The sequence below is a fragment of the Vibrio proteolyticus NBRC 13287 genome (assembly GCF_000467125.1).
Lineage (GTDB): Bacteria > Pseudomonadota > Gammaproteobacteria > Enterobacterales > Vibrionaceae > Vibrio > Vibrio proteolyticus.
This window is the reverse complement of the sequence record NZ_BATJ01000004.1, coordinates 1-55,405: the sequence shown is the minus strand read 5'-3', so window position 1 is coordinate 55,405 and position 55,405 is coordinate 1. Positions and strand designations below refer to the sequence as shown.

The window sequence follows — 55,405 nt, the reverse complement described above, 5'->3', positions numbered from 1 at the left end:
TGAGCTATCACAAATGATAATAACTTGTTAAAATTGTTATCGATATTTGTGAGGGGCTTATGAAATATTCAAAAGAGAATAAATTCAAAAAGCACCTGTCCATTGCTTTACTTCTGCTGGTGTATCTGGGCGTGCTGGCTTACCTGTCCCGCTACATCGGCTAGCCGCAATAAACAGGTGGCTTGTCGATATTACATGTCGTCGTATTCTTCGATCGCGCTGCCTTCGATCATATACCCTGTATCCGCCAGCTCCGTGCTCATCGGCACGGTTTTCAGTGTACCTACGACATAAATGACGTCCCAGAGCTGTTGCACCGGGGCGCCTTTGGGGAACTTAACGTAAATGATCTGGTTTGGCGGTGGTGGCGGGACATGAATACAGGCACCGAAGTACGGCACCAACAGAAATTCAGTCACGGTGTTTTCATCACCTTCGAGCGGAATAACAAAGCCGGGAATTTTCACCTGGCTGCCGTTGAGCTCGTTGCGCACGGCGCCGACTTTTGATTGCTGCGCGGCGGCGCCATTATGGTTAACATTGGGCATGCCCACCGAATCGAAATGTTTGCGCTCACTCTGCGGCACCAAATCAATCCAGTCCAGTTTCAGTGCTTCTTCGGTAGCGCCGACCAGCGGGGAAGCCGCAAGCAGCACCATCAGCGCAAGCTGTCGTAATCTACGTGTCATAAGGTCCTCTATATACGGATAGTCATGCCGTCGCTGAGCGACTGACGATAAGCGCGAAACGCCGGAATAAAACCAATCAACAAGCCCGCCGCCTGTACGCAGGCCAGCAGCCCCCATTCGTACCCGCTGATCCCCGTCAGTTGGATCTGGATCCCGTACTGTTGCTGGATCAGCGGCGAGGCGGCGGCTAATACCGTGTATACCCCGGCAACCCCGACCAGAATACCAGCCAGTGTCAGGCCGGCAGCTTCGCTGATCAACAGGGTAAATACGTGTCGGGGTCTGGCGCCCATCGCACGGAGAATCGCCATTTCCCGCCGCCGCTCATTGAGGCTGGCCAACAGGCTGCTCAGCATACCAAACAAACCGGCCACCACCACAAATACGGAAATGATCATCAGTGCCTGTTCGGCAACCGACATCATGCCCCACAGCTCTTGCAACGCGACACCGGGCAGAATCGCACTCAAGGGCTCTTTGGGATAGGTGTTGATCTGACGCTGCAGGGCAAACACTTGGATCCGGGACTGTAAACCGATCAGCATCGCGGTGATCTGTTTGGGTTCAAAGTCCATATTGGCCAGCGTAGCGGCATCTGGTGTGGGGCCTAACTGGGCGCCCGACTCCCAACCAACATGGATGGCTTCAATCGCTTGCAGCGAAACGTGCACGGTTTTGTCGACCGGCGTACCCGTGGGGGCTAGGATACCGACAACATGAAACGGCAGTTTATCGTGACGGCTGAAACCCACGTCGGCGATGCCGTGCGCAATAATGATTTCGCGGCCTACCTGATAGCCGAGCTGTTTCGCCACGTCGGCGCCAATCACGGCCTCGAACAAGCCATTGAATTCACGGCCACTGGCAAATCGCAGTGGTTGTTTCTGGCCATAGCGATAGTGCTCAAAGTAGCTGTGGTTGGTGCCCATCACCCGGAAACCTTTGTGTGAATCCCCGAGTGAAATGGGGATCGCCCATTTCACGGCCCGATGCTGACTGAATGCCTGATAGCTTTTCCAGTCGATATTATTGGTGGCGTTACCGATACGAAACACCGAATACAGCAACAGGTTCACCTGTCCGGAACGCCCGCCGACGATCAGATCGGTGCCGGAGATGGTATTGGCAAAACTGGTTTTGGCCTGAGTTCGGATCCGCTCCACCCCCATCAGCAGAATCACCGAAATCGCCACGGTCATGATGGTCAGTATTGCTGTCATCCGGCGGTTTTTCAGGCTTTTCCAAGCCAGATTCAAGGTCGCGGTCATCAGATTGCTCCCTGGGCCTGATTAAGTTGCAACAGATCGATACTGCGGTTGAACAGCCCTTCCAGTGTTGGGTCATGGCTGACAAAAATCAGCGTGGCACCGGCCTGGGAAGCCTGTTCCAGCAGCAGTGAGATAAAAGCGCTGCGGTTATCATGATCGAGCGCTGAGGTCGGTTCATCCGCGATGATCAGCGCCGGATCACCTATTAGTGCACGCGCGGCGGCCACGCGTTGCTGCTGACCGATACTCAGCTCACTGACGGGTCGTTCCAGCAGTTCAGCGCTCAGGTGCAGGCGTTGCAGCAGCATTGTCGCCGTTTCGGCTGGATGACGGCACAGTTGTTTGCGCCGGCGTGAAAACTGGCAGGGCAGTAAGACGTTTTCCAGCACTGAGAGGTAAGGCAACAGGTTAAATTGTTGAAATATGTAGCCGATATGGTCGGCGCGAAAGCGATCTTTGCTCCGGGAGGTCATGTCAGACAAGCCCTGTCCGAGGATGGTGATCTGGCCTGAGGTCGGGGCGTGAATGCCGGTCAACAGGCCGAGCAGGGTGGATTTACCACAGCCACTCGGGCCTTTGATAAAAACATGCTCGCCCTGCCGGACCGTCAGAGAGGGGATCGCCAATGTCGGCTGCGTTGCGCCGGGCCACTGAAAGCGAACGTCCGTCAACTCGACCACATTCGGCTCCGCGATTGTCGTGTGTGTGTTCATATCCGTTTCCGACAAGCAGAGGAGGCCAGTGTGGCTGGCCTCCGGTTGAGTTTTTTACAGGGAAAGGGTGCTTTGACCCGGCTTCAGTTGATGTGCGTTCTGTCCTTTGTCCGTCAGCAGGTTCGCCTGAATACTTTGTGTCGACGAAAAATGATTAAACCAATGGACGTCGAGCTGGCTGAGCTGACCGATCTGTTGACAGTCATAGCGGTATTCCACACTGAAACTGCCGTGGCCATCATGCTCTTCGTGATGATCGTGATGATCGTGATGATCGTGATGATCGTGATGTTCATCGTCGTGTTGATGATCATCATGGTGCTCATGCTCATGCTCATGCTTATCGTCGTCTGCGAGCAGCGTATTGGTCACCGAGGTGTGTTTGATCTGACACTGAGCGGCGGAGGAGAGCGTCAGCAGTTGATCGGCTTCTGCCAGAATGGCATTGGCTTTGGCCAGTGCAGTTTGTTCGGCATCGCTTTGCGGGGCGTGTTCAAACCCGACCACGTCCGCGCCTGGTGCTGTGATCTCGACCAACAGTTCAGAGCCGTCCTGAGCAATGTTGAATTCAACCTGGCCGTGAACGTGGGCGTCGTGTTGACGGAACCCGTCTTCCGCGGTTGCTTGCTCAGCGCTCAGGGCGAAGCCAATGGCCAGCGCTAGTGAAGTTTTGATTTTCATGATAAGTGTCATCCTTAGTTGAGTTGGCTATCTGTTGTAAAAGGGTGGTTAGGCAGCGTGCGTTGGTGGAGAACGCGCCTGATACACCGGCTGAGTAACAGAATAACGAACCCGATGAAGGACGGGGCTAAAATGGTCTGGCAAAGACGAGTCATGCCAGTGAAATGCGGCAGCATGGAGAGCTTGGCCAACCGATGAAAACAGCTGGCAATCATGGTGTTGGTGGTGTTCTGCGGTGATGTCCAACTGGTGGCTTACCGACGCGAAGCCGAGCCACAAAGTCAGGGCCAGGGCACACAGTACAGCCATGGATCGAGAGCGTTTTGAGTCGCGCAGCACTAGAACAACACCGAAATAACGTAAATGAAGTGTTATGTTATAACAAATAATTACGTCTGTGTCAGGCAAGATTCACCGGTGAGTGTTCCCCACCGGTGGAGCGGGTTACAGGTGACTTTTCACCAGTTCGATCACCTGATTGATGTCAGTCTGATTCAACGCACCTTCTTTAACAAACAGTACGTTACCGCTTTTGTCCTGCACGATAATGGCTGACGACTCTTCTTTCAGTTGCCAGGCGGACGCGACTTTGCCGGATTCATCCAATACGATGGATGACCACGGAAACTCTTTTTTACTGTCCTGCGCGGAGGATTTGACGAAAGAGCCAGTGCCCCAAATCGCGTCGTCCTGGTTGATCACTGTGGTGGTCTGGTAGCTTTGTTCCGGGAACTTGGCGGCCGTGATTGCGGTCATCAAAGGGGCGTTCATCTCTTTGGCGCTGCTGCGTCCGGCGATGGCCTGAATGACGCGGACTTTACCGGCCAGTCCCTGGCTGTTCCAGGTCTGGTAGCTGACGTCATCACCGCTGAGCAGAATTTCACCGTATTTGTCGACACTGACTTCGGGTACCGGCTGGCCGGTGGCGATGTTGTGTGCTGAGGCAAACAGTGGAGAGCAGGTCAGAAGTAATGCTGTTATTAGTTTGTTTTTCATGGCTTTCTTCCTTGTGAATGTGCCACGAAAGTATATACGCATAACCCGGAGCCAACAAAAAAGTCGCCAAATAGGCGACTTTGGTCACGCTTCACTCAATGAGGGAGGAAAGCACACGCCCGTGCCACCGAGTCCGCAATAGCCATCCGGATTTTTGGCCAAGTACTGCTGGTGGTAGTTTTCCGCGTAGTAGAACGGGCCCGCGGGCTGAATCTCGGTGGTCACGGTTTCACGCTGGTGAGCGCTGAGGCTTTGCTGATAAATCTCACGCGACGATTCGGCGCTGGCCTGTTGTGCGGCATTGTAGGTGTAGAGAGCGGAGCGGTACTGAGTGCCGAGATCGTTCCCCTGACGCATCCCTTGGGTGGGATCGTGATTTTCCCAGAAGTGACGCAACAGCGTATTGAGACTGATGACCTGTGGGTCAAACACCACGCGCACGACTTCTGTGTGGCCGGTTTGTCCGGTGCAGACTTCTTCGTAGCTCGGGTTTGGCGTGTAACCCCCGGCATAACCCACCGCGGTAGCGATCACGCCATCCAATTGCCAGAACAGGCGTTCTGCGCCCCAAAAACAGCCCATGCCAATCAGAATTTTCTGATGGCCTGATTCGGGTTCTGCTGTCAAACTAGACTGATTAACATAATGGATATCGTCGATTTGTATCGCTTGTGGCCGCCCTGGCAGAGCGTCTTGCGCAGAAATCAGGGTGTGTTTGTTGAGCATAAGTGACTTCCTTAATAATGAGATTATTCCTAACAGGCGGTGTTATTGACGGATTCCATACAGACTTAGTACCTGATTAACGGTATTATTTCAGTTAATAATCATTCTCGATTTTCAACGTCTCCTAATTAAACATGATAAGAAAACCATTGCCAGTTTTATTAGCCCTGCTCATGCCTTGTCTGGCGCAGGCTAATGATGTCGAGTTATCGGTCACCGGACTGAAAGGAGAACTGGAAGATAATGTGGAGGCTTATCTGTCATCCATTCCCGCTTCCGAGTATTCCGTCAGCCTGAGATTTCAGTCGCGTCTAGAAGAAAGCATCACCCAGGCTCTCAATGCGCTCGGCTATTACCATCCGACGTTTAAGTTTGAGGTGATCGAGGATGGCAGTGACACCAAACTGGTCGTCAACGTGGCAAAGGGGCCGTCGGTCAAGATCAAGGAAGTGGACATTCTCGTCAGCGGTGAAGCAGAAAAAGATCGCGCGTTTCGTCGTCTGATCCGACAAAGTGGCATCAAAGAAGGTAAGCGGCTCAAGCACAATCAATACGACAGTCTCAAATCCGGTATGACCAACCTTGCGTTGCAGCGGGGCTATTTTGATGGTGAGTTCACGCTCAGCCGTCTCGAAGTGGTACCGGAACTGAATGAAGCCATGATCCGTCTCCATTATGACAGTGGCATTCGTTACCATTTTGGTGAAACCTCTGTATCGGGCAGCCAGATCGACGATGATCGAGTCCGTTCGATCCAACCGTATACACAAGGTGACCCGTATCTGGTCAGTCAGGTGGGGGAATACAATCAGAATTTGTCCAATACCGACTGGTTTTCATCGGTGTTTGTGGAGCCTGATCTGAGCTATCTGGGCAAGTCCCGGGAATTGCCGGTCAAAGTGTCTCTGGCACCGCAGGCGCGCAATAAGATTGAAACCGGTATCGGCTATTCCACCGACGTTGGCGTGCGCGGTACGCTGAAATGGAAAAAGCCTTGGGTGAACGCTAAGGGACACAGTTTTGACAGCAGCTTTTCGCTTTCGCAGCCGGAACAGACCATTACCGCCAGCTATCAGATACCGCTCGATGATGTACTCAACGACTACTACCGGATTGCTTATGGGATGAAGCATGTTGATAAGCGTGACACTAAAAGTATCGAGTCCAATCTGGCGGTGGAACGGCACTGGTTGTTAGAGAGCGGCTGGCATCGCACCGCTTACGTACGTTATTTGATTGAGAACTACGAACAGGGGCTCCAGGATGACGCGGCGCAATTTGTGCTGCCGGGCATTTCCTATTCACGCACCCGTACCCGCGGTGGTCCGATGCCTTACACCGGACAACGGGTCAACCTGACGCTGGAAGTCGGCAGCAACGACATGTTGTCGGAAACCGATGTGCTGCGTGTAATGGGCGGCGCAGGTTGGATCCACAGCATGGGCCGAAACCATCGTGCCATTTTCCGCCTCGACGGCGGTGCCAACATTACCGACGAACTGGACAAGTTGTCGCCTTCTCTGCGTTTCTTCGCCGGTGGTGACAACAGCATCCGGGGTTACGGCTATGAATCGATTTCGCCGCGTGACAGCAGCGGCTCGCTGACCGGAGCCAAATACATTGCCACCAGTTCACTTGAGTATCAGTATCGCCTGACCGGCAAATGGTGGGGGGCGCTGTTTTACGACATCGGTGATGCCTTTAACGACACACCGGACTGGCACCGCGGCACCGGGGTCGGTATTCGCTGGGGGTCTCCGGTGGGACCGATCCGACTCGATTTTGCCTGGGGGCTGGATGCCAATCCGGGTGATGAGTTCCGTATTCACTTCTCACTGGGGCCAGAGCTATGATTCATCACGCGATTCGCTGGACCAAGTGGATTACGCTGGCATTCCTGCTGCTGTGTTTTACCTTGGTGGTTTTACTGGCTACCCTGCTTTATACCCAGCCCGGCCTGAATATGGTGGTATGGGGGGCGCAGAAAGCGCTGCCACAGCTACAGGTCGAAGACGCCGAAGGTGCCTTGCTGCCCGGATTTACCCTCAGTGGTGTCCGCTATCAGGATGAGAGCCTTTTCATTGATATGCAGGCGCGCAGCATCAGTCTCGGACTGCATCCCAACTGTTTCCTTGAGCCTTCAGTGTGCATCACCAAGCTGGCCATCGACGGACTGGATTTTTCCATGCCGCAGTTGCCAGCGGAAGATCCGAATGCCCCGCCTGCTCCCGACTCTGAGCCGGTCACGTCCATTTCTTCTCCGATCCCGATCTTGCTTGGCAATTTATCACTCAGTGATATCAAACTGGATATTCTTGGCAACAAGGTTCGCTGGCAACGATTCACTACGGCGGCATCATTTAAAGGCGACGTGCTGAAACTCAGTCCGACCACGCTGGAAGACATCGCGGTGGCTTTAGCGCCACCGGCCGAACCGGATGCTGAGCCGGCGCCATCGCCAACTGCGGCAACGGAGCCGGCACCTATCGTGTTACCTGAAGTCTGGATCCCGCTGACGATCGATGTGGCTGGTATTGATGTACGCCGTTTTACGCTCCAGCAGGAAACGCCGTTAGTGGTCAATTACCTTGGCCTCAAAGCGTTTGCTAAAGGGTATCAGGTGCGGGTGGATAAACTGGCGCTGGACATGCCGCAGATCAAAGCCGATCTCAAGACTCAGGTTGAATTACGTCAAGGCTACCCGTTGACACTGGACGCCACAGCTCTGGTCAGAGAGGAGCCGGCCAATGGTCAGGAATTGGCCTTATCGGTGGGCGGCAGCGTAAAAAATCTGACCGTGCACGCCGAGCTCGGGGGTGTGGTCGAGAGCCAGATTGAAGCCAAACTGCAGCCGCTGGAGCCAACGTTGCCGTTTGATGTCCTGATTGATCAGACCAAAGCGCAGTGGCCGCTGACGGGCAAGGGTGATTACTTTGTTGATCTCAAAAAGCTGAGTGCATCCGGCTCGCTAGAAGGGTATCAGGTTGCACTGGCGGCCAGCGCGCAGGGGAAAGACGTCCCGGATACCGAAGTTAGCCTGGAGGGGAAAGGAGACATCAAACAGATTGAACTGACGTCGCTGAACATCAATACCCTCGGTGGCGATATCAGTGGTAATGCTTTCGCTAACTGGGACGCGCCGATCAACTGGCGCGCGGCGATCAAGCTGGCCAACATTCAGCCGGGCTTGCAGTGGCCAGAGGCGGAAGGCAACATCAGTGGTGAACTGAAAACTAGTGGCTCGCTGAGCGACCAAGGAGGTTGGCAGGTCGATTTGCCGATGTTTGATATTGACGGTGTACTGCGTGACTACCCGCTCAATTTTGAGGGCAGTCTGAGCGCATCGGATAAAGCCGCCAATGGCGATATCCGCCTGTCGACACCGGGCATAGTGCTATCGCATGGCCCGAACCGGGTGACGGCGGAAGGCGAGTTGAACAAGCAGTGGCAGATGAATCTGGCGATTGATTTCCCACAACTGGCGAAGTCGGTGCCGGATCTGGCGGGCCGTATGCAGGGTAATGTTGCACTGCGCGGTAAGCTGGCCGAGCCGGACGTTAACCTGTTGCTTAACGTCAACGACGTGAAGTGGAAAGACGAGGCCACACTGAAAACCCTGCGTTTGCAAGGTGACGTAACGCCGTTGCCTCAGGTCAAAGCCAACGTCACGCTGACTGCGCAAGATGCCACGTATCAGGACAACCGCCTCGACAGTCTGGCGCTGGCGGTCACCGGCGGTCAGGCCAGTCACAACCTGACGTTGGATCTGGCATCTAATCTGGCTTCCGTCAGTCTGGCGCTGAATGGCAGTCTTAAGGAGAAGCCAGTGATGGATTGGCGTGGCCAACTGGAGCGAGCTGAGATCACATCCCAGCAGGGGACCTGGAATCTGGCGAAACCGACCGGACTGGGATACAACCTCGACAAGCAATTGGCAGCGGTCAGTGCCCATTGTTGGCTGCAAGGCGATGCGTCATTGTGTCTCGACAAAGACATTCTGGTAGGGGAACAAGGTGAGGCGCAGCTGAGCTTGAAACAGTTCCGCTTTAGTCAGTTGAAAGCCTTCATTCCAGATGACACGCAGCTGCAAGGGGAAGTCAACGCGAATGTGTGGGCGAAATGGGCGCCGAATAAGCCGCCACAAGCCAAAGTGACGGTCGAATTGCCTAAAGGCCAGGTGACGCAAAAGCTCGATGCGCCACTGGTGTTTGGCTGGGACAGTGTGCTGCTGACCGCCAATGTCGCCAACGATCAACTCGATGCCCAGTGGCGTTTCGATGTGACCGACAACGGTGATGTGTCGGGCCAGATCAGCATTCCAAAACTGAGCAGTGAGCAGCGGGAGATGAAAGGGAATCTCAAGCTGAGTACCTTCAATCTCGACTTCCTGGCCCCTGTTGTGGGCGAGTACAGCCAAGTTCAGTCGAATATTGAAACCGATCTGACCTTCAGCGGGCCAATGCTGGAACCGAAAGTCTATGGTGAAATGCTGGTCAGAGACATCATGGTGGCGGGCGATATTTCGCCTGTGGAAGTGCAGTCTGGTCAGGTGGTCACGCAATTCAACGGTGATACCGCCACGCTTAACGCTTCGATCAATACTCCGGATGGGGAACTGAAAGCGACCGGTGATGCCAACTGGCGCGATCTCAGCGCCTGGGACGTCAATCTGCGTGTGTTCGCCGATGAACTGAAAGTGGATTTGCCGCCGATGGTGAAAGTCAAAGTGGTGCCGGATATGACCATATCGGTGACACCGGAGTTGGCCAAAGTGAGCGGGAATATCGGCCTGCCTTGGGGACGTATCGAAGTCAAAGACCTGCCGCCGAGTGCGGTCAGTGTGTCGAAAGATCAGGTGCTGCTCAATAAAGAGCTGCAGCCGCTCAACGGCGATGAAGGCGTGCCGTTTAAGCTGGAAACCAACGTGACCATTAATATCGGCGATGATTTCCGTCTGTCGGCATTTGGTCTGCAAGGGAACCTGGTGGGTGACCTTAAGGTGACACAACAGGAAAAAGGCACCTATATTGTGGGTGAGGTGAACATTCGAGACGGTAAGTATCGCTCGTTTGGGCAGGAACTGATCATTCAGGAAGGTAAAATTCTGATGAACGGGCCGGTGGACCAGCCGTATGTGGCGATCACGGCGGTGCGTGACCCGGACAATACGCAGGACGACGTGACCGCCGGGGTGAAAGTGACTGGCCCGGCCGATCAGCCAACCATCACGATTTTCTCTGATCCGGCGATGCCGCAAGCCAACGCTCTGTCTTACCTGCTACGCGGTCAGGACATCGGCGCGGAATCGGACGGAAACGCCATGTACACGGCGTTGATCGGACTGAGTCTGGCGAAAAGTGGTAAAGTCGTGGGTGAGATTGGTGAGGCGTTTGGGGTGCAGGATCTGCAATTGGATACCCAAGGCTCCGGTGACGATTCACAGGTCACTGTCAGCGGCTATATTCTGCCTGGTTTACAGGTGAAGTACGGTGTCGGTATCTTTGATTCGGTGGGGGAATTTACCGTCCGTTATCGCTTGATGAAAGATCTCTACCTCGAAGCGGTCAGCGGCATCGACAGCGCGGTGGATTTGTTGTACCAGTTTGAGTTTGATTAAGGAGTGGTTATGCAGCATCTGGTTTTTGTCTATGGCACCCTGCGTCAGGGGCAGCGTCATCATGATTTTCTGGCCGACAGCCAGCTGCTAGGCAGTCACGAAACCTTGCCGGAATTTGCCTTGTATGATCTCGGCAGCTATCCGGCGCTGATCAACGGACATCAGTCGATTCAGGGAGAAGTGTATCTGATCGACGACGCTACTTTGCAACGGCTTGATATTCTCGAAGACGTGCCAGTGGAGTACCGGCGTGAAACTCTCACCACGCCTTTTGGCGAAGCGTGGATTTATCTCTACCAGGGCAGCGGCCAGCTCGATGAGCTGGTGGACTCCGGTGACTGGTGTCAGCGGGTATAAAAAAGAGCCAGCAACAGCTGGCTCTTTTTTTATGCGTATCGGGCAATTATTTCTGCGCGCGCTCGTAAGATTCCAGGATCTCTTTGCGTGCCGATTCTACGTCTTCCCAACCGTCAACTTTGACCCATTTCCCGGATTCCAGCTCTTTGTAACGCTCAAAGAAGTGAGTAATTTGTGCTTTCAGCAGCTCTGGCAGGTCATTCACGTCTTGAATGTGGTCATACTCTTTTGACAGCTTGCTGTGCGGCACTGCGACGACTTTCGCGTCTTCACCTGACTCATCCGTCATTTTCAGTACGCCAACCGGACGACAACGGATAACTGAGCCTGGCATCAATGGGTGCGGAGTCGGAACCAGTACGTCTACCGGATCGCCGTCCAGCGACAGAGTGTGGTTCACGTAACCGTAGTTACATGGGTAGAACATAGGCGCAGACATGAAACGGTCTACGAATACCGCGCCGGAGTCTTTATCGACTTCGTATTTGATCGGATCAGCGTTTGCAGGTATTTCGATTACCACGTACAAATCATCTGGCAGAGATTTACCTGCAGGAACGTTGTTGAGGCTCATTGTAGTTTCCTTTTCAAGTATCGGGCTGACAGGCCCTGTATTTTAGACAGGCTAACTTTAGCGAGAAACCGCCAGCGCGTAAATAATCAGACGCGAATTAACGCCCAAATGAAAACGCCAGCAGACGCTGGCGTTGTCGATTTGCGGAATTAATGTTCTTCCGGGTAGGTGGCGAGGAACTCTTCGACCTTAGAGACCATGTTTTTTGAACCGACAAAGAACGGTACACGTTGGTGCAACTCGGTCGGTTTGATGTCGAGAATGCGCATCTTACCGTCGGAGGCTGTGCCGCCCGCCTGTTCAATCAGGTACGCCATCGGATTGCACTCATACAGCAGACGCAGTTTACCGTTCGGGTGACTTTGGGTGCTTGGGTAGAGGTAGATGCCGCCTTTGAGCAGGTTGCGGTGGAAATCTGCCACCAGTGAGCCAATGTAGCGTGACGTGTAGGGACGACCATCTTCCGGGACGTTCTCCTGGCAGTATTTAATGTACTTCTTCACGCCCATCGGGAAACGAATGTAGTTGCCTTCGTTGATCGAGTAGATCTTCCCGTCCTGCGGAATCATCATGTTTTCATGGGACAACAGGAAAGTGCCCAGAGACGGATCGTAAGTAAACCCATTGACGCCATTTCCGGTGGTGTACACCAGCATGGTAGACGAGCCGTAAATCACGTAGCCAGCGGCAACCTGTTTGTGGCCAGGCTGAAGAAAATCTTCTTCGGTTGGCGGCGTGCCGACAGGGGATACTCGGCGGTAGATAGAGAAAATGGTACCGACAGATACGTTGACGTCGATGTTTGAGGAGCCGTCGAGTGGATCCATCAGAACCACGTACTTGGCGTTTTTGTTCAGCTCTTTGCTGAACGCGACCGCTTCGTCTTCTTCTTCACTGGCAACACCACACACCTGGTCGCGGGCTTCCAGAGCGGCTTTGAATTTCTCGTTGGCAAAAACGTCCAGTTTCTGCTGCTCTTCGCCCTGGATATTGTCCGTGCCAACGGCACCAACGATATCAACCAGACCGGCTTTATTGATCTCTCTGTTTACGATCTTCGCAGCAATACGAATAGAGGACAAAAGAGAGGAAAGTTCACCGCTAGCGTGGGGGAAATCATGTTGTTTCTCAACGATGAATTCGCCAAGGGTGCGCATTTCAGACATGTTGTATCCTTAACTTTCTCAGGGAATCGGGGGAAATCGATGCAGTTTCCTGCCTCTTGGTGGGCACTGTGTTCAAGGGACTGCATGCAAGGCTAATTTTATGTGCTAGATCTTATTAATGGTAATGAAGTAACTGACTGAGATCTCAATTCATTTGTCGACTTTCATGTTTTTGCAAACTCGTGCGCAGAGGCGAGCATATTCAGGCCACTTGAGTATAATGGGGGTTCTTTGACAACCCGATGGACAGGTTAGGTTTATGCACATTCATATCTTAGGGATCTGCGGCACGTTTATGGGCGGGGCTGCAATCCTGGCCCGACAACTGGGGCACAAAGTCACCGGCTCGGATGCGAACGTTTATCCGCCGATGAGCACGCTGCTGGAATCTCAGGGGATTGAAATTATTGAAGGTTTTGATCCGTCACAGCTGGAGCCTAAACCTGATCTGGTGGTGATTGGCAATGCCATGAGTCGCGGCAATCCGTGCGTGGAACATGTACTTAACACCAATTTACGTTACACCTCCGGGCCACAATGGCTGCAGGAGTTTCTGTTGCACGATCGCTGGGTACTGGCGGTGTCGGGTACACATGGCAAAACCACCACGTCCAGTATGCTGGCGTGGATCCTCGAAGCCTGCGGTTATGAGCCAGGATTTCTGGTCGGCGGCGTGCTCGGTAACTTCGGTGTTTCCGCGCGGCTGGGCAACAGCATGTTTTTTGTCGTCGAAGCGGACGAATACGACAGCGCTTTTTTCGATAAGCGTTCAAAGTTCGTGCATTACCACCCACGCACTTTGGTCATGAACAATCTTGAGTTCGATCATGCGGATATTTTCGATGATCTAGAGGCGATCAAGCGACAATTCCATCACTTAGTGCGGACGGTTCCGGGCAATGGCCGGATCCTGGCACCGGCGGGCGATCAGGCGCTGGCGGACGTGCTGGCGCGTGGCTGCTGGAGCGAAAGCGAGTTCAGCGGTGCGCAGAGCGACTGGCGCGCGCACAAGCGGGTGGCGGACGGATCCGAATTCGATGTCTATTTTCAGGGTGAGCTGGCTGGCACGGTGCGCTGGTCACTGGTTGGCGATCACAACGTTGATAACGCGCTGATGGCGATCGCCGCTGCGCGTCACGTCGGGGTGACTCCGCCGCTGGCGTGTGAAGCTTTGGGTCGGTTCATTAACACTAAGCGTCGTCTGGAGTTAAAAGGCGAAGTTGGCGGCATCACGGTGTACGACGATTTTGCCCACCATCCGACCGCCATTGAGCTGACGCTCGGTGGCCTGCGTAACAAGGTGGGCGGGCAGCGCATTCTGGCGGTTCTCGAGCCGCGTTCTGCGACGATGAAAAAAGGGGTGCACAAAGCAACGCTTGCGGCCTCATTGCATCAGGCAGACAGCGTGTTCCTGTTTCAGCCGGACAACATTGCCTGGTCGGTACAAGAGGTGGCGGACGAGTGTCAGCAACCGGCGTATGTGGGAGAGAACATTGATGCCTTCGTCGCACAGATCGTCGCTCAGGCCCGACCGGGGGATCAGATCCTGGTGATGAGCAACGGCGGGTTTGAGGGGATCCATACCAAGTTGCTCTCAGCCCTGACAGCAAAGAGTGAGCAAGCATGAGTCAAGGACATCCTAAAGCAATTACGCTGGCGTGGACTGGCGCTTCCGGTGCGCCATACGGTCTACGTTTGCTGGAGTGCCTGCTGGCCGCGGACTATCAGGTCTATCTGCTGATCTCGTCGGCCGCGCGTGTGGTACTGGCCACTGAACACGGCCTGAAACTGCCCAGCGGTCCGGAGGCTGCGAAGCAGGCACTGGTGGCACACCTCAATTGCGATCCGGACAAGCTGAGTGTGTGCGGTAAGGAAGATTGGTTCTCTCCGGTGGCGTCCGGCTCAGCCGCACCGAAACAGATGGTGGTTTGCCCGTGCTCGGCGGGCAGTGTCGCGGCGATCGCTCATGGTATGTCGGACAATCTGATTGAACGGGCGGCTGATGTGGTGATGAAAGAGCGAGGCCAATTGCTGTTGGTGGTACGTGAGACGCCTTTTTCGACGCTGCATCTGGAAAATATGCACAAACTGTCGCAGATGGGCGTGACGATCATGCCGGCCGCGCCTGGTTTCTATCATCAGCCGGAGACAATTGAGGATCTGGTCGACTTTATGGTCGCCCGCATTCTCGATCACCTCGGCGTTGAACAGGGACTAGTGCCGCGCTGGGGGTACGATCAGCGGAATGAGAACTGAGTCAGTAGCGTTTCGTTCCAATAGCCTTTACAATTCCAGTCACTCAACGGGGAGCGAAGTATTCACAGTGTGAATGCCAGCTGAGATCGAACGTTTTCGGGACCCGCACGATAAGGTCAGCCAAGCGAGGCCGGCCTTATGATTACCTGATCCAGATAATGCTGGCGTAGGAATTGAGTCAGGAGCACCGTATTTTTATCTTTTTCTCCTTCCTCAACCCTGTGCCGCTCGAACAAGGAGAGCGAGCAGTGAACACCACTTTCAGCGCCGTGGCGCTAACCACATTGTCGACCATCGTTGGCACTTTGACCGCCAGCCCGGTTTGGGCGGCCGATAAAACGCTTACCGTATACACCTATGATTCGTTCGCGGCTGACTGGGGCCCGGGGCCGAAAATCGAGAAAGCGTTTGAAGCGCAGTGTAGTTGTGACGTCAATTTTGTTGCTCTGGATGACGGCGTGTCGATTCTCAACCGTCTGCGTCTGGAGGGAAAAAACAGTAAGGCGGATGTGGTACTGGGCCTGGACAACAATCTGATGGCAGAAGCGCGTCAGACCGGACTACTGACCACACATCAGGTGGATACGTCGTCGGTCCTGCTACCAGGTGGCTGGCACGACGACACATTTGTGCCGTACGACTACGGCTACTTTGCGTTTGTTTACAACAAGCAGACGTTATCCAACCCGCCCAAAAGCCTCAAAGAGCTGGTCGAGCAGCGTGATGATTTGAAAGTGATTTATCAGGATCCGCGTACCTCGACACCCGGCCAGGGGTTATTACTGTGGATGAAGTCGGTGTACGGGGATAACGCCAGCAAGGCCTGGCAGCAGCTGGCCGGCAAAACCGTGACCGTGACCAAAGGCTGGTCGGAGGCGTATTCCATGTTCCTCGAAGGGGAATCAGATTTAGTACTGTCGTACACCACATCGCCAGCGTATCACCAAGTTTCTGAACAGAATGACAAGTACGTCGCGGCGGCCTTCAGTGAAGGGCATTACACTCAGGTGGAAGTGGCGGCGAAAGTCAAAAACAGCCCGCAGCCTGAACTGGCGGATGCGTTTATGCAATTTATCCTCAACAAGGATTTTCAGACGGTGATCCCGACCGGAAATTGGATGTATCCGGTGACGGATGTGGCGTTGCCAAAAGCGTTTGATTCATTGGTGGTGCCGACCGAGTCACTGAGTTTTTCGCCAGAGGAAGTGGCGAAGATGCGCAAAACATGGATTCGTGAGTGGCAAAGCGCACTGACATTTTAAGGGCGGCGTTTGAATTCAGTTCCTAAAATCGGTCTCGGGGTCGCGGTGATCATCGCGGCCTTTGTTATTTCCGCATTTGCTGCGCTGCTGACCGCGGCGCCCTCCCTGGATATCACGGCAGTATGGGGTGACCCTTACTATCGCCATGTCACCCGTTTTAGTTTTTATCAGGCCTTGTTGTCGACATTGTTGAGTGTCGGTCTGGCGATTCCGGTGGCGCATGCGTTGTCGCGTCGCCAGTTTTTCGCCAAAGCGTTGTTGTTGAAGCTGTTTGCCACCACGCTGGTGTTGCCCGTGTTGGTGGGCGTGTTTGGCCTGCTGGCGATTTATGGTAACAGTGGTCTGTTGGCAAAGGGGTTGAGTGCACTTGATGCTCAGTTGCCGTTTTCCATTTATGGTCTGAACGGCATTTTGCTGGCCCATGTGTTTTTTAATCTGCCTTACGCCAGCCGGTTATTGTTGCAGGCGCTGGATGGCATTCCGGAAGAGCAGCACAAACTGTGTGCGCATCTGGGGATGGGATCCTGGCACAAATTCAAATGGGTTGAGTGGCCGCGGCTGAGGCAACAACTGCCGCACGTGTGCGGATTGGTGTTCATGCTGTGTTTTACCAGCTTCGCTACGGTGATGGCGCTGGGAGGCGGACCAAAATCGACCACCATTGAACTCGCCATTTATCAGGCCATCAAATTCGACTTTGATTTGCAGGCCGGAGCCTTGTTGGCACTGTGGCAGATGCTGCTTTGCGGGGCGCTGGCGTTGGCGATTCAACGCTTGACTAAGCCACTGCCTGTCACGCCTGGTAGCCTCAGTCCGCAGCGCTTTCAGTTTAAGGACAGTCGGTGGTCAAAAGCCTGGGATAGCTTTTGGATCATGGCTGTTCTGGTGCTGGTGTTGCCGCCACTGGTTATGGTGGTGCTGAGCGGGTTTAACGCGCAAGCGGGGTTGGTGCTGGCGGATCATAAGTTCTGGTCTGCCTTGTGGGCGTCCCTGCGTGTGGCGTTGCTCGCCAGTGTGTTCGCACTCAGCGCGGGAGTATTGATCCTGCTGACCAGCCGGGCCTGGCGACTCCATTCCCGCCATCGCCGTGCCGATCAGCTGGAACTGGTTGGCACCATCATTCTGGTGACGCCGGGGCTGGTGATCAGCACTGGGCTGTTTTTGTTGCTCCGGGCGCTGACCGATGTGTTCAGCATGGCGATGCTGGTGGTGGTTTCGGTGAACGGCCTGATGGCCCTGCCGTATGTGATTAAAACGCTGTCACAGCCTATGTTGCATCTGGCGCAGCAGTACCAGTTATTGTGTGCCAGCTTAGGAATGCGTGGTTGGCAGCGACTGCGCATCGTTGAGTGGCGCGCTTTGCGTCGTCCGATCGCGCACGCTTTTGCGATCAGCTTTATGTTGTCAATGGGTGACTTAAGCGCGATTGCGTTGTTTGGCAGCCAGGAGTTCCGCACGCTGCCGCTGTATTTATTCCAGTTGCTCGGCAGCTACCAAATGGAAGCGGCAGCGGTGGTCTCGCTGACGCTGCTGTTGCTCAGCGTTGGTTGTTTTACTGTGATTGAAGCTCTGTTTAAAGCCCGTCAGTGAGGTGTGTGTGTTAAATCTGAATCAGGTGGAGTATGAGTACCACCAGGAACTTTTTACCTTTGACCTGACGGTTGAGGCCGGATCGATCGTGGCGTTGATGGGCCCCAGTGGGGCTGGGAAATCCACCTTATTGGCGCTGCTGGCCGGATTCATTGCCCCATTACGGGGCGATATTCTGGCAGACGGTGTGTCGGTGGTGGGGAAAGCGCCGTCTGAACGGCCTTTTGCCATGCTGTTTCAGGAACACAATCTGTTTGCTCACCTTACGGTGCGTGAGAACATTGGACTGGGATTGCATCCCGGACTGAAACTGAGCGCCGCGCAACGGGAGCAGGTGGAGCAGGCGGCGATGCAGGTGGGGGTGGGCGCGTATCTCGACCGGTTGCCGGAGCAGCTCTCTGGCGGTCAGCGACAACGGGTGGCGTTGGCGCGCTGTTTTGTTCAGCCTCACCCCATCTGGCTACTCGACGAGCCATTCTCGGCGTTGGACCCAGTTCTGCGCGAAGAGATGCTGGCGCTGGTGAAGCGCCTGACCGCAGAGCGGCATATCACGGTATTGATGGTGACCCACCACTTGAGTGACGCACGTACCATCGCCAGTGACTTCGCTTTTATGGCAAACGGACGGGTTGAGGTGAGTGCGGCGATCAGCGCGCTCAGCGAACAGCACACGCACGCCGGGCTGCGCGAGTTTGTCCGCGCCGGACAATAAAAAAGCTGGCTCAGGCCAGCTTTTTTATTGGGATGACTAGGCGTCTTCGTCGTTAAGTGCTTTGAGGATCTGGAAAATCTCCCGGTACGCTTTGGCCGGCTTCTGGGCCTGCTTTTCTTTGGCGGCCTGACGGGCGAGCTGACGCAGACGCTGACGATCGGCTGACGGATACAGTTCCATGACCTCTTCGATGGCATGATCGCCTTCTTCTACAACGCGATCGCGCAGCGTTTCCAGTTTATGCAGCACCGCAGTCGCCTGTGAATGTTTGTTACGGATTTTATCCAGTGCCGCTTGAATCGGTTCCGGATCTTCGGTACGCATCAGCTTTCCGATAAACTGCAACTGACGGCGGCGTGCTTCGTTTTTGAAACGTTGTGCATCTTTGATCGCATCAAACAGGTCGTCACTCAGCGGCATTTTTTCGAGTACTGCCGGTTTGAGGTTTACCAGCTCTTCACCCAGCTTCTGCAGCTCTTCCATATCACGCTTGAGTTCTGATTTACTGACCCAGATGATCTCTTCTTCTGGTTCCCATGGCGCTTTCTGATTCTTACGGGCCATTGTGCTTGCCTTAAATTTAGGTGGTCAATGCTGTTATTTTAACAAACATCGTGGGGAGAAAGCGAAATTCTTGTTATCCTAACGGTAACACCAATCAGATTTGATGAGATATGGACGTAAAACAGCAAGTTGCTCAACAACGTGTTGAGCTGGAAGCCGCCGTCGCCCGCGCATTGGAGATGGCTGCGAAGCAAGCCGATGCGGCGGAAGTCGCGATCACTAAAACCACAGGGTTGAGTGTGTCGACCCGGATGTGTGAAGTGGAAAATGTTGAGTTTAACAGCGACGGAGCACTCGGTATCACTGTGTACCGCGGTCAGCGCAAAGGCAGTGCGTCCACCTCCGATCTGAGCGAAAAAGCCATTCAGCAAACCGTGCTGGCGGCGCTCGACATTGCTCAGTTCACCTCTGAAGATCCCTTTGCCGGCCCGGCACCGAAAGAGTTGATGGTCAGCGAGATCCCGGACTTGGATCTGTTTCACCCAGATACGCCGGACCCGGATCACGCGGCGCAGATCGCGATTGCGGCCGAGCAGCAAGCACTGGCGTACAGCGACAAGATCAAACAAAGTGACGGTGCCAGCTATGACAGCCATTACGGTGTCAAAGTGTATGGCAACAGTCATGGCCTGTTGGCCAGCTACGCATCCAGCCGCCACAGCACCAGTTGTTGTGTGATTGGTCAGGGCGTCAATGGTGAGATGGAGCGCGATTACAGCTATACAGTGGCCCGCCATCGTGACGATCTGTGGTCCCCCCAGGTTGTCGGCCAGAAAGCCGCGGAAGAGACTGTGCGCCGACTGGATGCCCGGCGTCTGGCGACCGGGAAATTTCCGGTGATGTTTGCCGCTGACGTGGCAACGGGCCTGATGGGGCATCTGGTGATGGCGATCAGCGGTGGCAATCTGTATCGTAAATCGTCGTTCTTGCTTGATCAGCTTGGCCAGACGGTATTGCCTGAATGGTTTAATATTCAGGAGCGTCCGCATGTGTTGCGTGGTCTGGCGTCCAGCCCGTTTGACAGCGAAGGGGTAGTGACTCAGGATCGTGACATCATTACCGATGGTGTGCTGGCGACGTATCTGCTGACCAGTTATGCGGCGCGCAAGATGAACATGACCCCGACCGGGCATGCAGGTGGCATTCACAACTGGTATGTGAAGTCGACTGGTCAGAGCTTTGAGCAGATGCTCAAAGCGCTGGGTACAGGCTTGCTGGTGACGGAAGTGATGGGACAGGGGGTTAATATTGTGACCGGCGATTACTCACGTGGCGCGGCGGGCTTCTGGGTCGAGAATGGCGAAATCCAGTATCCGGTGTCGGAAATCACCATAGCCGGTAACCTCAAACAGATGTTCCAGCAGATTGTGGCGGTGGGCAATGATGTCGAGGAACGCTCGCAAATTCAGACCGGTTCAATCTTACTGGAATCGATGAAAGTCGCCGGGGAATAATCCGGGACATGCGCAATAAAAAAGGTTGGCATTGCCAACCTTTTTTGTTTTTAGTTGAGGAGCAGCGTGGCCATGCCGAGGAAGGCAGACAGGCCGACCACATCGGTGACGGTGGTTAAGGCCATCCCGCCAGCCAATGCCGGATCGATGTTCATCTTCTTTAAGATGATCGGGATGGTCACCCCGGCGACTCCGGCGACAAATAAGTTGGTCATCATCGCCGCAGAGATAATGCCGCCCAGCATCCAGTTGCCTTTCCACGCCACGACGATTCCGCCGATGATCAGCGCCCAGGTGATGCCGTTGAGAAAGCCGATCGCCGCTTCTTTCATCAGTAGTTCGCGTTTGTTACTGTCACCGATGTGACCCAGAGCGATACCGCGAATCACCAGCGCCACGGTCTGGTTACCGGCTACGCCGCCCATCGAAGGCACGATGGTCATCAGAACGGCTATCGCCGCCATCTGTGCCAACGTGGCTTCAAACAGGTTAGATACCGACGCGGCAGCCAGAGCGGCCAGCACGTTTGCGCCCAGCCAGATACTGCGTTTGCGCGCCGATTTAAACACTGGCGCAAAGGTGTCTTCGTCGTCGTCCATACCCGCCATGCTCATCATGGAGTGCTCCGCGTCCTCACGGATCACGTCGACCACGTCATCGATGGTGATACGACCAACCAGGTACTGGTTTTCATCAATGACTGGCGCAGAGACCCAGTTCCGACGTTCAAACAGGCTGGCGACATCGGAGTCTTTTGTGTCGACGAGAATCGCATCGTCGGCGTCTTCCATCACCTCGTTGACCTTAATGTCCGGTTGAGTAGTCAGCAGCGTAGTCAGTGGCAGTTCGCCGATCAGCTTACTGTTTTCATCAATCACATAGATGGCATCTGTGGTTTCCGGCAACTCGCCTCGCATACGCAGATAACGCAACACCACGTCGACGTCCACATCACCACGAATGGTGATCACGTCGGTGTTCATCAGTCCGCCGGCGGTATCTTCCGGGTAGGACAGGGCGGTTTCAACCCGTAATCGGTCCGCTGCATCCATCTGGCCAAGGACTTCACGTGAGACGTCGTCCGGCAGGCTTCGCAGTACGTAAGCAACGTCATCGGTGTCCATGCCTTCGGTCGCTTCGGCAAGCAACTCTGGGGCCATTTTGGAGACTAAGGCGTCTTTAACGTCTTCACTGAGTTCGTCAAGGATTTCCCCGTAATCTTCCGGGTCAGTCAGTTGCCAGAGAACGTCACGGCTTTTTCGTGGGGCAGCTTCAAGGAGGTACGCAATGTCTTCGGGTTCCATATCCTGCAATTGGCGGCGGACATGGACAAAACGGCCGTTTTCGAGCGCTTCGGCGATTTCTTGGAGGGCCTGGTGAGCTTGATCGAATTCTATTTGCTCTGCCATTCATTTCCCCCTGGCTAGTGATTGCGACAATGCGTTGAATAGTAACTTAATTCTATTCGTTATTTAATAAAATCTCATTACACAACAGGTCTTATTTGTAAGCGTAGGGTGATTCTTTACTCGCCTTCGTCGAATTTATGCTCAATCAGGTCGCACACGGCGCTCAGCGCTTGTTCGGCTTCCGCACCATCAGCCAGAATGGTGACATTCTGCCCCTGGGCAGATTCGAGCATCAACAGGCCCATGACGCCATCCGCGGTCGCTTGCTTGCCTTCCTGATTTTCAATCGTCAGTACCGCATCAAAAGACTGGGCCAGCTCGACCAGTTTGATCGCGGCACGGGCATGGAGGCCAAGACGGTTTTGGATCAGGACGGTTTTGCTGTGCTGCGGCATGGCGGTTCCTATTGGTTTTTTTCGAGCGAGGTATGGCGGATTTGCACCTGATGACCCAGTTCGGAAAAGTACTCGCCAATTTGCTGAGTGAGGTAAACCGAGCGGTGTTTGCCGCCTGTGCAGCCAATTGCCACGGTCAGGTAACTGCGATTGTTTTTCTCCAGCAGCGGTAACCAGTATTCGATGAATTTCTGGATCTGCTGTTTCAGCTCCATCACTTCCGGGTGGCTTTCGAGGAAGGACTTGATCGGTGCATCGAGCCCGGTCAGTGGACGCAGGTTTGGCTCCCAATGCGGGTTGGGCAGAAAGCGCACATCAAACACGTAATCGGCATCGGTTGGCAAACCGTATTTGAAGCCGAAGGACTCAAACACCATCACCAGAGCCTGACGCTCGCGGCCTTCTACCCGCATGCGCACGGTTTCACTCAGTTCATGCAGCGACAGATTGCTGCTGTCGAGTACCAGATCGGCATGCTCTTTGAGTGGATAGAGAATATTACGCTCCAGCTCGATCGCCTGATCGAGTGAGCGTTTATCGTCACTGCGGGAAAGCGGGTGAATACGACGGGTTTCGCTGTAGCGTTTGAGTAAGGTCTCTTTGTTGGCGTCTAGAAATAGCACCGTCATATCGACATCGTGTCGGATCTTGTCGAACACATCGGCGATCAGGTCCGGCTCTTTAGGCAGGTTACGAATGTCGACACTGACAGCGACATTCTGTGAGCCGTCTTTCACCGACAGGATAAAGGCTTCTAACAGGTCAACAGGCAGGTTATCTACACAGTAATAACCCAGATCCTCCAGTACACGCAGTGCGACGCTTTTTCCGGCTCCGGACTGGCCACTGACCACAATCAGACGCATGTTTGTTTTGCCTTATCGGTTGATCATGACGTCGTAGAGCTCCTGATCGCTTTGAGCGCTACGCAATTGTTTGAGGATTTGTTTGTCGTTGAGGCGTTCCGCCATTTTCGACAGGGTTTGCAGATGCTCTTTGCATTGTGCATCCGGGACCAGAAGAGCGAACAGCAGGTCGACTGGTCGATTGTCGATCGCGTCAAATTCGATTGGCTCGTCGCACTGCAGCAATACGGCGACCGCTTTGTCACTTTCGCTCATACGAGCATGAGGAATGGCGATCCCATTTCCTATGCCGGTACTGCCCATCTTTTCGCGCGACAGCATGCATTCAAACAGCTCGGTGGAATTCAGTCCGGTGTGTTCAGCGACGATTTCGCTGATCATTTCCAGAGCGCGCTTTTTGCTTGTGCAATGGACTGCACTTTTGGTGCAGTCCAGAGAGAGTACTTCACTTAGTTGCATGATTAATGGCTATTCAGCTTTTCTTTGTGCTTGTTGAGTTGGCGAACCAGTTTGTCCACCAGCGCATCAATGGAAGCGTACATGCTTTCATCTTCTGCCTGGGCATGGATTTCGCCTTGATTTACGTGAAGCGTAGCTTCAGCGATCTGATTGAGTTTTTCAACTTTTAAAACCACACTTGCGCTATTGATGTGGTCGAAAAATCGCTCAAGCTTTTGAAACTTTTCATGAACGTAGTCTTGCATTGAATCGGTGAGATCAACGTGGTGGCCTTGAATATTGATTTGCATAGACTTTCCTTCTCTGTTTTAGCCCTAAAGCAGGCGTTTACGCTGACTTGAAGGGGCAATACCCAAAGATTCACGGTACTTAGCGATAGTACGTCTAGCTACCTGAATCCCTTGGTCAGCTAGTAAGGCTGCAATCTTGCTGTCACTGAGTGGTTTGGCCGGGTTCTCTGCGGCCACCAGTTTTTTGATCAGTGCGCGAATTGCAGTCGATGAACACTCTCCACCATTGTCGGTACTAACGTGACTGGAGAAGAAGTATTTCAATTCGAAGATGCCTCTTGGCGTATGCATAAACTTCTGCGTGGTGACACGCGAAATGGTTGATTCATGCATATCCACCGCCAGAGCCACATCGTTCAACACCATTGGTTTCATGGCTTCTTCCCCATACTCGAAGAAATCACGCTGATGTTCAACAATGCACTTTGCAACTTTGAGCAACGTCTCGTTTCTACTTTCAAGACTCTTGATTAGCCATTTTGCCTCTTGCAAATTGGCGCGGATGTACTGACTGTCTGCGTTGTTGCCTTTGCCAAGCTCTGCGTACTGCTGATTGACTTTAAGGCGCGGCACGCTGTCCGGGTTGATAGTGACCACCCACTTGCCGTGCTCTTTATACACAGATACATCCGGAATGACGTATTCCGCATGATCCAGTGTCACCCGGCTACCCGGGCGCGGATCCAACTGCTGAATCAGTTTCAGCGCTTCTTTCAGTTCCGCTTCTTTGAGTTTGGCTTCTTTAATGATCAGCTTGTAGTCACGATTGCCAAGCTGGTCGATGTGGTCAGTGAGTACTAACTTGGCCTCTTTGAGCCACGGGGTATCTTCCGGGAAGGTCGTTAATTGTAAGAGCAGGCAGTCTTGCAGGTTAAGTGACGCCACACCAAGCGGGTCGAATTGCTGGATGCGCTTACGTACCGCTTCCACTTCGTCCGCTTCAATCTCTTCACTGTCGAAGCTTTCGTGGAGCTCGTCCACGGACAGGGTCAGGTAACCGTAATCGTCAATTGCATCAATGATGGCCATCGCAATCATGCGATCGGTTTCGGAAAACGGCGTCAGGTCGAGCTGCCAGGTCAGGTAATCGTGCAGTGATTCGGTGGTTTCACCTTGATACACCGGGGTATCGTCATCAACCGCCAGACCGGTACTGCCAGTGTTTGCACTGTAGACATCGTCCCAGGTGGTGTCGATTTCCAGCTCAGAGCTGATTTCAGATTTTTCGATCAGTTCGGAGCTGTCTTTGGGCTCTGGTTCTGCGACATCAACCGTTGGCTCCTGATCGTCACCATTAGCGGCTTTGTGTTCCTCAGAAACCACTTCTTCACCGCCCTCTTCGACGTCCAGCAAAGGGTTGGAGTCCAGCGCTTCCTGGATTTCCTGTTGCAGGTCGAGAGTGGACAGCTGCAGCAAACGGATCGCTTGCTGCAACTGCGGTGTCATCGCTAACTGTTGTCCTAACTTAAGCTGTAGTGAGGGTTTCATTCGGTCTTTTCTTGCCTGTTATAGTTATAAATCTGCCGCTCTTAGTTAATCATAGTCGGAATTGTTCGCCGAGATAAACTTGTTTAACTTGCTCATTGGCCAGTACATCTGCCGGTGTACCTTCGGCAATCAACTGGCCCTGACTGACGATGTAGGCCTTTTCACACACGTCCAGAGTTTCACGAACGTTGTGGTCAGTGATCAGGACACCCAGGCCCCGATCACGCAGGTGTTCGATGATTTTTTTGATGTCGATGACTGAGATCGGGTCAACACCGGCAAACGGTTCATCCAGCAGGATAAACTTCGGGTTCGCGGCCAGCGCCCGGGCAATTTCGACCCGGCGGCGTTCACCCCCTGATAGTGCCATACCCGCACTGTGGCGAATGTGCTGAATGTGGAATTCTTCCAACAAATCTTCCAGTTTGTCCTGACGCTGCTCGCGAGTCATTTCTTCGCGGGTCTGCAGGACGGCCATGATGTTGTCTTCCACCGAGAGCTTACGGAAGATTGACGCTTCCTGTGGCAGGTAACCGATCCCCATGCGTGAACGGCTGTGCATCGGCAGGATACTGATGTCGGTGTCATCGATGGTGATGGTGCCTTCATCACGCGCCACTAAGCCTACGATCATATAGAACGACGTGGTTTTGCCCGCACCATTCGGGCCGAGCAGGCCAACAATCTGACCGGAATCGACCTGCAAACTGACGTCTGAGACCACTTTACGGTTTTTGTAGCTCTTAGCCAGGTGCTCTGCTTTGAGTGTTGCCATAGTTATTTCTGCTGCGCTGCCTGTGGTTGAAGAATGGTCGAAACCCGCTCTCCGCTCTGGTTGCCGTCGGCAATCAGTTTCTGCGAGGAAATCTTGTAGCGGATTTTCTTACCGCGAATTTCACTGTCGTCCTGACGCAGCAGCGCCTGATTGATCATCGTCAGCTGGTCGTCGGCCATCTTGTAGTACAACTCTTTGGCTTCACCGTACAGGGTTTTCCCGTCGTCAGTCAGCTGAGAGAAGGTCGCCAGATTGCCGTAGCCTTCGATCTCTTTGATCGCGCCGTCATTCGGATTGCGGTACACAATGACTTTATCCGCATTGATATTGATACTGCCTTGCTTCAGCTTAACGTCGCCGATAAACGTGACTTTGTTGCTTTGCATGTCCAACTGCTGGCTGTCAGAGTCGATATAGATCGGTTGATCCCGGTCGGTCGACAAGGCCATGGCGTTCGCAGACGCCAGCAGACACGCTATAAGACTAAGGTGTGAGAGTTTCATATCTACCTTGAACATGGTTGTAGAGAACCGCGGTATTGTCAGCAAAATTGCCTTTCATCGCCTGTCCTACCGTTTCAAACTGAGGGCCGATTAACACAACCTGGTTGTCAGCCCAAAAATCCCGATTGTCTAGCTGAATACTCATTTTCGCTGTCGACAGAGTATCAAAACCTGAGTCCGGCAGCAGGTTTTTTGCCAGCACATTGTCGTGCAGGGTCAGCACATGGTCTTTGTCCAGTACCGCAGAATCTGCGGTCACTTCCCATTCCTGTATGGTGCCTTGGTTGAAGACTTTCAACACCGGCTTCTCAAACAGAGTATCACCGCTTTGCGCGTAGTGATCCAGGTGTGTGGATGTGATCACGTAGCTGCGCGTACCACTTTCATCGTAAGAGGTACTGGTGACCGACTCGCCACTGAACATTGGCAGTTCCACATTCGGTTCTACCTGAATATCAAATGTGTTCTCTTTGTCGAGCAGGTAGTAAATACTTACCCCGGCCACGATAAACAGCAAAACATAAATGATACGAGATAAACTCATATACTTAAGCCTTTATGTACATCCAGCTCATCACGAGCTTGTAGAATCAGATCGCACACTTCGCGCACCGCGCCATGGCCGCCCTTAATGCGAGTGACGTAGTTGGCGCGTTTGGCCAGCAGTGGGTGGCCGTCTGCGACACACACTTTCAGCGCAACTTGTTCCATCACCGGCCAGTCAATCAGGTCATCGCCGATATAGCCTGTTTGGTGCGGTTCAACCGCCAGGCGCGCACAAATGTCTTGATACGCTTTTACTTTGTCATCCTGGCCCTGATAGATCAGGGAGATACCCAGCGCCCGCATACGGTTTTCAACAATTTGCGACTGACGGCCTGTGATGATGGCGATCTCAATCCCAGCATTCATCAGGGATTTGACGCCGTAGCCGTCACGGGTGTGGAACGTTTTGAGCTCCTCACCCTGATTGCCCATGTAAATCAGGCCGTCCGAAAACACACCATCCACATCACAGATCAGCAGTTTGATGTCTCGTGCTATGGTGACGATCGTTTGCTCGACCGGACCGTAAAGCGTTTCAACCAGTTGTGTCATTACATTACTCCTGCTTTGAGAAGGTCATGCATATTCAGTGCACCGACGGGTTGGCCTTCTTTACATAATACTAATCCATTTATGCTTTTGTCTTGCATTAGATTCAACCCTTCAACGGCCAACATCTCCGGCTCGGCCGTGGTTGGGTTGCGGGTCATCACGTCACCGATCAACGCGGTATGAACGTCAATGCGTTTGTCGAGCACGCGTCGCAGGTCTCCATCTGTAAACAAACCGACCAGTTGACCGTCGTTATTAACCACTGTGGTCATGCCAAGACCTTTCTGGCTGATTTCCATCAGGGCATCACGGATCACGGTATCTGGCGTCACCATCGGTAGTGCGTCGCCGGAGTGCATGATGTCAGACAGCTTGAGCAGCAGTTTACGCCCCAGCGCGCCGCCCGGATGGGAGAGGGCAAAGTCTTCCGCAGTAAAGCCGCGCGCCTGCAGCAGCGCGACCGCCAGTGCATCACCCATGACTAACGTGGCGGTAGTGCTTGATGTGGGTGCCAGGCCGAGCGGACAGGCTTCACTGGGGACGGTGATCTGCAGGTGCAGATCCGCCAGTCTCGCCATATTGGACTCAGGCTTGCCCGTCATACTGATGATGCGGATGCCCAGACGTTTGAGGACCGGGAACAGCGACAGTATCTCATGGGATTCACCCGAGTTGGAAATCGCCAGCACGATATCGCCGCGCTCGATCATACCCAGATCGCCATGCGCCGCTTCCCCTGGGTGAACGAAAAAGGCCGAGGTGCCGGTGCTGGCTAACGTGGCCGCGATCTTATTGCCGATGTGACCGGATTTACCCATGCCCATCACCACCACTTTACCCGGGTTGGCGAGGATCATGTCACAGGCCTGACAGAATTCCGTGTCGATATACTGATCCAGTTGTTTGAGAGCAGCGATTTCTGTCTCAAGCACATTGAGCGCCGCAGCGCGGTAATCAAACATATTCTTCCCCGAAGTCTTACGGTTAAGCGGCCACGTTCATCAACAGGTAAACCTGATAGGCCCCGAAACAGACGAACAGAATGGCGCCTTCTATACGGTTAATACTGCGGGATTTACCCAGACACATCACCACCAGCAGCAGTGAAACTGCCAGCATGACCCAGAAATCACGTCCCATGGCCAGCTCACTCAGCATGGATGGGTTCAAAATCCCCGGAATGCCCATGACCGCCAGAATATTAAATACGTTGGAGCCGATGATGTTGCCCACGGCCATGTCGTCTTCGCCTTTCAGGACGCCGGCCAGTGAAGCGGCCAGTTCCGGCAGGCTGGTGCCGACAGCAATGATAGTCAGGCCGATCACCAGATCGCTCATGCCGAAATATTTGGCAATGACGACGGCATTGTCGACCAGCATATCGGCGGCCAGTGGCAGTACGATCAGGCCTATCACGACCCAGATCCCGGCTTTGAGGTTGCTGACGCCTTCCGGAACTTCAGATTCTTGCTCCTGCAACAGTGCGTCGCCGCTGTCTTTGTCTTTTTCACGGCGGCTGATGCGCAGCATCGCCAGAATGAACATTGCAAACAGGACAAACAGCAACACACCTTCATAAAAGCCGAGTTTGTTGTCCCACAATAAAATCCCCGCTAATACGGTGACCCCAATCATCAACGGAAGTTCACGACGCAGTACTTCGCTGCTGATCGAAAGCGGTTTGATCATCGCGGTGATGCCGAGGATCAGCGCAATGTTAGCGATGTTGGAGCCCAGTACGTTGCCGACGGCAGTATCGGTTTTGCCGTCCAGAGCCGCAGTCGCGGAGACCATCATTTCCGGAGCGGAAGAGCCCATGGCCAGAATGGTCATACCGATTACCAGAGGGGAAATACCGACGTTGCGTGCCAGTGCTGCCGCACCGAACACCAGTTTGTCTGCACTCCAGACGAGAAAAACGAGACCAATGACCAGAAACGCGACCGCTTCAAACATGACACTTCCTAAAATTGAGTTAACAACTGAATGATTTAACCGTCAATTTTGACGCTTTGATATGTAAAAGGGAAGCCAATGATGAAATTAATTGTGTCACGATCTGTCAACATAATGAGATAAGTTGCGCTGATGAGTGGAGATTTAATCGAACAGTGCTTTAAATTCAAGCTTATTGTGCTTATGATTGCCCATTCTCGCTGATGCGTACCGCAGATAACGGATAATTCAAACCTATGTCTTCTGAAGCTCTGGTTACAATAAAACATTTGCACTTTTCGAGGGCGGAACGAACGATCTTCGACGACGTGAATCTGAGCGTACCGAAAGGGAAAATCACCGCCATCATGGGGCCGTCCGGGATCGGTAAGACCACCTTGCTGCGCCTGATTGGTGGCCAGTTGCCGCCCGACAGCGGTGAAATTTGGTTTGATGGTGATAACATCCCGACACTGAGCCGTAAGAAGCTCTACCGGGCACGCAAAAAAATGAGCATGCTGTTCCAGTCCGGCGCACTGTTTACTGATCTGAACGTTTTTGACAACGTCGCGTTTCCATTGCGTGAACACACAGCACTGGATGAATCGCTGATCAAAACGCTGGTGCTGCTCAAACTGGAAGCGGTTGGCCTACGCGGTGCGGCGCAGTTGATGCCGAGCGAATTGTCCGGCGGGATGGCACGACGAGCGGCTCTGGCGCGTTCGATCGCGCTCGATCCGGAACTGATCATGTACGATGAACCTTTTGTCGGTCAGGATCCAATCACTATGGGGGTGTTGGTCGAACTGATCCGCAATCTCAACCAGGCGCTCGGCCTCACCTCGGTGGTGGTGTCGCATGATGTACCGGAAGTGATGAGTATCGCTGATCTGGTCTATCTGCTGGCCGATGGCAAGATCATCGCCAGCGGTACGCCTCAGGAGCTAAGAGACGATCCGGATCCGCGGGTTCAGCAGTTTTTGTTCGGTGAAGCCGACGGGCCTGTTCCGTTCCGTTTCCCCGCGCAGCCTATCGAGAAGGACTTATTTTAATGGCGTCGAATTTTACCGATTTTGTCGCATCGCTAGGACGACGCGGCATTGCCGTGAGCACGTCGATTGGTCGTGCCAGCCTGATGCTGTTCGGCGCGGTGGCCAGCCGTCCCCAACCGGTGAAGAATCTCCCTTTATTATTGCAACAACTCTACAGCGTGGGCGTCCAGTCTCTGGCGATCATCATTGTTTCTGGTCTGTTTATCGGCATGGTCTTGAGCCTGCAAGGCTACGTGATTCTGGTCGACTACGGTGCCGAGGGCAGTCTCGGTCAGATGGTGGCGTTGTCTTTATTGCGTGAACTTGGCCCGGTGGTGACGGCATTGCTGTTTGCCGGCCGTGCTGGTTCGGCACTCACCGCGGAAATCGGCTTGATGAAAGCCACAGAACAATTGACCAGTCTGGAAATGATGGCCGTGGATCCGCTCAAGCGCGTGATCGCACCTCGTTTGTGGGCCGGCCTGATTTCTATGCCTTTGCTGGCGATGATTTTCATGGCGGTGGGCATCTGGGGGGGCCAGTTGGTTGGGGTTGACTGGAAAGGTATCGACCACGGCAGTTTCTGGTCCGCGATGCAATCGGCGGTCGATCTCGGCCAGGACATAGGTAACAGTCTGATCAAGTGTATGGTGTTTGCGTTTACTGTCACCTGGATCGCCCTGTTCAACGGCTATGACGCGATACCGACGTCAGAAGGCATCAGCCGCGCCACAACTCGCACCGTGGTGCACTCTTCGCTGGCCGTATTAGGGCTAGACTTTGTACTAACCGCATTGATGTTTGGGAATTAATCATGCAACAAACACGTAAAACAGAATTATGGGTTGGCAGTTTTGTGCTTGCGGGAATTTGCGCAATTCTGGTGATGATTTTTCAAGTCGCTGACGTGAAAGGACTGGGTTCCAACGATACTTATACACTGAAAGCTGAGTTCGACAACATTGGCTCACTCAAAGTACGTTCTCCGGTCAAAGTGGGTGGCGTCGTGATTGGTCGTGTGACCCAGATCAGTCTGGATAAAGACACTTTGTTACCTATCGTCAGCATGGCGATCAACAGCCAGTACGATCAGTTCCCGGACACCTCCAGTGTTCAGATCCTGACTTCCGGCCTGATCGGTGAACAGTACATCGGACTGGTTCCGGGCTTTGTGTTTGAAGATGAACAGATGCTGGCAGACGGTGACCTGATTGAAGACACCAAGTCGGCGTTGGTTCTGGAAGACCTGATTGGTCAGTTCCTTTACAGCGTCGGCAATTCAGACAACGCAGCGAACAGTGGGGAATGATATGTTTAAGAAGATCGTACTGGCCTTTGTGGCAACCGTTATCTCATTCGGTAGTGCGGCCGCTGGCGTCGATAAAACCGATCCATACAAAATGATGCGTCAGGTCTCTGAGCAGGCGTTTGAGCGTCTCAAAAAAGAGCAGGACAAAATCCATCAGGATCCGGATTACCTGAAAGTGATCGTTGATCAAGAGCTGATGCCGTATGTGAATGAGAAATACGCGGCACTGAAGTTACTGGGGCCAAACCTCAAAGGCGCCAAGCGTGACGATGTTGGTGAGTTCATTACTGCGTTTCGTGCTTACCTGGTGACCTCATATGCGCAAGTTCTGACACAATATTCGGATCAGACCATTGAATTTGGCCCGGAACCGAATCTGGACGACTCCCGTCGTATTACCAGTGTGAAAGTGGACATCGTGGATACCCCACGTCCGAACATCAAACTGGAATTCAAATTGCGCAAAGACAACAAGTCTGGTGAATGGGAAGCGTTTGATATGGTGGCCGAAGGGGTCAGCCTGTTGTCGAGCAAACAATCGGAGTGGGGCGGTAAGATTCGTCAGGAAGGCATTGTGGCGGTCGCCAAAGAGCTGGAAAAACTGGCGGCACAACCGATTCGTTTTGAGAGCAAGCAACAATGAGCCATCCACAATGGACCCAAACTCAAGCTCAGCAGGTTGAGCTAAACGGCGCGTTGGATCGGGAATCCGTTCCTGCCCTGTGGCAATTCGCCCAACGCTGGCAACCCTCGGCAGAGCAGGTTGACGTTAGCCTGCAGAGCATTAAACGTATCGATTCTGCCGGAATGGTGATGCTGATACATTTAATAGAACATGCAAAAAAACGAAACTGTCATATAATGCTCAGTTTCGTGCCAGCACAGCTTGCCACATTATTAAAGCTGAGCAATGTCGATGTTATGCTGGCAGACCATATAAAGAATACTCAGGGGTAAATTGTGGATAGCGCAAAAGTACAACAGTTACTGGAAGAAGCACTGAAACTGGAAGAAGTGCATGTGAAAGGTGAAGGCAGCCACTATGAAGTGGTTGCGGTTGATGCTTGTTTCGAAGGAATGAGTCGCGTTAAGAAGCAACAAATGATCTACGCTCCGCTAATGGAATACATTCAAAGAAATGACATCCACGCTGTATCTATCAAAGCATATACTCCGGATGAGTGGGCTCGTGATAAGAAGCTGATGTCGCTGTAAGGTTTATTGATGGAAAAGTTTCGAGTTATTGGTTCTGACAAGCCGCTGCAAGGCGAAGTGACCATTTCAGGCGCAAAAAATGCTGCGCTGCCAATTCTGTTCGCCTCTATTCTGGCTGAAGAGCCGGTTACGGTCAGTAACGTTCCTCATTTGCGTGATATCGACACCACCATGGAGCTGCTCAAGCGCCTTGGGGCTAAAGTGGAGCGCAATGGCTCAGTGCATGTCGACGCGGGTCCGATTGACGAATACTGTGCGCCGTACGATCTGGTGAAAACCATGCGAGCTTCGATCTGGGCTTTAGGTCCGCTGGTGGCTCGCTTTGGTCAGGGACAAGTCTCTCTGCCTGGTGGCTGCGCGATCGGTGCCCGTCCGGTGGACTTGCACATTCATGGTCTGGAGCAACTGGGCGCAACGATTACGCTGGAAGACGGTTACGTTAAAGCGCACGTCGACGGTCGCTTGCAGGGTGCGCATATCGTGATGGATAAAGTCAGTGTGGGTGCCACCATTACCATCATGTGTGCGGCAACACTGGCGGAAGGCACCACGGTACTGGATAACGCCGCGCGAGAGCCTGAGATCGTTGATACGGCCGAGTTTCTGAACAAGCTTGGAGCGAAAATCTCCGGTGCCGGCACCGACACCATCACTATTGAAGGTGTTGAGCGTTTGGGGGGCTGTGAGCATGCTGTGGTGGCGGATCGTATTGAAACCGGCACCTTCCTGGTGGCCGCTGCGGTTTCGGGCGGCAAAATTGTCTGTCGCAACTCCAAGGCCCAACTGCTGGAAGCGGTACTGGCCAAACTGGAAGAGGCGGGCGCCAAGATTGAAACCGGCGATGATTGGATCAGTCTCGACATGACCGAGCGTGAACTGAAAGCAGTGACAGTGCGTACCGCGCCACACCCGGGCTTTCCGACCGATATGCAGGCGCAGTTTACTCTGTTGAACATGATGGCCAAAGGCGGTGGTGTGATCACCGAGACCATCTTCGAAAATCGCTTTATGCACGTTCCGGAACTGATGCGCATGGGCGCAAAAGCCGAGATTGAAGGCAACACAGTGATTTGCGGTGATGTTGATCGCCTGAGCGGCGCTCAGGTGATGGCGACTGACCTAAGGGCGTCGGCCAGTCTGGTGATTGCGGGTTGTATCGCCAAAGGTGACACCGTCGTCGATCGTATTTATCATATTGACCGCGGTTATGAAAAAATCGAAGATAAGCTCTCTGCACTAGGTGCAAATATTGAGCGTTTTCACGAGAACGGTTAATATTAGCGAACGACTGTAAGCCGAAACTGAGGTTTCGGCTTTTTTTTAAGTGGTAAGGTGGTCGAGCGCGTGCGTTGTGTTCCGCCTGGAGAGAAATGAATGATTGCACTTATACGTGTACTGATCACCGCAGTGTGGGCTGTGGCGATGTTTATTTTTGGCTGTGGTTACTGCCTGCTGAGCCCGCGTAATCCAAAACACGTATTTACTTTTGGCCGTTACTTCGCGGCAATGTCGAAAGTGTTCGGCATTAAACTGGAGCTGCGTGTTCCTGACGACGCTTATGAGCGTGGTCAGCATATTTACATCGCTAACCACCAGAACAACTGGGACATGTTTACCGTGTCTGCCGCGGTGACGCCGAAAGTGGTGACAGTGGGTAAAAAGAGTCTGGCGTGGTTCCCACTGTTTGGTCAATTATACTGGTTGACAGGGAATATCCTGATTGATCGCGCTAACCGTTCAAAAGCCATGGGCACTATTGAGCAGGTGGTGAACAGCATGAAGAACAGTGATGTGTCTGTTTGGATGTTCCCGGAAGGTACCCGCTCACGGGGACGTGGCTTGCTGCCGTTCAAAACCGGCGCATTTCACGCGGCAATCGGTGCCGGTGTGCCGATCATTCCGATAGTGTGCAGTTCAACCGAGCACCTGAAGATCAATCGCTGGAACAACGGCCACATCATCGTGGAGATGCTGCCGCCGATCAGTACTGAAGGTTGCAGCAAAGAAAATGTTCGTGAGCTGGCTAATCTGTGCCGCGAGCAAATGGCGGCCAAGCTGGAAGAACTGGACAACGAAGTCGCGATGCGTAACGAAACTCAGGGCATTAAAGCCTGAGCCTGTTATGACAGACCGAGCCGGCGTACATCGCCGGCTTTTTTGTGCCTAAGTCATACTCAGACGAACTACAGTCGTTGTTAAGGGTTAGGGCATACGTAAGACTTAAGACGCGCTCAAGAGGCTGACAGATGGCTTTTGAGCGCATTGTTGATGTGACTGAGGGTATAAGCGGGTTCAGGATCGGGCTATTGCGACGTACTGCTGCGATTCAACCCGGTATTTCAGAATGAAAAAAGCCAAGTCTTGCGACTTGGCTTCTTAAATATGGCTCCCCCTGCGGGACTCGAACCTGCGACATACGGATTAACAGTCCGCCGTTCTACCAACTGAACTAAGGGGGAAAAGATGGTGCCGACTACCGGAATCGAACTGGTGACCTACTGATTACAAGTCAGTTGCTCTACCTACTGAGCTAAGTCGGCCTTTTTCATTAACAAGCCAAAGCTTATTAACCGAAAGTGGCTCCCCCTGCGGGACTCGAACCTGCGACATACGGATTAACAGTCCGCCGTTCTACCAACTGAACTAAGGGGGAATTATCTTTTTAAGCAGAATATAAATGGTGCCGACTACCGGAATCGAACTGGTGACCTACTGATTACAAGTCAGTTGCTCTACCTACTGAGCTAAGTCGGCACACTATATCCTGTTTTATTGTTCGTGTTAGACACCAACAATTACAAATTGTGGTGCCCGGAGGCGGAATCGAACCACCGACACGAGGATTTTCAATCCTCTGCTCTACCGACTGAGCTATCCGGGCGACGAGGTGTATTAAACGGTTTTTCGCTTTTAACGTCAACACCAAATTGCAAAAAAAATATCGTTTGTTGCTTTTCTATACTTAATGGGCTGTTTTTGCTCATTTGAGAATAAATCTTTATAGAATCCCTGTAGCAAAGTACGTTCCCATGAGAGCTTAGTTCAGCGTTCGTCATAAAAAATCGTGATTTTTACGCTGCTTTTTCGGATTTAAGCTGCAATTTAGTAGGTAAGTGGCAACTTACTTATTACATACAACTGGGCTTCGGCTGGCATTGGCTGATTGTTTTACCAAAGAGCTGGGTGCTCAGTGTCCGGTAGAACTGGAATGGTGTGAGCATAGAGTGATGCCACAACAGCATTAAGTCGCAAAACGAAAAAAGCCAAGTCTTTCGACTTGGCTTTTGGAAAGTGGCTCCCCCTGCGGGACTCGAACCTGCGACATACGGATTAACAGTCCGCCGTTCTACCAACTGAACTAAGGGGGAATTATTTGTGTCACTCTTTTCAGAGTAAAGCACCAAATAATGGTGCCTCGAGGCGGAATCGAACCACCGACACGAGGATTTTCAATCCTCTGCTCTACCGACTGAGCTATCGAGGCAAAAGAATGGTGCCGACTACCGGAATCGAACTGGTGACCTACTGATTACAAGTCAGTTGCTCTACCTACTGAGCTAAGTCGGCACACGAATATTCTTTTTACACTGTTCGTGCTAAGCACCAACAATCAACAAATTGTGGTGCCCGGAGGCGGAATCGAACCACCGACACGAGGATTTTCAATCCTCTGCTCTACCGACTGAGCTATCCGGGCAACGGAGCGCTATTAAACGGATTTTCCGTCTCTGCGTCAACTTGTTTTTCGAAAAAAATGCAAAAAAATGGTTAACTGCTGCGAATTTAGGCAGATTCGAGGTTTATCCTTTACCCGCGTTAAAGTCCAGTTTGTATTTGGTCACTTTTTCCAGATACCGACGCGATTCGCTGTTGGGGTGTTTCTTGGTCAGCGCCCAGTAAACCTGATTCGGCTGAAGCGAATTCAGGTCGCGCATGGCTCGACTGCGATCGGAACGGTTAAAGGTGTTCAGGACGCCGCCGGTGCCGCCGTTATAGGCCGAAATCATGCTGTATTCCAGTGAGGTGGGGTGACGCACGTCTTTCAGATAGCGATTTTTCAGCAGATAGAAATAGGCGGTGCCGGTATCGATGTTGTTTTCCGGATTAAACAGGTATTCCGGTGATGGCTCGCCACTGCGTTTTTTGACCAGCTTAAACACGTCACGCCCCGCGGTTTTGGGCACCACTTGCATCAATCCGTACGCGTTGGCCCAGCTTACCGCGTAGGGGTTGAAGCTGCTTTCGGTTTTGATGATGGCGTAGATGAGATCTTCCGGGATGCTATAACGATTTGAAGCACGGCGCACGATATCCGCGTATTGATAGCTGCGGATTTCAACCTGGTTTTCGACCATTGGAATTTCAACGTAGTAAGCCTTTTTGAAATCGACATCTTTGACTTTAAGGTGGTGGGCGATCAGGTAGTCGGCATAACGGTTGGCGCGCCATGACCACTGGATAGCCTTGCCATCTTGATCTAACACCTGCTTGTACAGGAATGGCTGGCCCTCCAGTTTAATGTCTTTCGACGAGAATAGATCGACACTGGCCGGATCATCGGGTGTCAGCAATGTGGTGATGATGGCGTTTCTCAGGTGGCCTTTGGGATCGGTCGGTGAGACGGTTTCGACGACGATTGTACCTTTGGAAAAGTTGACTTCAGAGCGGCTCAGATAGTTGTCGATGTATTTAACGTAATTACTTTTACCGGCGTACTTCAGCTCTTTGCTGCCCCAGCGCTTTTTGATGTTGCCGGAAAAACTGCTGATCAGGGCATCGAGCGCATCGGTGTCCTTTTCAAACTGCCCGGGCAACTGAGCCAGATTTTTGGCAAAGCGGTTGGTCGGTTCATAATTGACATCATAGATGCGTTCCACGAATTCGCGACTGCATCCCACCAGTGTCAGTGCGGTCAGACAATAGATCAGTTTTTTCATAGCTTCTGAATATAAAAATGACATCAGAGCGGAGCCGTGATGTCATTGAGATTGTAATTATTATTCGCTCGGTGGCGTGTAACCTTCGATGTGAACGTCTTTGCCTTCAAACAGGAAGTTGACCATCTCGGTTTCGATCAGTTTGCGATGCTCAGGATCCATCATGTTGAGCTTTTTCTCGTTGATCAGCATGGTTTGCTTGTGTTGCCACTGTGCCCAGGCTTCTTTCGAGATGGTGTCGAAGATGCGTTTACCCAGTTCGCCCGGGTAGAGCTGAAAGTCCAGGCCTTCCGCTTCTTTGTTTAGTCGAGCACAGAATACAGTGCGGCTCATAATGACTCCTTGATGTTAAAGTTCAAACGGCAAGCCCTCCAGTAGCTGCTTTACCGGAGCGGCCAGGCCGATCTCTTCAGGTTGGGATAAGTTATACCAAAGACCTTTGGTTCCTTCCATTATCACATCCGGTTGCTGAGATAAATCCACCAGAATCGGGGTGATGTCGAGATGGTAATGGCTAAAAGTGTGGCGAAACGCAATTAAAGGCCGCGTTTCACGCACCTGTGTCTGGCGTATGCTGCGCAGATCAAGCTGGTGCTCAATGCTGGCATCCGGATGTTCCGGAAAGCAGAACAGGCCTCCCCAAATGCCACTTTGAGGGCGTTGTTCAAGCCAAACCTGGTTATCGTGATGTAGCATCACGAACCAGGTTTCTTTCACCGGTTTGTCTTTCTTTGGTTTCTTCCCAGGGTAATCAAGCGGGTTACCTTGCTTATTGGCCTGACACATTGAGGCGACCGGACACAGCGAACATTTAGGCTTGCTGCGTGTACACACCATGGCCCCCATGTCCATCATCGCCTGATTGTACTTGTCGACGTTGGTATCGGGCGTGTGCGTTTCAGCGATGTCCCACAACTGGTTCTCTACTTTTTTCTGTCCCGGCCAGCCGTCAATGGCAAACGCGCGCGACAGAGTGCGTTTGACGTTGCCGTCCAGAATCGCATGCGGCTGGTTATACACCGACGACAACACCGCCGCTGCGGTCGAGCGGCCAATCCCCGGCAGAGCGTTCATCTGCTCAAGGTCTAGCGGAAATTCCCCGTTGTATTCCTGAGCGACAATTTGCGCGGCTTTATGCAGGTTGCGGGCGCGAGCGTAATAACCCAGTCCGGTCCACAGGTGCAGGACTTCGTCTTGTTCGGCATTGGCCAGATCGGTCACGGTTGGAAACCGTTGTATGAATCTCTGGTAGTAAGGAATCACGGTCGCGACCTGAGTCTGCTGAAGCATGATTTCCGACAACCAGACGCTGTAGGCGGTTTTATTTTTCTGCCATGGGAGATCTTTTCGCCCATAAGCGTCATACCATTCTAATATGGCATCGGCAAAAGGTGTCACGGCTTGCTCTGTGTAAAATATAGGTATAATCGTGGGTAAAATTGCACCACAGAAAGTGGTGAATGTAAAACAGACAAACTGTAAGGATAATCGAATTCGGTGATAACACTTGCACCGAGCACGATTCTTTGGATAATCACAAGCCCTTTGAGGTGAGAGCAAATTTTAAGCAGGCAATATCAATGAGTGAAGTGACCACTAACGAATACACCGAAGACGGTAAACTGATCCGCAAAGTACGCAGCTTTGTTCGTCGTGAAGGACGTCTGACCAAAGGTCAGGAAGCGGCAATGAAAGAGTGCTGGCCAAGCATGGGTATCGATTATCAGGATACACTGCTGGATTGGAATCGCGTGTTTGGTAACGACAACCCAGTGGTACTGGAGATCGGTTTTGGTATGGGCGCATCACTGGTTGAAATGGCCAAAAATGCTCCGGAAAAGAACTTTATCGGCATTGAAGTCCACAGCCCGGGCGTAGGCGCATGTTTGTCTTCGGCGCGCGAAGCGGGCGTGACCAACCTGCGCGTGATGTGTCACGATGCCGTGGAAGTGTTCGCGAATATGATTCCTGACAACAGTCTGCACACGCTGCAACTGTTTTTCCCCGATCCGTGGCACAAGAAGCGCCACCACAAGCGTCGTATTGTTCAGCTTGAGTTTGCCGAAATGGTACGTCAAAAGCTGATCATCGGTGAAGGCATTTTCCACATGGCCACCGACTGGGAAAACTACGCTGAGCACATGATTGAGGTGATGAATCAGGCGCCGGGTTATGAAAACACCGCTCAGGGAGGCGACTACGTGCCTCGTCCAGAGGAACGTCCGTTGACCAAGTTTGAAGCGCGTGGCCACCGTTTGGGTCACGGCGTTTGGGACATTAAGTTCAAGCGCATCCGCTGATTTTTTCCGGTGTTATCACCATTTGAAAAATAAAGTTTTATAAAAGCCAACATTGCTTTAATGTTGGCTTTTTTGTCCCTACAGACACAACAATAATTACAATAGCAAGTAAACCGAACCAACATGAAACCAACCACAGAAATACTGGCGAACATCCTGGATGAAGTTCGCCCATTAATCGGACAAGGAAAAGTCGCCGACTATATTCCAGCGCTGGCTAAGGTGCCGAGCTACAAGCTGGGTATTGCTGTGTACACCAACGAAGGTGAAATCTTTAAAGCCGGCGATGCACAAGAAGCGTTTTCGATTCAGTCGATCTCCAAAGTGCTGAGTCTGACGCTGGCGCTGGGCTTGTATCGCGCCGATGAAATCTGGTCGCGGGTAGGTAAAGAGCCGTCTGGTCAGGCCTTTAACTCCATGATCCAGCTTGAGATGGAGCAGGGGATTCCCCGTAACCCTTTTATCAATGCCGGGGCGATCGTAGTGGCCGATATGCTGCACTCACGCCTGTCTGCACCCAGACAGCGTCTGCTGGAATTTGTCCGCCAGCTTTCCGGTGACAGTCATATTATCTACGACAAAGTGGTGGCCGCATCAGAAATGATGCACAGTGACCGTAATGCGGCGATTGCCTACCTGATGCGCGCATTTGGCAACTTTGACAATGAAGTGATCCCAGTTCTGAACAATTATTTCCATGCGTGCGCACTGAAGATGAGCTGCGTTGATCTGGCGAAAACCTTCAGCTACCTTGCCAATAAAGGCAGTTCGGTGCAGAGCGGGCGCCAGATCATCACGCCAACCCAATCCAAGCAACTCAATGCTTTGTTGGCGACCTGTGGTCTGTATGACGGTGCAGGTGAGTTTGCTTACCGGGTCGGCATGCCGGGTAAATCCGGTGTCGGCGGCGGGATCATTGCCGTGGTTCCGGGGGATATGACCATCGCGGTCTGGTCGCCAGAGCTGGATCCTTCTGGCAACTCGCTGGCGGGGACCAAAGCGCTGGAACTGTTGTCGGAGCGGATCGGGCGCTCGATATTCTGAGCGACATGAGCAGGGAAGCGTTATGTCAGATCTTATTCACCAACGGTTACTTACTCAGTTAAGCGGGCTTCGTTATCTTAGCCACGTGGTGACGCACAATGGCGCGCAGACGATTGAGCGCCAGCCGCCAGCGCATCTGCTGCGTTATTTGTCGCGCGCGGTTGCAGGTCAGCAATTGTCGACCACGGCAGCCCGCACAATCTGGGCACGGGTAGATCAGCTGTGTGAGGTACACGGCCCGCTGGAGCTGCTACTGGTCGAAGAGCATCATCAGCGGCTGCGCAGTTGCGGCTTGTCCAACGCCAAAGTCAAAACCCTTCTCGGTGTGAATCAGGCGTTGCAAACTGGTGTGGTTGCTGCGGATATTCATCACAGCCAGGACGCCGACTATATCGTCAGTCAGTTGGTTCAGTTGTGGGGGATCGGACGCTGGACTGCAGAGATGGCGCTGATTTTCTTTTTCGCTATGCCGGACATCTGGTCGGAGGGCGATGCGTCGCTGGTGCGTGGTCTGGCGCAACTGGCCGAGAAAGAGGACGTTGCGCCCGAGACGATCGTACAGGCGGCGGCCCCTTATCGTTCTTATCTGGCCCTGCATATCTGGGCCATGCTGGATGCGGAGTTGCTCAAAGAGGCCTGACCGTCCGCGCCAACAACCTTACTTATCAAAAAACACCGCCGAAGCGGTGCTTTTATTCTTCTTCAGCCATAAAGGCTTCAAGTAGATCGTTGAGAAACAACTTGCCTTTCTCACTGATTTGCCAGTGTGTGGCGTTTTCAGTCAGGTAGCCTTTGTCCAGTGCCCAGTCGATAGTGGGGGCGATTTGCGCCAGTGCCAGCCCGGTAGTGTCAATAAAATCCTGTTTAGGGCAGGCTTCCATCAGCCGAAAGCGGTTCATAAAGAACTCAAAGGGCCGATCCCGGTCTGCCACCCACTGCTCGGTGTGCAGATACGGTTTAACCATATTCTGGTAGGCCGCCAGGTAGCCACGCGGATGCTTGACTTTAGTGGTACGCAGAATACGCCCGTCAGCAAAACTCAGCTTCCCGTGCGATCCGCAGCCAATGCCGAGATAATCCCCAAAACGCCAATAGTTGAGATTATGCTGGCACTGATAGCCTGGTTTGCTGTAGCCGGAAATTTCGTACTGGACGTAGCCTGCCTGCGTCAGTTTGTGGTGGCCGCGTTCAAAGATATCCCACAGGTCATCATCGTCGGGGAGCGTTGGTGGCTTGTAGTAGAACATGGTGTTTGGTTCGATGGTCAACTGGTACCAGGACAGGTGAGGTGGATTGAGCTCAATCGCCTTGTCCAGATCTGCCAGCGCCTGATCGATGCTTTGATCCGGCAAACCGTGCATCAGATCCAAATTGAAGCTGTTTAAACCAATCTGATGTGCCAGTTTGGCGGCGTCAACGGCTTCTTGCTGACCGTGAATGCGCCCGAGACGTTCAAGCTTGTCAGCTTCAAAACTCTGCACGCCGATGGAAATACGTGTCACACCGGCTTTACGATAGCCAACAAAGCGCTGTGCCTCCACGGTGCCCGGGTTGGCCTCCATGGTGATCTCAATGCCGGTTTTGAACGGGATACGAGCTTCAATGCCCTGCAACAGACGGCCAATGCCATCGGCTGAAATCAGGCTTGGCGTACCGCCACCGATAAAGATCGAGTGCAGCGGACGCGGCGCATCGTTCAGTCGGTATTTGGCAATGTCGGTGTCCAGATCTTCCAGCAAGGCGTCGATGTATGCGTCTTCCGGAATATTGTCTTTGAGCGCGTGCGAGTTGAAATCGCAATACGGACATTTCTGCACACACCAAGGGATGTGGACATACAGGCTCAGAGCGGGTGGCTTTAACATGACGATCTTACGCTTGCGGAGTCAGAGCCGCGAACAGCTTTTGCAGTGCCTTAGCACGGTGAGACAACTGTTTCTTGCGCGCCGGCGCCAGTTCGGCGGATGCGCAGTTTTCCCCCGGAACAAAAAAGACCGGATCGTAACCAAAGCCGTTGTCCCCCTGCGCCTGATCCAGAATGCGCCCTTCCCACTGTCCGTGACAGACCAGAGGCGTCGGGTCATTTTCGTGTCGCATCAACACCAGCACACAGTGGAAGCGGGCGCTGCGTTGCTCCGCTGGAACCCCTTCCATCGCGCTCAGCAGTTTTTGCAGATTTTGTTGGTCTGTCGCCTGTTCACCCGCGTAACGGGCAGAGTAGATACCGGGCGCGCCGTTGAGGTAATCGACTTCCAAACCTGAGTCATCGGCGATAGCGGGCAGGCCGGTCAGCTTGGCAGCATGACGCGCTTTGATGATCGCGTTCTCGATGAAGGTGGTACCGGTTTCGGCCACGTCAGGGACGTCGTATTCGCTTTGGGCGACCACGTCAAAACCAAACTCGGCCAGCAGATCGGCCATTTCCCGGACCTTGCCCTGGTTACCGGTCGCTAAAACAATCTTTTTCATGGTGTTCTCTATAAAAAACCACGCCAGTTCTGGCGAGCTGGCGTGTGGCTATCAAACATGTCGTCAAGCGGCAGGCTTACTCTTCGACATAAAATTTCTGGGAAAAGATCAGGTTACCTGCGCCTTTCATCCCGGCGTTGACGTCGATGTTAAACGTCAGGTTTTCTTCATTGCTGATCGGAAACTCCGCCAGGTAGTAGATGGCGTCGCCTTCTTTCACTTCACGAAAATCCAGCGTGCGGGAATTCCCGATCAGGTTTTTACTGGTGCCGTTCACTTTGGCCGTGACCGCCGGCTTGCCGACTTGTGATGTGTCCAGCACACTGATATTCAGAACGGCGGAGTAGCCATTGCGCTTGAGTTTGTAACTGCTCGCAATTTCCGACGTCAAGAAAGTGGAATTAAAAGCCGAGTAGTGCACTTCAACGTCTTTGAGTGTTTTGAACTGACCCGCCGACGCCGGAGTGACGGCCAAAGCTGTGATCAGTGCGATTGTCCATTGATGACTCATTTCCCTTACCTCTCGTGAAAGATGTACCGACATCCCGGGCTGATTCTACCACTAATTTTAACTCCATTTCGCGGCGAATTCCTCTTCAATGAACTGAGGATAAGCGCAATAAGATAACCCGGCGATATGGCGCCGGGTTAGTTTGCAAACAGAGACCAAGAACTGGCCACACTCAATCGTCGAGTAGAAGGGTTATTTGTGACGGAATTTGTTGTGGCGACTGGATACGCACTTGCTTATGCCGCCCCAGTTCTCCCTTTTCTATCATGACCAGTCCTTTGGCCACCTTGAACTGCTTGGCTAAAAATTTACTCAAGTGCGCATTGGCTTTGCCATCAACCGGCGGCGCCGTGATGGCAATTTTCAGCTCCTCGCCGTGTAAGCCGACGATCTGATCCCGGCTGGCTTTAGGTTGAATGTAAAGCCGGAGAATCACATCCTGACCTTCTGTCCAGGCGGCCGTCGACATTACAACTGAAACCAGATGGGGCCAATGATGTCACCGATCAGAAAGTTCGCAAACTGCAGGCCGATAAACAGCACTAATACACTCAGATCGAAGCCACCCATCGCCGGAATAATGCGGCGGATTGGCGCCAGCATTGGCTCAGTCAGTTGATGGAACACATATTCGATAGGGCTGCGGCCCTGGCTGACCCAGCTCAAAATGGCGCGGATCAGCAGAACCCAGAACAGCAAACCACCGGCTGCTTTCACCAGTGATAGCAGGCCCAGGAACAGAAAGTCGGTGCTGAATGACACTGAGCCGCCAGAAGCGAGCATGATCAAGGCCACGAATTTGAGTACGCACAACAGATAGGCAAACAGCACGGTCGCCATGTCGATACCGCCTAGCGAAGGAATCACGCGGCGTAAAGGGCCCACCACAGGCTGGGTCACTTTGACCACAAACTGTGAGAACGGGTTGTAAAAATCGGCTCTGGCGGCCTGAAGCCAGATTCGCAGGATCACGACCATGATGTAGAGATCAAACAGCGTCGAGACCAGAAAACTCATTGAATTCATAAGTAGCCCTTACTACGGAGCGGCGCCGGGCGCCATCAGTGATTAAAATAATTGTTCCATTTCTTCTGCGCGGGTGACCGCTGCCTGCATGGCTTTCGCTACGATATCAGATAGTTGATGTTCGTTAAACGTGCGCAGTGCTTCGGCGGTGGTGCCGCCCTTAGACGTCACCTGCTCACGCAGAGTAGACAGTTCGGTTTCCGGGTTGGCCACCACCATCTCGGCGGCGCCAAGCGCGGCCTGCTGAACCAGCTGGCGGGCGGTTGCCTTATCAAAACCTTGCGCCATGGCTTCATTTTGCATCGCTTCCATGAACAGGAAGAAATACGCGGGAGCACTACCGGCCGCGGCGATGACGTTGTTGATGCCCGATTCCTGTTGGACCCAGCAAACTTCACCCACGGCTGACATCAGCGCTGCGGCAAATGCGCGATCTTCTGCACTGACATGCTGCGGGGCGTACAGGCCGCTCATGCCTTTGCCGACCAGCGACGGGGTATTGGGCATTACGCGCACCAGATTCAGTGTTGCACCGAGCATCTCATTCAGGCGGGCCGCGTTGATACCTGCGGCGATCGAGATCACCAGTTTGTTGGAAAAATCGACGTCATGCAGGCCAGCGCCAACCCGTTCCATCAACTGAGGTTTAACCGCCAGTACGATGACTTCGGCCTGTGTGGCCGCGTCAAAGTTGTCGGCATTGGTGTTAATCCGGTACTGGTGAGCAAGAGAATCACGAGTGCTCTGACTTGGGGCGGTGGCCGTGATGAAATCCGCCGGGTATCCGCTGTCAATCAGGCCAGCGATGATAGAGCGCGCCATGTTACCAGCGCCGATAAAGGTGATTTTCTTGTGTTCCATAATGACGTGACTTCCTAAATGTGTGGTGTTCTTAATCGTGGCTACAGGTTATGCCTGACGGCCGTAGTCGCGTGCGCCAAAGATCGCGGTGCCGATACGAACCATGGTTGTGCCAGCTTCAATCGCGGCGTCCATATCGCCGCTCATGCCCATCGACAGGGTATCCAACTGCGGATACTCAGCGGAGAGTTCATCTTTCAACTGCGCCAACTGGCGAAAAGCCGTTAACTGTGAAGCGTAGTCTGGAGTGTTGGCCGGAATTGACATCAATCCTCTTAACGTGAGGTTGGGCAGCGACGAAATCAACTCTGCCAGTTCAAATATTTCCTCAGTTGAGGCGCCGGACTTGGAGGCTTCACCGCTGGTATTAACCTGGATCAGAACCTGCAGCGGCGCCATTTCTGCAGGCCGCTGATCATTGAGTCGCTGCGCCGTTTTGGCTCGGTCAATGGTGTGGACCCAGTCGAAATGTTCGGCAACAAATCGGGTTTTATTCGACTGAATAGGGCCGATGAAATGCCATTCCAGATCGAGTTGTGGATGGTGTTGGCGGAAAAATGCCACCTTATCGACCCCCTCCTGGACATAGTTTTCACCGAAGGCGCGCTGTCCGAATTGGGCCGCTTCAAGGATGGCTTCAACCGGTTTAGTCTTGCTTACTGCCAGCAGTTGCACCGAGTTTGGAGCTCGTCCGCATTTTTGTTGTGCGGAGGCGATCTGCGCAGTGATGTGCTCAATATTTTGTTGAATACTACTCATAGCTGAATGACTTATGGAATTTCAATGGATATCGATGAGTTACTGGAGTTTAGTGTAAAACATAATGCGTCAGATCTACATCTTTCTGCAGGTGTTCCTCCGGTGCTACGTATCGATGGAGAGATTCGCCGCCTGGATCGGCCGGCACTGAGCGAGCCAGAAGTGCAACAAATGGTAAATGCGGTCATGGACGAAGAGCAGCGCAGCGAATTCGAGCAGCAGCTCGACGCCGACTTTTCGATACAACGAGCGGGCAGCGGCCGTTTCCGGGTCAATGTGTTTCATCAGTCGCGCGGTTGCGCGGCCGTTTTTCGTACCATCGCAAGTCAGATGCCGACGTTAAATGCGCTGCAGGCGCCCGCCATCTTTACCCAGATCGCCAATTATGAACAAGGCCTGGTGCTGGTGACCGGGCCGACCGGTTCCGGTAAGTCGACCACGCTGGCGGCGATGGTTGACTACATTAACCACCATCATCACAAACATATCTTGACCATTGAAGATCCGATTGAGTTTGTCCACACCAGCCAGCAGTGCTTAATTAATCAGCGTGAAGTACAGCGTGATACCCGCAGTTTTCACCGCGCCTTGCGCAGTGCGCTGCGCGAGGATCCGGATGTAATTCTGGTGGGGGAACTGCGTGATCGTGAGACCATCAGCCTGGCATTAACCGCGGCGGAAACCGGTCATCTGGTATTGGCCACCCTGCATACCAGTTCGGCGGCAAAAACCATCAACCGGATCATCGATGTGTTTCCCGGCAACGAGAAAAATATGGTGCGATCGATGCTGTCTGAGTCGCTGCGTGCCGTGATTGCCCAGACTCTGATCAAGCGCCGCGTGGGCGGCAGAGTGGCCTGCCATGAAATTATGCTGGCAACGCCGGCGATTCGTAATCTGATCCGGGAAGATAAAGTCGCGCAAATGTATTCGGTGATTCAGACCGGAGCCGCGCAGGGGATGCAAACCATGGCACAACACGGGCGTCAGCTCCTGGCTGAGGGGATCGTTGATGAAGATGAATTGGTCAGAACCATTGACGCCGGCCCATGGCGCTAAGGTTAACGCTAACCGGGGCAGGTTGCGTCAGTTGCCTGACGCAACCAGTGTTAGCCCCACTGGGCTTCGAACCAGCTTTCAAGAATGACAACGGCAGACTGGCAGTCCACATTGCCTTTGCTCAGGGCTTTATAGCCGCCCATTTCAAACAGCTCCGCGCGCGCTGCGGTAGTGGAAAGTCGCTCATCGTGCAGCTCGACCGGCAAACCGAAACGGCCATGCAGGCGGTTGGCAAACTTACGTGCCCGTGGTGTGATGGTCTCGAGAGCCTGACCACGCAGATCGGTCGGCAGCCCGACGACCAGCAGGTTGGGTTGCCACTCTTTGATCTGCTTTTCAATCTCGTCCCAGTTTGGAATACCGTCGTTGGCCTTAAAGGCTTTTAACGGTGAGGCCGTACCGGTAATTTCCTGACCGATAGCACTGCCGATGCTCTTGGTGCCAAAGTCGAAGGCCATGATAGTTCGTGACATGGATAAGGGGATTCCGTAATAACAAGTGTTTGGCCGGACGCTCAGGCGTGTCCGGCTTGATTCGAAAGTTGGGCGGCGTCAATGCCGAGTTTCTCGACGGCTTTGCTCCAGCGCTGGCTGATGGGAGTATTGAAAATGACATCCGGATCCGCTTCGATGGTCAGCCAGGAGTTTTCGGCCAGCTCACTTTCCAGTTGACCGGCTTCCCAGCCAGCGTAACCCAGCGCCACCAGGTAGTCCTCCGGCTCAGCTTCAGTACCAAGTACGGTCAGAATGTCACGAGAGGTGGTCACCGAAATATTGTCGGTCATCTGAACGCTGGATTCGTAATGATCTTTCGGCTTGTGCAGAATAAAGCCACGATCTTCCGACACCGGACCGCCATTTAGCACGGGCTTTTTCAAACTGTCGGTATTGAGCTGCGGATGCACGGGCTGAACGTCGACCTGCTTGAGCATGCCGCCGACCGTAACGTCAATCGGGGCATTGATGATTAATCCCATTGCTCCGTCTTCATTGTGCTCACAGATGTAGACCACACTGTGTTTGAAGTAGGGATCTTTCATGCCCGGCATGGCAACCAGAAAATGATTGGTAAGGTTCATAACAGCTCCAACCCAGAGTGAGATAAATGGGCAACCGTTCGCTGCCCCTTGTCTCAGTTTACGCTTTATTGATACGACGCTCTATCGCGTCCATCAGTTTCCCTGTGATTGAGATATCAAACGCTGCCTCGATCTCACGGATGCAAGTCGGGCTGGTGACGTTTATCTCAGTCAGCTTATCGCCAATAACGTCCAGGCCAACAAAGATCAGACCTTTTTCTTTAAGTGTAGGCGCTACGGCCGCGGCGATCTGTTTATCTGTTTCGCTCAGCGGACGGGCTTCGCCAGTTCCGCCGGCAGCCAGGTTACCGCGGGTTTCCCCTTTGGCCGGAATGCGTGCCAGGCAGTACGGCATGGCTTCGCCATCGACCACCAGAATGCGTTTGTCTCCGTTACTGATGTCAGGTACAAATGTTTGTGCCATGGCGTAGTTCTGACCGTGGTTGGTGAGAGTCTCAATGATCACAGAGACGTTGGGATCGTTCTCTTTGACGCGGAAAATAGATGCACCACCCATACCGTCCAGTGGCTTGAGAATCACGTCTCCGTGGGTGTCACGAAACGCTTTAATCTTGTCTGCTTTGCGTGTCACTATGGTGGTTGGCGTCAGCTCGGGGAACCAGGCCGTGAACAGTTTTTCGTTACAGTCGCGCAGGCTTTGTGGTTTATTGACGATCAGCGTCCCTTGTTCTTCCGCCCGTTCCAGGATGTAAGTGGCGTAGATGTATTCGGTATCGAAAGGCGGGTCTTTGCGCATCAGTACCGCATCCAGCTCAGACAGTTCGAGCGTCTGCTCGGAAGTGAAGTGATACCAGTTGTTCGGATCTTGTTTCAGTTCGACAATTTTACTGTCCGCGACCGCGACGCCCTGGTCCAGATGCAGATCGTTCATTTCCATGTAGTGGATTTCGTATCCACGGCGCTGAGCTTCCAGCAGCATGGCAAAGCTTGAGTCTTTTTTGATGTTGATGGACGAAATCGGGTCCATCACGATACCCAGTTTAATCATTGATCTTCTCCGGTTAGCCAAGGTCGCCGAAACGAACTTGAAGGGCTGTAATTGCGGTCAGAGCCGCCGTTTCGGTACGCAGTACGCGTGGGCCGAGCAGGGTCTCTGCAAAATGATAGGTGCGAGTCATGTCGATTTCATCGCTGGACAATCCGCCCTCAGGGCCGATCAGCAGACGAACTTTGTCTACCGGACCCGGCAAGGTGTTGATCGAATAGTCTGCGCGCGGATGCAAATTGAGTTTCAGGCTGCCGTCGTCTTCCTGACACCAGTCTTCTAATGCCATCACTGGGCGAATGCTGGGCACCACGTTGCGTCCACATTGTTCACACGCACTGATGGCGATTTTCTGCCACTGCGCCAGCTTCTTCTCAAACCGTTTCTGGTCCAGTTTGACGCCACAGCGTTCTGAAATCAGCGGGGTGATGGTATTCACACCGAGCTCGACCGATTTCTGAATCGTGAACTCCATTTTATCCCCGCGTGAGATAACCTGACCAAGGTGCAGATCGAGTGGGGACTCGCAGTTTTGCTCGACACGCGCACTGACTTCCACCACAACCTGCTTTTTGGTGACTTCGCTGATGTGCGCCGGAAATTCAGCGCCGCTGCCGTCAAACAGCAACACTTCCTGACCCTCTTTCATACGCAGAACCCGGCCGATGTGGCCGGCGGCATCGTCACTCAGCGCTACGGCGCCCAGTTGGTCAATTGGGTCAGGATGATAAATACGAGGGATACGCATGATGGTGTAGTTTTCCGGCAAAAGTTAGTTAGACACTAACATGGATGCTTTGCAGCGAAAAAACAAGGGGCAAGCGGCGTTTCGCGCCCGAAAGCTTACGACGCCACTTGCCCCGATATCACAGGGACTTACACGCTTCGAGGACAAACGGGTTGTGGTTCCCCTGCACGGTGGCGATGCGTTTGTCTCGTTCACACTCCCAACGATCGGCCGGGAACTGTTTGTTCCATGCGGTCATTAGGTTTTTCTGCTGTTTGGAGAGCTTGAAACCGTACTCTTTGCTCATGTACAGGTAGGTGCGTGCGATCGAGCCTTTGGCGCGATCCGGCGGCATCACTTTACGCTGTTTGAAGTTGACCTGCATCTCACAGCGGCCGTAGGTTTCACCATCAATCCCGTTCCACTGGCTGAAGTTGTAGTTAGAGCGGTCCCCATTGACTTCGCCGATGGCAGGGGTCAGATTGTGCAGATCCGCTTCCATCAAACGGAACTGTTGGTCGTGGCGTGAACAGTTTTTACGACCACCGCTTTGCCAGCATTGCAACTGATGACCGAACTGCCACGCTGGGACCACATGTTCCCATTCGATACGTGATGCGCGTTTTTCTTGTTTACGTACCTGATAACCACAAGAGTTGAGATCCGGGACCCCTTTTTTGCCCTGCCAGTTAATGACGCATCCGCAATAAAAACTGGTGGGATTGTCCCGATAGATTTTCACCGCGGCTCTTTTGGCGCTGGAGAAGGAAGAGGGTGGAGCCGCATTGACGGCGAAGCAAGTCAGGGCACATACCATGCCGCAAAGTAAAGATCGTAATGTCATGATAAAAAGTCTTAGAAAAGTATGACTTTTTTCAGTCTACCACGCATTTTTCTGGATGAGGTTACAAAAGCGTACATCAGACTTTAGTGATGGGCACAGTGTCGCGGAATTAAGACATGTCGAATGGACGGCGTGAGTTAACTGAGTTGGGTTCCGGTAAAGCGCAGCGTTTCCTGGCAGCGCTGACAGCGGTAGCTGGCCTGATGACGCAGCACCTTGTTATGACGGCGGATGGTGAGCGGGTAGTGACTGCAGGCACAACGGTATTCAAAGGTTTGCCCTTGCACTGATGTGGTGGCAAAGCTGTGAGTGGTACGGGCACTGACGCCCAATACCTGCTCCATTACCGCCTGCCATTCTTTGCCATGCGGGCGAACCCGGCCGTAGATTTGGTGAGTTATCAGATGAGCCACTTCGTGCGGGATCACTTCATCCAGAAACGCCTGACGGTTTTCGGCAAACAGGATCGGGTTAAGGCGGATTTGGTTCAGCTTCAGATAGGCTTTTCCGGCCGCTTTCCCCCGCAGTTTATAGCTGACCTCGGGGTGGGGGAAGCTACGTTGAAAGGTTTGCTCTGCCAGATGCAAACAGTGTGCTATCACTTTCTGTGCCCGGTAATCCCATTCTGTGTCCACGTTGCCCCCAATAAATTCGCCCCGGCCAGTTGGCCGGGGCGAATTTTAACACCATTGCGGCGGACGGGGCGGTTTTCTTATTCAGGATGATGTTTTTTCTTAATTGTGGCGTGGTAACCATGCCAGGTGGCGTAACCCAGAATTGGCATGGTAAACAGCATACCTATGCCAAAGGTGGCGAAGCCAATCAGGATGCCGCCACAAATAATGGCTGCCCAGACTATCATGGCCGGAATATTGGAACGGACCGCATTGAAGCTGGAGAAGACGGCGGTCATCATGTCAACCCGGCGCTCCATCATCAGTGGGATAGAAAACGCGGAAATACTGAATACGACCGTGGCCAGTACCAAGCCGACCAGAGAACCGATCACCAGGAAGGGCATGAATTCAGTCAGCGGGGCGCCTTGTACGGACGGGTAAAGGGCATGCAACAGAGCCGCGATGCGCATCCAAAAAATCATGCACACGGCCAGTAGCACCGCAAACGCCCATTGCGAGGTGGAGTTGCGACCGATGGCTTTCATGGAATGCAACAGACTGGCCCGATGGCCTTTTTCGCGTTCCCAACTGGCGTCATACAGACCAAGCGCCAGAAACGGGCCGATCAGCATATACACCACCAGCGCCGGCAGAACCACCAGGTGAGTGCCTTGCCATTGGATCAGTAACACGATGCCGATGGCCGCTGCCATAAAGCACAGCCCGTAAAACGCGCTGATCAGCGGCATACGGACAAAATCGTGTAAGCCAAGTGCCAGCCAATGGAACGGCGCCGCTAGATTGACTTGGTTGCACGGAATGGTGCGTGCATACTCATGGTCACTGACGTCTTTACGCTTATCTTTAAAGTCCGAAGGGTTAACCGTACGAGGCATAGCTCCTCCTTGCTCAATTCTGGTTAAGTGTCGTCGTTGCCGTACGACGATTCGGTGCGGTCTGCACCGTCTTGGATGTTGGATGCGCCGCAATCAAGGTTGAGGGCATTTAACATTATTTTAACTATTGGCAGGGAAGCAGAAAAATACAACTTCTGAGGGCAAAATTGTGCAAGAAAAGAAAAAGCCCCGGCACATGGGCCGGGGCTTTAATTGCTAAGTCTTTGTATTACTTGATGCCAGCGAATTCGCGGATCAGAGCTGCTTTGTCCGTTGCTTCCCAAGGGAACTCTTCGCGGCCGAAGTGGCCGTAAGCTGCGGTCTTCTTATAGATAGGACGCAGCAGGTTCAGCATCTCTTGCAAGCCGTATGGACGCAGATCGAAGAACTCACGTACCGCCTGGATGATGATGTCGTGAGAGACTTTCTCTGTACCGAACGTTTCAATCATGATTGAGGTTGGATCTGCCACACCGATAGCGTAAGACAGTTGGATTTCACAACGATCCGCCAGGCCAGCGGCCACGATATTCTTGGCTACATAACGAGCCGCGTAAGCAGCACTGCGGTCCACTTTAGATGGATCTTTACCAGAGAAGGCTCCACCACCGTGACGTGCTGCGCCGCCGTAGGTGTCAACGATGATCTTACGACCTGTCAGGCCACAGTCACCCATTGGACCACCGATAACGAAACGACCGGTTGGGTTGATGAAGAATTTGGTCTCCTGGTTCAACCACTCAGACGGCAGTACCGGCTTGATGATTTCTTCCATTACCGCTTCGCGCAGATCTGGCGTAGAGATCGAATCACAGTGCTGAGTTGACAGTACAACCGCGTCGATACCTACAATTTTGCCTTGATCGTACTGGAAGGTGACCTGAGATTTCGCGTCCGGACGCAACCATGGCAGCGTGCCATTTTTACGAACTTCCGCCTGTTTTTGAACCAGTAAATGAGAGTAAGTGATCGGAGCTGGCATCAGCACGTCGGTTTCGTTACACGCGTAACCAAACATGATGCCCTGGTCGCCAGCGCCCTGCTCTTTAGGATCGGCTTTGTCGACACCCTGGTTGATGTCTGGTGACTGTTTACCAATCGTGTTCAACACGGCACAAGAGTCTGCATCAAAGCCCATGTCTGAGTGAACGTAGCCGATTTCGCGTACGGTTTGACGAGTCAGTTCTTCAATGTCAACCCAAGCTGAAGTCGTAACTTCGCCGCCAACCATGACCATGCCGGTTTTGACGTAAGTTTCACAAGCAACACGCGCTTTCGGGTCTTGCTCCAGAATCGCATCAAGAACTGCATCAGATATTTGGTCTGCAATTTTATCAGGATGACCTTCTGAAACCGATTCAGAAGTGAACAGGTGCTTAGCCATGAGAGCTCCACTTAGATAAATGAAGGTGGCCAGCGACAAGCGCTCACCACCAGTTAAATTCGGTATATTTTGTAGGTGTATCTACATCTAGACGTCTATTCTAGTTTTCGCCCGACGAATTACAAGTTCTTTTTTTGTTTTACTCTTAGCCAAACGTTTGCTCTGAAATGAGTGATTTTGCACAACTTTGCCGTAAATGAGCGTTATTGCAGACAAAATTATCCAGTAAAACGTTTGCAGCACTGATGGGGCTTTGCGACAATACTCCGGCTGCTTGCAGCGCTACTTTCCCTTTTTTCTTGCTTATCGTACTCAGGAGCAGACATGTCTTCTCGTAAACACCTAGCCAATGCTATCCGTGCTCTGAGCATGGATGGTGTCCAAAAAGCGAACTCAGGCCACCCGGGCGCACCTATGGGTATGGCGGATATCGCTGAAGTGCTTTGGCGCAGTCACTTAAATCACAACCCACACAACCCGAATTGGGCC

At 53.0% G+C, this 55,405-nt stretch carries 62 protein-coding genes and 9 tRNA genes; 22 read left to right on the top strand and 49 right to left on the bottom strand.

What is annotated here, in order from left to right; translation table 11 throughout:
* Positions 1-191: 191 nt before the first annotated feature.
* The 7 genes from VPR01S_RS06165 to msrA form a co-directional block, all read right to left on the bottom strand.
* Positions 192-659, bottom strand: a complete 468-nt coding sequence (locus VPR01S_RS06165; RefSeq protein WP_425585301.1) for a DUF3299 domain-containing protein — start codon at positions 657-659, stop codon at positions 192-194.
* 38 nt (positions 660-697) lie between these two features.
* Positions 698-1,957, bottom strand: coding sequence for an ABC transporter permease (locus VPR01S_RS06160; protein ID WP_021704445.1), 1,260 nt, complete (start codon positions 1,955-1,957; stop codon positions 698-700).
* A complete protein-coding gene (locus VPR01S_RS06155; protein ID WP_021704444.1) occupies positions 1,957-2,670 on the bottom strand; it encodes an ABC transporter ATP-binding protein in 714 nt (237 codons plus the stop codon). Before VPR01S_RS06155 ends, VPR01S_RS06160 begins: the two co-directional genes overlap by 1 nt.
* A 54-nt stretch (positions 2,671-2,724) precedes the next feature.
* On the bottom strand, positions 2,725-3,351 hold the full coding sequence (zrgA, locus tag VPR01S_RS06150; protein WP_021704443.1) for a zinc uptake protein ZrgA: 627 nt from the start codon (positions 3,349-3,351) through the stop codon (positions 2,725-2,727).
* Positions 3,352-3,399: 48 nt separating this feature from the next.
* Complete coding sequence (locus VPR01S_RS22090) at positions 3,400-3,660, bottom strand: DUF2607 family protein (protein WP_081693128.1); 261 nt, start codon at positions 3,658-3,660, stop codon at positions 3,400-3,402.
* A gap of 135 nt (positions 3,661-3,795) precedes the next feature.
* Positions 3,796-4,347, bottom strand: a complete 552-nt coding sequence (locus VPR01S_RS06145; protein WP_021704442.1) for a YtfJ family protein — start codon at positions 4,345-4,347, stop codon at positions 3,796-3,798.
* An 84-nt stretch (positions 4,348-4,431) separates the two neighbouring features.
* Positions 4,432-5,073 carry a peptide-methionine (S)-S-oxide reductase MsrA gene (msrA, locus tag VPR01S_RS06140; RefSeq protein ID WP_021704441.1) on the bottom strand — a complete coding sequence of 214 codons (642 nt, stop codon included), beginning with the start codon at positions 5,071-5,073 and terminating at the stop codon, positions 4,432-4,434.
* A gap of 134 nt (positions 5,074-5,207) precedes the next feature.
* On the opposite strand from msrA, the gene tamA reads away from it, so the two are divergent.
* From tamA to VPR01S_RS06125, 3 genes are read left to right on the top strand one after another with little or no spacing between them, the layout of a single operon-like run.
* On the top strand, positions 5,208-6,926 hold the full coding sequence (gene tamA, locus VPR01S_RS06135; RefSeq protein WP_040902308.1) for an autotransporter assembly complex protein TamA: 1,719 nt from the start codon (positions 5,208-5,210) through the stop codon (positions 6,924-6,926).
* Entirely contained in the window at positions 6,923-10,690 is a 3,768-nt protein-coding gene (tamB, locus tag VPR01S_RS06130) for an autotransporter assembly complex protein TamB (RefSeq protein ID WP_021704439.1), read from the top strand. Before tamA ends, tamB begins: the two co-directional genes overlap by 4 nt.
* 9 nt (positions 10,691-10,699) lie before the next feature.
* Positions 10,700-11,047, top strand: coding sequence for a gamma-glutamylcyclotransferase family protein (locus tag VPR01S_RS06125; protein ID WP_021704438.1), 348 nt, complete (start codon positions 10,700-10,702; stop codon positions 11,045-11,047).
* Between the two features lie 46 nt (positions 11,048-11,093).
* Here VPR01S_RS06125 and ppa read toward each other — a convergent pair whose 3' ends face one another.
* Entirely contained in the window at positions 11,094-11,621 is a 528-nt protein-coding gene (gene ppa / locus VPR01S_RS06120) for an inorganic diphosphatase (RefSeq protein ID WP_021704437.1), read from the bottom strand.
* Between the two features lie 149 nt (positions 11,622-11,770).
* Positions 11,771-12,787, bottom strand: a complete 1,017-nt coding sequence (fbp, locus tag VPR01S_RS06115) for a class 1 fructose-bisphosphatase (RefSeq protein ID WP_021704436.1) — start codon at positions 12,785-12,787, stop codon at positions 11,771-11,773.
* Between the two features lie 259 nt (positions 12,788-13,046).
* Here fbp and mpl point away from each other — a divergent pair, with 259 nt between their 5' ends.
* The 5 genes from mpl (at position 13,047) to thiQ (ending at position 18,607) form a co-directional block, all read left to right on the top strand.
* On the top strand, positions 13,047-14,414 hold the full coding sequence (gene mpl, locus VPR01S_RS06110) for a UDP-N-acetylmuramate:L-alanyl-gamma-D-glutamyl-meso-diaminopimelate ligase (RefSeq protein WP_021704435.1): 1,368 nt from the start codon (positions 13,047-13,049) through the stop codon (positions 14,412-14,414).
* A complete protein-coding gene (locus VPR01S_RS06105) occupies positions 14,411-15,043 on the top strand; it encodes a flavin prenyltransferase UbiX (protein ID WP_021704434.1) in 633 nt (210 codons plus the stop codon). The genes mpl and VPR01S_RS06105 overlap by 4 nt, the downstream gene beginning before the upstream one ends.
* A 269-nt stretch (positions 15,044-15,312) precedes the next feature.
* Positions 15,313-16,305, top strand: coding sequence for a thiamine ABC transporter substrate binding subunit (gene thiB / locus VPR01S_RS06100; RefSeq protein ID WP_425585302.1), 993 nt, complete (start codon positions 15,313-15,315; stop codon positions 16,303-16,305).
* Between the two features lie 9 nt (positions 16,306-16,314).
* A complete protein-coding gene (thiP, locus tag VPR01S_RS06095; protein ID WP_021704432.1) occupies positions 16,315-17,895 on the top strand; it encodes a thiamine/thiamine pyrophosphate ABC transporter permease ThiP in 1,581 nt (526 codons plus the stop codon).
* 7 nt (positions 17,896-17,902) lie between these two features.
* Positions 17,903-18,607 carry a thiamine ABC transporter ATP-binding protein gene (thiQ, locus tag VPR01S_RS06090; protein WP_021704431.1) on the top strand — a complete coding sequence of 235 codons (705 nt, stop codon included), beginning with the start codon at positions 17,903-17,905 and terminating at the stop codon, positions 18,605-18,607.
* A 36-nt stretch (positions 18,608-18,643) separates the two neighbouring features.
* On the opposite strand, the gene yjgA is transcribed toward thiQ, so the two are convergent.
* Positions 18,644-19,171 carry a ribosome biogenesis factor YjgA gene (gene yjgA, locus VPR01S_RS06085; RefSeq protein WP_021704430.1) on the bottom strand — a complete coding sequence of 176 codons (528 nt, stop codon included), beginning with the start codon at positions 19,169-19,171 and terminating at the stop codon, positions 18,644-18,646.
* Between the two features lie 110 nt (positions 19,172-19,281).
* Between yjgA and pmbA the strand changes: the two genes are divergently transcribed.
* Positions 19,282-20,625, top strand: a complete 1,344-nt coding sequence (gene pmbA / locus VPR01S_RS06080) for a metalloprotease PmbA (protein ID WP_021704429.1) — start codon at positions 19,282-19,284, stop codon at positions 20,623-20,625.
* Positions 20,626-20,675: 50 nt separating this feature from the next.
* On the opposite strand, the gene mgtE is transcribed toward pmbA, so the two are convergent.
* From mgtE to VPR01S_RS06020, 12 genes are all read right to left on the bottom strand, one after another.
* Entirely contained in the window at positions 20,676-22,034 is a 1,359-nt protein-coding gene (mgtE, locus tag VPR01S_RS06075) for a magnesium transporter (RefSeq protein WP_021704428.1), read from the bottom strand.
* A 116-nt stretch (positions 22,035-22,150) separates the two neighbouring features.
* A complete protein-coding gene (locus VPR01S_RS06070; RefSeq protein WP_021704427.1) occupies positions 22,151-22,429 on the bottom strand; it encodes an HPr family phosphocarrier protein in 279 nt (92 codons plus the stop codon).
* An 8-nt stretch (positions 22,430-22,437) separates the two neighbouring features.
* Complete coding sequence (rapZ, locus tag VPR01S_RS06065; protein ID WP_021704426.1) at positions 22,438-23,295, bottom strand: RNase adapter RapZ; 858 nt, start codon at positions 23,293-23,295, stop codon at positions 22,438-22,440.
* A 12-nt stretch (positions 23,296-23,307) separates the two neighbouring features.
* A complete protein-coding gene (gene ptsN / locus VPR01S_RS06060) occupies positions 23,308-23,754 on the bottom strand; it encodes a PTS IIA-like nitrogen regulatory protein PtsN (RefSeq protein ID WP_021704425.1) in 447 nt (148 codons plus the stop codon).
* A 2-nt stretch (positions 23,755-23,756) separates the two neighbouring features.
* Entirely contained in the window at positions 23,757-24,044 is a 288-nt protein-coding gene (hpf, locus tag VPR01S_RS06055) for a ribosome hibernation promoting factor (RefSeq protein ID WP_021704424.1), read from the bottom strand.
* A gap of 24 nt (positions 24,045-24,068) precedes the next feature.
* Positions 24,069-25,532 carry an RNA polymerase factor sigma-54 gene (locus tag VPR01S_RS06050; RefSeq protein WP_021704423.1) on the bottom strand — a complete coding sequence of 488 codons (1,464 nt, stop codon included), beginning with the start codon at positions 25,530-25,532 and terminating at the stop codon, positions 24,069-24,071.
* 49 nt (positions 25,533-25,581) lie between these two features.
* On the bottom strand, positions 25,582-26,307 hold the full coding sequence (gene lptB, locus VPR01S_RS06045) for an LPS export ABC transporter ATP-binding protein (RefSeq protein WP_021704422.1): 726 nt from the start codon (positions 26,305-26,307) through the stop codon (positions 25,582-25,584).
* Positions 26,308-26,309: 2 nt separating this feature from the next.
* A complete protein-coding gene (gene lptA / locus VPR01S_RS06040; RefSeq protein ID WP_021704421.1) occupies positions 26,310-26,810 on the bottom strand; it encodes a lipopolysaccharide transport periplasmic protein LptA in 501 nt (166 codons plus the stop codon).
* The gene (gene lptC / locus VPR01S_RS06035; RefSeq protein ID WP_021704420.1) at positions 26,791-27,354 is read right to left on the bottom strand and encodes an LPS export ABC transporter periplasmic protein LptC; all 564 of its coding nucleotides are present in this window, start codon (positions 27,352-27,354) and stop codon (positions 26,791-26,793) included. Before lptC ends, lptA begins: the two co-directional genes overlap by 20 nt.
* The gene (gene kdsC, locus VPR01S_RS06030) at positions 27,351-27,908 is read right to left on the bottom strand and encodes a 3-deoxy-manno-octulosonate-8-phosphatase KdsC (protein WP_021704419.1); all 558 of its coding nucleotides are present in this window, start codon (positions 27,906-27,908) and stop codon (positions 27,351-27,353) included. Before kdsC ends, lptC begins: the two co-directional genes overlap by 4 nt.
* Positions 27,908-28,870 carry a KpsF/GutQ family sugar-phosphate isomerase gene (locus VPR01S_RS06025; protein ID WP_021704418.1) on the bottom strand — a complete coding sequence of 321 codons (963 nt, stop codon included), beginning with the start codon at positions 28,868-28,870 and terminating at the stop codon, positions 27,908-27,910. The genes kdsC and VPR01S_RS06025 overlap by 1 nt, the downstream gene beginning before the upstream one ends.
* Positions 28,871-28,892: 22 nt before the next feature.
* Positions 28,893-29,864 carry a calcium/sodium antiporter gene (locus VPR01S_RS06020; RefSeq protein WP_021704417.1) on the bottom strand — a complete coding sequence of 324 codons (972 nt, stop codon included), beginning with the start codon at positions 29,862-29,864 and terminating at the stop codon, positions 28,893-28,895.
* Between the two features lie 236 nt (positions 29,865-30,100).
* Here VPR01S_RS06020 and mlaF point away from each other — a divergent pair, with 236 nt between their 5' ends.
* The 8 genes from mlaF (at position 30,101) to VPR01S_RS05980 (ending at position 35,513) form a co-directional block, all read left to right on the top strand.
* A complete protein-coding gene (gene mlaF, locus VPR01S_RS06015) occupies positions 30,101-30,895 on the top strand; it encodes a phospholipid ABC transporter ATP-binding protein MlaF (RefSeq protein ID WP_021704416.1) in 795 nt (264 codons plus the stop codon).
* Positions 30,895-31,686: a lipid asymmetry maintenance ABC transporter permease subunit MlaE gene (mlaE, locus tag VPR01S_RS06010; protein ID WP_021704415.1), complete on the top strand. Its 792-nt coding sequence runs from the start codon at positions 30,895-30,897 to the stop codon at positions 31,684-31,686. The genes mlaF and mlaE overlap by 1 nt, the downstream gene beginning before the upstream one ends.
* A gap of 2 nt (positions 31,687-31,688) precedes the next feature.
* Positions 31,689-32,183 carry an outer membrane lipid asymmetry maintenance protein MlaD gene (gene mlaD, locus VPR01S_RS06005; RefSeq protein WP_021704414.1) on the top strand — a complete coding sequence of 165 codons (495 nt, stop codon included), beginning with the start codon at positions 31,689-31,691 and terminating at the stop codon, positions 32,181-32,183.
* Between the two features lies 1 nt (position 32,184).
* A complete protein-coding gene (gene mlaC, locus VPR01S_RS06000) occupies positions 32,185-32,826 on the top strand; it encodes a phospholipid-binding protein MlaC (protein ID WP_021704413.1) in 642 nt (213 codons plus the stop codon).
* Positions 32,823-33,140 carry an STAS domain-containing protein gene (locus VPR01S_RS05995; RefSeq protein WP_021704412.1) on the top strand — a complete coding sequence of 106 codons (318 nt, stop codon included), beginning with the start codon at positions 32,823-32,825 and terminating at the stop codon, positions 33,138-33,140. The genes mlaC and VPR01S_RS05995 overlap by 4 nt, the downstream gene beginning before the upstream one ends.
* 3 nt (positions 33,141-33,143) lie before the next feature.
* Positions 33,144-33,398: a BolA family iron metabolism protein IbaG gene (ibaG, locus tag VPR01S_RS05990; RefSeq protein ID WP_021704411.1), complete on the top strand. Its 255-nt coding sequence runs from the start codon at positions 33,144-33,146 to the stop codon at positions 33,396-33,398.
* 9 nt (positions 33,399-33,407) lie between these two features.
* A complete protein-coding gene (gene murA, locus VPR01S_RS05985; protein WP_021704410.1) occupies positions 33,408-34,673 on the top strand; it encodes a UDP-N-acetylglucosamine 1-carboxyvinyltransferase in 1,266 nt (421 codons plus the stop codon).
* Positions 34,674-34,772: 99 nt separating this feature from the next.
* Complete coding sequence (locus VPR01S_RS05980) at positions 34,773-35,513, top strand: 1-acylglycerol-3-phosphate O-acyltransferase (protein ID WP_021704409.1); 741 nt, start codon at positions 34,773-34,775, stop codon at positions 35,511-35,513.
* Positions 35,514-35,781: 268 nt separating this feature from the next.
* Here VPR01S_RS05980 and VPR01S_RS05975 read toward each other — a convergent pair.
* From VPR01S_RS05975 to mutY, 12 genes are all read right to left on the bottom strand, one after another.
* Positions 35,782-35,857: transfer RNA gene (locus tag VPR01S_RS05975), tRNA-Asn, on the bottom strand.
* A gap of 5 nt (positions 35,858-35,862) precedes the next feature.
* Positions 35,863-35,938, bottom strand: a tRNA-Thr gene (locus VPR01S_RS05970).
* 37 nt (positions 35,939-35,975) lie between these two features.
* Positions 35,976-36,051, bottom strand: a tRNA-Asn gene (locus VPR01S_RS05965).
* A gap of 25 nt (positions 36,052-36,076) precedes the next feature.
* Positions 36,077-36,152: transfer RNA gene (locus tag VPR01S_RS05960), tRNA-Thr, on the bottom strand.
* A 51-nt stretch (positions 36,153-36,203) separates the two neighbouring features.
* Positions 36,204-36,279: transfer RNA gene (locus VPR01S_RS05955), tRNA-Phe, on the bottom strand.
* A gap of 411 nt (positions 36,280-36,690) precedes the next feature.
* Positions 36,691-36,766, bottom strand: a tRNA-Asn gene (locus VPR01S_RS05950).
* A gap of 40 nt (positions 36,767-36,806) precedes the next feature.
* Positions 36,807-36,882: transfer RNA gene (locus VPR01S_RS05945), tRNA-Phe, on the bottom strand.
* A 7-nt stretch (positions 36,883-36,889) separates the two neighbouring features.
* Positions 36,890-36,965, bottom strand: a tRNA-Thr gene (locus VPR01S_RS05940).
* Between the two features lie 54 nt (positions 36,966-37,019).
* A tRNA-Phe gene (locus tag VPR01S_RS05935) sits at positions 37,020-37,095 on the bottom strand.
* Between the two features lie 103 nt (positions 37,096-37,198).
* Positions 37,199-38,335: a membrane-bound lytic murein transglycosylase MltC gene (gene mltC, locus VPR01S_RS05930; protein WP_021704408.1), complete on the bottom strand. Its 1,137-nt coding sequence runs from the start codon at positions 38,333-38,335 to the stop codon at positions 37,199-37,201.
* Between the two features lie 60 nt (positions 38,336-38,395).
* On the bottom strand, positions 38,396-38,668 hold the full coding sequence (locus VPR01S_RS05925; protein ID WP_021704407.1) for an oxidative damage protection protein: 273 nt from the start codon (positions 38,666-38,668) through the stop codon (positions 38,396-38,398).
* 15 nt (positions 38,669-38,683) lie between these two features.
* Positions 38,684-39,733, bottom strand: a complete 1,050-nt coding sequence (mutY, locus tag VPR01S_RS05920; protein WP_021704406.1) for an A/G-specific adenine glycosylase — start codon at positions 39,731-39,733, stop codon at positions 38,684-38,686.
* 182 nt (positions 39,734-39,915) lie between these two features.
* Here mutY and trmB point away from each other — a divergent pair, with 182 nt between their 5' ends.
* From trmB to VPR01S_RS05905, 3 genes are all read left to right on the top strand, one after another.
* A complete protein-coding gene (gene trmB, locus VPR01S_RS05915) occupies positions 39,916-40,635 on the top strand; it encodes a tRNA (guanosine(46)-N7)-methyltransferase TrmB (RefSeq protein WP_021704405.1) in 720 nt (239 codons plus the stop codon).
* Positions 40,636-40,758: 123 nt separating this feature from the next.
* The gene (glsB, locus tag VPR01S_RS05910; RefSeq protein ID WP_021704404.1) at positions 40,759-41,679 is read left to right on the top strand and encodes a glutaminase B; all 921 of its coding nucleotides are present in this window, start codon (positions 40,759-40,761) and stop codon (positions 41,677-41,679) included.
* Positions 41,680-41,701: 22 nt separating this feature from the next.
* Positions 41,702-42,319, top strand: coding sequence for a DNA-3-methyladenine glycosylase family protein (locus tag VPR01S_RS05905; RefSeq protein ID WP_021704403.1), 618 nt, complete (start codon positions 41,702-41,704; stop codon positions 42,317-42,319).
* A 52-nt stretch (positions 42,320-42,371) separates the two neighbouring features.
* Here the strand turns inward: VPR01S_RS05905 and hemW are convergent, their stop codons facing one another.
* The 7 genes from hemW to VPR01S_RS05870 form a co-directional block, all read right to left on the bottom strand.
* Positions 42,372-43,544 carry a radical SAM family heme chaperone HemW gene (gene hemW / locus VPR01S_RS05900; protein WP_021704402.1) on the bottom strand — a complete coding sequence of 391 codons (1,173 nt, stop codon included), beginning with the start codon at positions 43,542-43,544 and terminating at the stop codon, positions 42,372-42,374.
* A gap of 7 nt (positions 43,545-43,551) precedes the next feature.
* Entirely contained in the window at positions 43,552-44,148 is a 597-nt protein-coding gene (locus VPR01S_RS05895) for an XTP/dITP diphosphatase (RefSeq protein WP_021704401.1), read from the bottom strand.
* 76 nt (positions 44,149-44,224) lie between these two features.
* On the bottom strand, positions 44,225-44,659 hold the full coding sequence (locus tag VPR01S_RS05890; protein ID WP_021704400.1) for a DUF4426 domain-containing protein: 435 nt from the start codon (positions 44,657-44,659) through the stop codon (positions 44,225-44,227).
* Between the two features lie 172 nt (positions 44,660-44,831).
* Entirely contained in the window at positions 44,832-45,128 is a 297-nt protein-coding gene (yggU, locus tag VPR01S_RS05885) for a DUF167 family protein YggU (RefSeq protein WP_021704399.1), read from the bottom strand.
* Positions 45,128-45,685, bottom strand: a complete 558-nt coding sequence (locus VPR01S_RS05880; protein WP_021704398.1) for a YggT family protein — start codon at positions 45,683-45,685, stop codon at positions 45,128-45,130. Before VPR01S_RS05880 ends, yggU begins: the two co-directional genes overlap by 1 nt.
* Positions 45,686-45,727: 42 nt before the next feature.
* The gene (proC, locus tag VPR01S_RS05875; protein ID WP_021704397.1) at positions 45,728-46,546 is read right to left on the bottom strand and encodes a pyrroline-5-carboxylate reductase; all 819 of its coding nucleotides are present in this window, start codon (positions 46,544-46,546) and stop codon (positions 45,728-45,730) included.
* Between the two features lie 48 nt (positions 46,547-46,594).
* Positions 46,595-47,305: a YggS family pyridoxal phosphate-dependent enzyme gene (locus VPR01S_RS05870; RefSeq protein ID WP_021704396.1), complete on the bottom strand. Its 711-nt coding sequence runs from the start codon at positions 47,303-47,305 to the stop codon at positions 46,595-46,597.
* A 24-nt stretch (positions 47,306-47,329) separates the two neighbouring features.
* Between VPR01S_RS05870 and VPR01S_RS05865 the strand changes: the two genes are divergently transcribed.
* Positions 47,330-48,364: a type IV pilus twitching motility protein PilT gene (locus VPR01S_RS05865; RefSeq protein WP_021704395.1), complete on the top strand. Its 1,035-nt coding sequence runs from the start codon at positions 47,330-47,332 to the stop codon at positions 48,362-48,364.
* Positions 48,365-48,414: 50 nt separating this feature from the next.
* On the opposite strand, the gene ruvX is transcribed toward VPR01S_RS05865, so the two are convergent.
* From ruvX to metK, 8 genes are all read right to left on the bottom strand, one after another.
* Positions 48,415-48,837 carry a Holliday junction resolvase RuvX gene (gene ruvX / locus VPR01S_RS05860; RefSeq protein WP_021704394.1) on the bottom strand — a complete coding sequence of 141 codons (423 nt, stop codon included), beginning with the start codon at positions 48,835-48,837 and terminating at the stop codon, positions 48,415-48,417.
* Between the two features lie 41 nt (positions 48,838-48,878).
* Positions 48,879-49,442, bottom strand: coding sequence for a YqgE/AlgH family protein (locus tag VPR01S_RS05855; RefSeq protein ID WP_021704393.1), 564 nt, complete (start codon positions 49,440-49,442; stop codon positions 48,879-48,881).
* Between the two features lie 58 nt (positions 49,443-49,500).
* Complete coding sequence (gene gshB, locus VPR01S_RS05850; protein WP_021704392.1) at positions 49,501-50,451, bottom strand: glutathione synthase; 951 nt, start codon at positions 50,449-50,451, stop codon at positions 49,501-49,503.
* Between the two features lie 13 nt (positions 50,452-50,464).
* Complete coding sequence (rsmE, locus tag VPR01S_RS05845) at positions 50,465-51,196, bottom strand: 16S rRNA (uracil(1498)-N(3))-methyltransferase (RefSeq protein ID WP_040902306.1); 732 nt, start codon at positions 51,194-51,196, stop codon at positions 50,465-50,467.
* A 118-nt stretch (positions 51,197-51,314) separates the two neighbouring features.
* On the bottom strand, positions 51,315-52,019 hold the full coding sequence (locus tag VPR01S_RS05840; RefSeq protein ID WP_021704390.1) for an endonuclease: 705 nt from the start codon (positions 52,017-52,019) through the stop codon (positions 51,315-51,317).
* 137 nt (positions 52,020-52,156) lie between these two features.
* Entirely contained in the window at positions 52,157-52,654 is a 498-nt protein-coding gene (locus tag VPR01S_RS05835; RefSeq protein ID WP_021704389.1) for a SprT family zinc-dependent metalloprotease, read from the bottom strand.
* Positions 52,655-52,731: 77 nt separating this feature from the next.
* Positions 52,732-53,532: a DUF2189 domain-containing protein gene (locus VPR01S_RS05830; protein WP_021704388.1), complete on the bottom strand. Its 801-nt coding sequence runs from the start codon at positions 53,530-53,532 to the stop codon at positions 52,732-52,734.
* Positions 53,533-53,761: 229 nt separating this feature from the next.
* Positions 53,762-54,916 (bottom strand): methionine adenosyltransferase, encoded by a 1,155-nt coding sequence (metK, locus tag VPR01S_RS05825; RefSeq protein ID WP_021704387.1) that lies wholly within the window; start codon positions 54,914-54,916, stop codon positions 53,762-53,764.
* A 324-nt stretch (positions 54,917-55,240) separates the two neighbouring features.
* Between metK and VPR01S_RS22085 the strand changes: the two genes are divergently transcribed.
* A partial coding sequence (locus tag VPR01S_RS22085) for a thiamine pyrophosphate-binding protein (RefSeq protein ID WP_156008674.1) occupies positions 55,241-55,405 on the top strand: 165 nt, incomplete at its 3' end.

Coding starts and splice junctions, on each gene's coding strand:
- VPR01S_RS06165 (WP_425585301.1), bottom strand. CDS start 659: ATGGTGCTGCTTGCGGCTTCCCCGCTGGTCGGCGCTACCGAAGAAGCA.
- VPR01S_RS06160 (WP_021704445.1), bottom strand. CDS start 1,957: ATGACCGCGACCTTGAATCTGGCTTGGAAAAGCCTGAAAAACCGCCGG.
- VPR01S_RS06155 (WP_021704444.1), bottom strand. CDS start 2,670: ATGAACACACACACGACAATCGCGGAGCCGAATGTGGTCGAGTTGACG.
- zrgA (WP_021704443.1), bottom strand. CDS start 3,351: ATGAAAATCAAAACTTCACTAGCGCTGGCCATTGGCTTCGCCCTGAGC.
- VPR01S_RS22090 (WP_081693128.1), bottom strand. CDS start 3,660: ATGGCTGTACTGTGTGCCCTGGCCCTGACTTTGTGGCTCGGCTTCGCG.
- VPR01S_RS06145 (WP_021704442.1), bottom strand. CDS start 4,347: ATGAAAAACAAACTAATAACAGCATTACTTCTGACCTGCTCTCCACTG.
- msrA (WP_021704441.1), bottom strand. CDS start 5,073: ATGCTCAACAAACACACCCTGATTTCTGCGCAAGACGCTCTGCCAGGG.
- tamA (WP_040902308.1), top strand. CDS start 5,208: ATGATAAGAAAACCATTGCCAGTTTTATTAGCCCTGCTCATGCCTTGT.
- tamB (WP_021704439.1), top strand. CDS start 6,923: ATGATTCATCACGCGATTCGCTGGACCAAGTGGATTACGCTGGCATTC.
- VPR01S_RS06125 (WP_021704438.1), top strand. CDS start 10,700: ATGCAGCATCTGGTTTTTGTCTATGGCACCCTGCGTCAGGGGCAGCGT.
- ppa (WP_021704437.1), bottom strand. CDS start 11,621: ATGAGCCTCAACAACGTTCCTGCAGGTAAATCTCTGCCAGATGATTTG.
- fbp (WP_021704436.1), bottom strand. CDS start 12,787: ATGTCTGAAATGCGCACCCTTGGCGAATTCATCGTTGAGAAACAACAT.
- mpl (WP_021704435.1), top strand. CDS start 13,047: ATGCACATTCATATCTTAGGGATCTGCGGCACGTTTATGGGCGGGGCT.
- VPR01S_RS06105 (WP_021704434.1), top strand. CDS start 14,411: ATGAGTCAAGGACATCCTAAAGCAATTACGCTGGCGTGGACTGGCGCT.
- yjgA (WP_021704430.1), bottom strand. CDS start 19,171: ATGGCCCGTAAGAATCAGAAAGCGCCATGGGAACCAGAAGAAGAGATC.
- pmbA (WP_021704429.1), top strand. CDS start 19,282: ATGGACGTAAAACAGCAAGTTGCTCAACAACGTGTTGAGCTGGAAGCC.
- mgtE (WP_021704428.1), bottom strand. CDS start 22,034: ATGGCAGAGCAAATAGAATTCGATCAAGCTCACCAGGCCCTCCAAGAA.
- VPR01S_RS06070 (WP_021704427.1), bottom strand. CDS start 22,429: ATGCCGCAGCACAGCAAAACCGTCCTGATCCAAAACCGTCTTGGCCTC.
- rapZ (WP_021704426.1), bottom strand. CDS start 23,295: ATGCGTCTGATTGTGGTCAGTGGCCAGTCCGGAGCCGGAAAAAGCGTC.
- ptsN (WP_021704425.1), bottom strand. CDS start 23,754: ATGCAACTAAGTGAAGTACTCTCTCTGGACTGCACCAAAAGTGCAGTC.
- hpf (WP_021704424.1), bottom strand. CDS start 24,044: ATGCAAATCAATATTCAAGGCCACCACGTTGATCTCACCGATTCAATG.
- VPR01S_RS06050 (WP_021704423.1), bottom strand. CDS start 25,532: ATGAAACCCTCACTACAGCTTAAGTTAGGACAACAGTTAGCGATGACA.
- lptB (WP_021704422.1), bottom strand. CDS start 26,307: ATGGCAACACTCAAAGCAGAGCACCTGGCTAAGAGCTACAAAAACCGT.
- lptA (WP_021704421.1), bottom strand. CDS start 26,810: ATGAAACTCTCACACCTTAGTCTTATAGCGTGTCTGCTGGCGTCTGCG.
- lptC (WP_021704420.1), bottom strand. CDS start 27,354: ATGAGTTTATCTCGTATCATTTATGTTTTGCTGTTTATCGTGGCCGGG.
- kdsC (WP_021704419.1), bottom strand. CDS start 27,908: ATGACACAACTGGTTGAAACGCTTTACGGTCCGGTCGAGCAAACGATC.
- VPR01S_RS06025 (WP_021704418.1), bottom strand. CDS start 28,870: ATGTTTGATTACCGCGCTGCGGCGCTCAATGTGCTTGAGACAGAAATC.
- VPR01S_RS06020 (WP_021704417.1), bottom strand. CDS start 29,864: ATGTTTGAAGCGGTCGCGTTTCTGGTCATTGGTCTCGTTTTTCTCGTC.
- mlaF (WP_021704416.1), top strand. CDS start 30,101: ATGTCTTCTGAAGCTCTGGTTACAATAAAACATTTGCACTTTTCGAGG.
- mlaE (WP_021704415.1), top strand. CDS start 30,895: ATGGCGTCGAATTTTACCGATTTTGTCGCATCGCTAGGACGACGCGGC.
- mlaD (WP_021704414.1), top strand. CDS start 31,689: ATGCAACAAACACGTAAAACAGAATTATGGGTTGGCAGTTTTGTGCTT.
- mlaC (WP_021704413.1), top strand. CDS start 32,185: ATGTTTAAGAAGATCGTACTGGCCTTTGTGGCAACCGTTATCTCATTC.
- VPR01S_RS05995 (WP_021704412.1), top strand. CDS start 32,823: ATGAGCCATCCACAATGGACCCAAACTCAAGCTCAGCAGGTTGAGCTA.
- murA (WP_021704410.1), top strand. CDS start 33,408: ATGGAAAAGTTTCGAGTTATTGGTTCTGACAAGCCGCTGCAAGGCGAA.
- VPR01S_RS05980 (WP_021704409.1), top strand. CDS start 34,773: ATGATTGCACTTATACGTGTACTGATCACCGCAGTGTGGGCTGTGGCG.
- mltC (WP_021704408.1), bottom strand. CDS start 38,335: ATGAAAAAACTGATCTATTGTCTGACCGCACTGACACTGGTGGGATGC.
- VPR01S_RS05925 (WP_021704407.1), bottom strand. CDS start 38,668: ATGAGCCGCACTGTATTCTGTGCTCGACTAAACAAAGAAGCGGAAGGC.
- trmB (WP_021704405.1), top strand. CDS start 39,916: ATGAGTGAAGTGACCACTAACGAATACACCGAAGACGGTAAACTGATC.
- glsB (WP_021704404.1), top strand. CDS start 40,759: ATGAAACCAACCACAGAAATACTGGCGAACATCCTGGATGAAGTTCGC.
- VPR01S_RS05905 (WP_021704403.1), top strand. CDS start 41,702: ATGTCAGATCTTATTCACCAACGGTTACTTACTCAGTTAAGCGGGCTT.
- hemW (WP_021704402.1), bottom strand. CDS start 43,544: ATGTTAAAGCCACCCGCTCTGAGCCTGTATGTCCACATCCCTTGGTGT.
- VPR01S_RS05895 (WP_021704401.1), bottom strand. CDS start 44,148: ATGAAAAAGATTGTTTTAGCGACCGGTAACCAGGGCAAGGTCCGGGAA.
- VPR01S_RS05890 (WP_021704400.1), bottom strand. CDS start 44,659: ATGAGTCATCAATGGACAATCGCACTGATCACAGCTTTGGCCGTCACT.
- yggU (WP_021704399.1), bottom strand. CDS start 45,128: ATGTCGACGGCCGCCTGGACAGAAGGTCAGGATGTGATTCTCCGGCTT.
- VPR01S_RS05880 (WP_021704398.1), bottom strand. CDS start 45,685: ATGAATTCAATGAGTTTTCTGGTCTCGACGCTGTTTGATCTCTACATC.
- proC (WP_021704397.1), bottom strand. CDS start 46,546: ATGGAACACAAGAAAATCACCTTTATCGGCGCTGGTAACATGGCGCGC.
- VPR01S_RS05870 (WP_021704396.1), bottom strand. CDS start 47,305: ATGAGTAGTATTCAACAAAATATTGAGCACATCACTGCGCAGATCGCC.
- VPR01S_RS05865 (WP_021704395.1), top strand. CDS start 47,330: ATGGATATCGATGAGTTACTGGAGTTTAGTGTAAAACATAATGCGTCA.
- ruvX (WP_021704394.1), bottom strand. CDS start 48,837: ATGTCACGAACTATCATGGCCTTCGACTTTGGCACCAAGAGCATCGGC.
- VPR01S_RS05855 (WP_021704393.1), bottom strand. CDS start 49,442: ATGAACCTTACCAATCATTTTCTGGTTGCCATGCCGGGCATGAAAGAT.
- gshB (WP_021704392.1), bottom strand. CDS start 50,451: ATGATTAAACTGGGTATCGTGATGGACCCGATTTCGTCCATCAACATC.
- rsmE (WP_040902306.1), bottom strand. CDS start 51,196: ATGCGTATCCCTCGTATTTATCATCCTGACCCAATTGACCAACTGGGC.
- VPR01S_RS05840 (WP_021704390.1), bottom strand. CDS start 52,019: ATGACATTACGATCTTTACTTTGCGGCATGGTATGTGCCCTGACTTGC.
- VPR01S_RS05830 (WP_021704388.1), bottom strand. CDS start 53,532: ATGCCTCGTACGGTTAACCCTTCGGACTTTAAAGATAAGCGTAAAGAC.
- metK (WP_021704387.1), bottom strand. CDS start 54,916: ATGGCTAAGCACCTGTTCACTTCTGAATCGGTTTCAGAAGGTCATCCT.